Source organism: Stenotrophomonas sp. 05L414_2, from assembly GCF_056397905.1.
Genome location: NZ_JBFTOJ010000010.1, coordinates 1 through 42,123, shown reverse-complemented (window position 1 = coordinate 42,123; position 42,123 = coordinate 1). Strand labels below are relative to the sequence as shown.

Below are 42,123 nucleotides of genomic sequence, written 5' to 3'. Positions count from 1 at the left end.
ATGTGCAGCAGATGTGCACCGCACCCATCAGGTTGCAGCAGCGCCACCCAGCCGGTTGATCTGCGCACATTCCAGCACCGCCGGCGGCTCCGGCATCGTCGCCAGCACGATCATCGCGCGGCCGATGGCTTCGTTGCTGGTCACCAGTGAGGGCAGGACGCGGCCCGCCGCCGCCATCAGGGGACCGCCAAAGCGATACAGCGGCTTCAACGCCGCATGACGGGTGCCGGTCCCCGCAACCGGGCGCACCCCGGCGGGACGCAGCATGACGGTGCGCACCGCGAGCTGCGCCAACGCGGCCTCGGTCTCGCCCTTGATGCGCAGGGGCATGATCCGGCTGTGGGGATTGGCATGGGCGCCGGAGACATACAGGAACCGGCCGTCCGGATTCGCCTCGGCCCATGCTGCAGCCACGGCAAGGGTGGCATCGAGCGTCACCTTCCGATACTCGTCCTCGGCGGTGCCGACCGGCGGTGCTCCGGCACAATAGAAACACGCATCGAATCCGGCCAGCTGCGGGCCCACACCACGGGCATGCTGGAAATCGGCCAGCACGATCTGCTCGATACGCGCGTCGAGCCGGGCCTTGCCGCGGACCAGGGCAGCGGTGCGCGCCACCTGCGGCGAAGCGAGGCAGGCACGGGCAACGCCCTGCCCGACCAGTCCGGTCGCGCCGGTCAGCAGAATCCGCAGCGGGCGTGTTTCGTACATGCGTTGACCTTGAAGAAGCCTAGAGTTTCACGAAGCGCTGGATCCGGCGGGCCAGCCAACCACTGAATACCAGCGGCGCATCCAGCGCGGAAACGCAGATGCACGGTACGCCCGGCGCCGTTACCGGCTGGTGCTCGACCTCCTCGTCCAGGTCGGCCACATCGCCGGGCGCGAACAGACCCAGCGCATCATTGTAGGAACCCCGCAGGATCTGTGTCAGTTCGCTGCGTCCATGGCTGTGCATCGGCAGGCATTTGCCCGGCGCGATCTTCAGCATGATCAGCGACGGCATCTGCTCGGCACGGATGCAATGCACTCCCGGCGCCATCCAGCGCCAGTGCAGCCGGCCCAGCGAATCGCCGAAGTACGGATGCAGCGACGTCGGCAGATGGTCCGGATCCGCCTCGGGGCGTTCGCGCGGCATCGACCGCAGCGGGCCTGGCACCGCGTCGGCCTGGACCTCGACGAGCTGCGCAAGCATCGCTTCGCGCAGGCCCGCCCGCCGCGCCTCATCCGCCACGGGCTGGGTCTGCTCCAGCAATGCGGCACCGATGGCCTCCGCTTCSCGCAGCCGCTGGCGGCAGTGCGGGCACTGCTCCAGATGGGTGCCGGCGACGATGCTCAACGGTGCCGGCAGAGCACCGGCGGCGTAGCTCATCAGCGTCGACTCATGCAGGTGGTGGTGCGGATTCATGGTGCACCCCCGACCTTCGACTGCAACTGCAGGAACGCTCGTCGCAGGTGTGATTTGACCGTGCCCAGCGGCATCCCAAGCGCCTGCGCGATCTCGCTGTGGCTCTTGGCCTCGAAGTAGGACATGCGAACCAGACGCGCCTGCGTGGCCGGCAGTTCATTGATGCGCTGGCGCAGGCGGGCATGGTCGGCAAACTGCTCGGCGCTGCTGCGCTCGCCGACGTCGGCGGCAGCGGCGTCTTCCACGGCTTCCTGCACCTGCATCCAGCTGCGTTCGCGACGCACGCGGTCGATGTGCAGGTTGCGACCGATGCGATACAACCAGGTGCTCAGCGCACCTTGGGCAGGATCGAACTCGGCCGCGCGCAGCCACAGGCGCAGCAGGCATTCCTGGGCCAGCTCTTCGGCCACCGCTGCGGGTGCCCCAAGGCCACGCAGATAAATGCACAGGCGCGGCATGAAATGGTCGTAGATGCGCATGAAGCAGTCACGATCGCGCAGCCGGGCGACGCCATCCATCTCGCCGTTCCAGTTCGTTGGCTCGTTGCTGGGCTGCTGTGAACTGGACACGATCCGCGCGGTGTCGAAGGGATGGGAGGGACTGGCGGGAGGACGGTACATCGGCGGGGGCTGCCGTTGGGTGAAGAGGAGTCCTCCCCTCTACGCACGGTGGCGCCCGTTGGATGCACCCGGGATGGGTGCCAACGTGCATCCAGCCGGCGCCGGCGCGCGTACAGGCCCGCAAGCCTCCCATGGATCGCCCCGATGCGTCTTGCCTGGTTGCTGCTCTGCATGCCCTGCGCCGCTTCGGCCGCGCCGCTGCTGCGTTCGGAGGGCGTGGCCACCCTGGCCAACGGAGTCATTGCCTACCGCGAAGTGCATTGGCAGCGCGGCGCCGGCGATGGCAGCGAACGCTGGGTGGAATACCTTTGCCCTGCGGGCCAACCTTTCGCCCGCAAGCAGATGCCCGCCGCCACCCGGCCGCAGGTGCGGGGCTATGTGCTGCAGGACGCCCGCAGCGGCCAAGCGGCCGATGTGAGGGTCGGCCCCGGCGTGGTCCGGGTCGACTGGAAGGAGGACACGTCCACGCCTTCCCGAACCAAGCAGCTGCCGCTGCCCCCGGATGCCGTGATCGACGCCGGCTTCGATGCCGCCGTGCGGGCCCACTGGCGCACGCTGCAGGGTGGAGCACCGGTCAGCCTGCCTTTTCTGGTGCCCGGCCGGCAACGCTTCTACCCCGTGCAGGTGCAGTACCAGGGCCCGGTGCGCTGGCAGGGGCTTTCCGCCCATGCGGTGAATGTCCGCCTTGATACCTGGTTCGGCGCGGTGGCCCCACGTCTGTCCTTGGTCTACGCCGATGCTGATCGCCGCCTGCTCGAGTTCCGTGGTACCAGCAACCTGCGCGATGCACGTGGCGATTATCCGCAGGTGACCGTGCGCTTCGCCGCGCCCGCAACCGAGCAGCCGGAGCAGCGCTGGCGCACTGAGCTGCAGCGACCGCTGGTAGCGAGCTGTGGTGTTACGAGCAGGTGAACGCGCAGTCTGTTGCAATCCACTGCATCCAACCTGCACCGCAACGCGTAGAGGTAGGCAATCGACTCCCTCGGGCTTCCGTCCATGGCATCCGCAGCGCCTCCACTCCGCAGACGTTCGCGCCTGTTGCGCACCTTCCAGCGCTGGTTCGACACCGATGCCGGAAGCGAAACGGCGATCGACGGCAGCCAGGGTGACCGCATCGACTGGCTGCGCGCCCTGCCCTTCGCGCTGCTGCACGTGGCCTGCCTCGGGGTGATCTGGGTGGGCGTGTCCTGGACAGCGGTTGCCGTCGCAGTGTTCCTGTACGCGATCAGGATGTTCGCCATCACCGCGTTCTATCACCGCTACTTCTCGCACCGGACGTTCGAGGCATCGCGCACCGTGCAGTTCGTGTTCGCGGTCATCGGCGCCGCCAGCGTGCAGCGTGGCCCGCTCTGGTGGGCAGCGCACCACCGCCACCACCACCGCCACGCCGATCAACCGCAGGACCCGCATTCCCCGCGCCAGGGCGGGTTCTGGCGCAGCCATATGGGTTGGTTCCTCACCCGTAGCGCCTTTGCCACCGATCTGCAGCGCATTCCCGATCTGGCCCGCTACCCCGAGCTGCGCTGGCTGGACCGGTTCGACACCGTGGTTCCCGTGTTGCTGGCCGCTGCGCTGTATGGTGTGGGTGCGGTGCTCGAGCGTGTGGCACCGGGCCTGCATACCTCCGGCCCGCAGATGCTGGTCTGGGGCTTCTTCATCTCCACCGTGGTGTTGTTCCACGCCACGGTCACCATCAATTCGCTGGCGCACCGATTCGGCCGGCGCCGCTTCGAGACCCGTGATGACAGCCGCAACAACCTCTGGCTGGCGCTGCTGACCTTCGGCGAAGGCTGGCACAACAACCATCACTTCTTTCCCGGCACCGCCCGCCAGGGCTTCCGCTGGTGGGAGATCGACATCAGCTGGTATGGCCTGCGCGCAATGGCTGCGCTGGGCCTGGTGAAGGGCCTCAAGCCGATCCCGGCCTGGGTACTGGCCAAGGCGAGGCACTGACATGCGTATCGCGGTCATCGGTTCCGGAATCGCGGGTCTGGCCAGTGCGTGGTGGCTGGACGGCGAGCATGACGTCACCCTGTTCGAGGCCAACGACTACCTGGGCGGCCACACCCACACCCACGAGGTGACGGTGGACGGCCGCAGGATGGCGGTCGACACCGGGTTCATCGTCTTCAATCCGCACCATTACCCGCTGCTGTCGGCGTTGTTCGACGAACTGGGCGTGGACTCGCAGCCCACCACGATGAGTTTCTCGATGCACAGCGAGCGCAGCGGCGTGGAGTACAACGCCACATCGCTCGATGGCCTGTTCTGCCAGCGCCGCAACCTGCTCTCGCCGCGTTTCTGGGGAATGCTGGCCGACCTGCGGCGCTTCTATCGCGACGCGCCCCTGTTGCTGGGCGAGGAGCAGGGCCCGACGCTGGGCCAGTACCTGCACAGCCAGCGCTATGGCGAAGCGTTCGTGCAGGAGCATCTGCTGCCGATGGCCTCGGCGTTGTGGTCCTCGCCGACCGCGCAGGTGCTGGACTTCCCGGCCCGTTACCTGGTGCAGTTCATGGCCAATCACCAGATGCTGCAGATGACCGGGCGCGCGCCCTGGCGCGTGGTCAAGGGCGGCTCGGCGCGCTACGTGGACGCCCTGCGTGCGCGCTGGCGGGTGCACGAGCGGCTGGAATGCCCGGTACACGCGGTCGAACGCATGCCCTGGGGGGCACGCGTACACACCGCAACCGGCATTGAAGGCTTCGATGAAGTGATCCTGGCCTGCCATAGCGACCAGGCCCTTGCCCTGCTGGCCGACGCCGATCCTGTCGAGCATGCGGTGCTCGGCGCGATCCGCTACCAACCCAACGAGGCCGTACTGCACACCGACGCCTCCTTGCTGCCCGCCAACCGCAAGGCGTGGGCGGCCTGGAACGCGCATGTACCGCGCGACCCCACCGCACCCTGCACGGTCAGCTACTGCATGAACCTGTTGCAGGGGCTGCCCGGTGATACGCCGCTGGTGGTGACCCTCAACCGCAGCGAGGCCATCGATCCGGCCAAGGTGCTGCGCCGTCTGCAGTACGCGCATCCGGTGCATGATCCGGCTGCGGTGGACGCGCAGCGGCGCTGGGCCGAACTGCAGGGCCGGCGGCACACCTGGTTTGCGGGTGCGTATTGGGGCTGGGGCTTCCACGAAGATGGAATCCGCAGTGCCCGCCGCGTAGTGGATGCGCTGCAACTGCGCAATGCCGGCGCGCCGCCTCCCCTGCAGGTGGAGGTGGCCGCGTGAGCGCCAGCGCCCTCTACTTCGGGCAGGTGGTGCACCGCCGGCACCATCCGCATCCGCATGCCTTCCGCTACCCCATCGCGCAGCTGCTGCTGGACCTGGACGAGTTGGACCAGGTATTTGCCGGGCGCTGGCTGTGGTCGGTCGGGCGCCGCAACCTGGCAGAGTTCCGCCGCAGCGACTATCTCGGCGATCCCAGGACATCACTTGCAGACGCCGTGCGTGACCATGCCGCGACCGTGCTGGGGCGGCGCCCGGACGGCCCGGTGCGGCTGTTGGCGCACCTGCGCTTCGGTGGCCACGTGTTCAATCCGGTCAGCTTCTACTACTGCTACCGGGCCGACGGCAGCACCCTGGACTGCATCGTCGCCGACATCACCAACACACCGTGGAAGGAACGGCACGCCTATGTGCTGCCTGTTGAAAGTGCACAGCCACAGGGGCGCGCCCTGCGCTGGCAGTTCGACAAAGCCTTCCACGTTTCCCCCTTCATGCCGATGGATTGCCGCTATGACTGGCGCTTCACCGCGCCCGGCGATGACCTGCGCGTGCATATGCAGGTCTGGCGCGACGGTGTCCGGCAGTTCGATGCCACCCAGGCCATGCAGCGACGCCCGCTTGATGGCCGCGGCCTGGCCCGGGTACTGGCGTTCTACCCGTTGATGACCGTGCAGGTGGTAGCCGCCATCCACTGGCAGGCACTGCTCCTGTGGCTGAAGCGCAATCCCGTGCATGACCACCCCGCTCTTGCCGAGAAACCGCGATGAACGAGCTGAATCCTTCCGTTGCCCTGCCCCGCCCCGGCGCGGTGGACGTATTCCTGCGCCGGAGGCTGCTGGCGGTACTGGCGCCGCTGCGCGAAGGCGGGCTGCGGGTACGCGACCCCTTGGGCGAGGTCATCCTCGGTGATCGTGCGGGCGCACTGCAGGCCACGGTGACCATCAGCGATATGGCGTTCTACCGCAAGGTGGCCGCGCAGGGCAGCGTCGGCGCGGGTGAAAGCTACATCCACGGCGATTGGCACTGCGATGACCTGGTGGCCCTGGTGCGGCTGCTGGTACGCAACCGCGACCTGCTGGATGGCATGGAACGCGGGCCGGCGCGGATCGGTGGCTGGCTGCTGCGCGGCTGGAACCGCCTGCGGCGCAACAGCCGCGAAGGCAGTCGCCGCAACATCGCCGCCCACTACGATCTGGGCAATGACTTCTTCGCGCTGTTCCTGTCGCCGGACCTGATGTACTCCTCGGCGGTGTTCAGCGATGCCGGCGACTCGCTGGAAACCGCCTCGCGCCGCAAGCTGGACCGCATCTGCCAGCAGCTGCAGCTGCAGCCCGGTGATCGCGTCGTCGAGATCGGTACCGGCTGGGGCGGGTTCGCCCTGCATGCCGCCCAGCACTACGGCTGTCATGTGACCACCACCACCATCTCCGCCGAACAGCACGCGCTTGCCGCCCAGCGTGTGGCCGAGGCGGGCCTGCAGGAGCGTGTGACCCTGCTGATGCAGGACTACCGTGATCTGCAGGGCCAGTTCGACAAGCTGGTGTCGATCGAGATGATCGAGGCCATCGGTGCCGAGTATCTGGACACCTACATGGCCACCCTGCAGCGGCTGCTGAAGCCCGATGGCGTGGCCCTGCTGCAGGCCATCACCATCGAGGACCAGCGCTATGAGCAGGCGCGTCGCAGCGTGGACTACATCAAGCGCTTCGTGTTTCCCGGCAGTTTCATCCCCTCGATCAACGCCATCCTGGCCGCCAAGACCCGGGCCTGCGACCTGCAGCTGATCGCCCAGCAGGATTTCGGCCACTCCTATGCCCTCACCCTGCGCGCCTGGCGGCAGCGCTTCCTCGCGCAGTTGCCGGCGGTACGTGCGCAGGGTTTCGATGACCGCTTCTGCAGGCTGTGGGAGTTCTATCTGGCCTACTGCGAGGGCGGCTTCCTCGAGCGCTCGATCGGCGTGTCCCATCTGCTGCTGGCACGCCCGGGCTACCGTCCCGAGACGGACGTCCATGGCCAACGGGCCGGCTGACATGCGCCGCACCTGGGTCAACGTAATCGGCAACCAGCTGGTATGGCTGTGCGCCGTTGCCGGAGCCGGCCGCGGCTGGCAATGGCCGGCCCTGCTGTCGGCCACACTCTATGTCGGCAGCCAGTTGCTTGCCTCGACGCGGCCACGCCTGGAGCTGCGCCTGCTGTTGCTCGCGCTGGGGTGTGCCTGGCTGGTGGATGGCAGCGCTGCAGCCAGCGGTGCTGTGCAGTACGCCGCCGCACCGCTTGGATGGGTGCCGCCACCGTGGATTTTCGCGCTGTGGGCGGCCTTTGCGATGACCCTGACGGCGTCGATGGCGTTTCTGCAGCGGCACTGGATGCTGCCGGTGGCCCTGGGCCTGCTGGCGCCGCTGGCGTATCTGTCCGCGGCGCGGGGTTTCCAGGCCGTACATTTCACCGCCCCGGCCTGGCTGGGCGTGGCAACACTGGCGCTGGGCTGGTGCGTGGCACTGTCGCTGCTGTGCGCCGTCGCCCGTCGCGGAACGCCCAGCAATCGTGACACCCCATTGATCGGAGCAGCCTGATGAGCATTCTGTGGTGGGTACTGCTGTACGCCGTGCTGATCATGGCCTGGGGTTGGACCTGGCAGCGCAGGCAGCGCAACATCGGCATCGTCGATGTCCTGTGGGCAAAGGGCGTGGCGGCAGGCGCGCTGCTGCTTGCATGGCTGGGCGATGGCGCGCTGCAGCCACGCATCGCACTGGCCGTGCTCGGTGGCCTGTGGGGAAGTCGTCTCGCCCTGCATCTGTGGCGCCGCGTACGCAGCGAGGAAGAAGACGGTCGCTACCGCTATCTGCGCGAACACTGGCACGGCCACCAGGGCAGGATCTTCGGCTTCTTCATGGCGCAGGCGCTGTTGGTGGTGCTGTTTGCGCTGCCGTTCACGGCCGTGGCCGGCAATCCCCACAGCGACATGCCTGGCTGGATCGCAGCGGCGGTCGTCGTGTGGCTGCTCAGCGTGGGCGGCGAAGCACTGGCCGACCGTCAGCTGGCACGCTTCCRCGCCGACCCGGCAAACAGGGGCCGGACCTGCCGCCAAGGACTGTGGCGGTACACGCGCCATCCCAATTACTTCTTCGAGTGGCTTCACTGGTTCACCTATGTACTGCTGGCAGCCGGCTCACCCTTGTGGTGGCTGGCCTGGTCCGGGCCGGTGCTGATGTACGTGTTCCTGCGCTACCTCAGTGGCGTTCCCTTCACCGAGAAACAGGCGCTGCGCAGTCGAGGCGATGACTATCGCGACTTCCAGCGCAGTACCCCGATGTTCTTCCCCTGGTTTCCGCGCAGCCCCAAGGAGTGATCCCGATGAACAGCACCCCGTCCCTTGCTCCGGTTGCCGATACGGAAGCCGGCCTTACCGGCTGGGCCGAGCGTGGCTGGCTGCCCGATGCGGCGCTGCGCGCGGGCATACGCCGCCTGTGTGCGCAACGCCTGGCCGAGGAGTCGAGCGGCAGCATGGAGGAGCAGGCCCAGCGCTTCAGCCGCCGTATCGCCGAGCTCGCTGGCAGCCCACTGGCACTGCACGTGGATGCGGCCAACCGCCAGCATTACGAGGTGCCTGCCGCCTTCTTCCAGGGCTGCCTGGGGCATCGCCTGAAGTACAGCAGCTGCTACTACCGCACCGGCCGCGAGACGCTGGACCAAGCCGAGGATGCGATGCTGGAGCTGTACGGGCAGCGCGCCGGATTGGCCGACGGCCAGGCCATTCTTGAGCTGGGCTGCGGCTGGGGCTCGCTGACGCTGTGGATGGCCGAGCGCTACCCGAACGCGCGCATCACCGCCGTGTCCAACTCGCACAGCCAGCGCAGCCATATCCTGGCGCAGTGCGAGGCGCGCGGGTTCGGCAACGTCGAGGTACTCACCCGGGACGTCAACCAGCTGGACCTGCCTGCCGCTGCATTTGATCGCTGCGTGTCGGTGGAGATGTTCGAGCATGTCCGCAACTACGACCGCCTGCTGGGCCGCATTGCCCGCTGGCTGAAGCCGGACGGTGCGCTGTTCGTACACATTTTCGCCCATCGCACGCTGATGTATCCGTTCGAGACCGAGGGCGACGACAACTGGATGGGCCGGCATTTCTTCACCGGCGGCCTGATGCCGGCAGCGGACACGCTGCTGCACTTCCAGCGCGACCTGGTGCTGGACCAGCGCTGGCTGCTGGACGGCACGCACTACCAGCGCACGGCCAACCATTGGCTGGCCAACCAGGATGCTGCCCGTGAACAGCTGCTGCCCGTGCTGGCACAGACCTATGGCGACGAAGCGGCGGCACGCATCTGGTGGCAGCGCTGGCGCATGTTCTGGATGGCCTGCGCCGAATTGTTCGGCTACGACGACGGCCAGCAATGGCTGGTCGCCCACTACCTGTTCCGCCCGCGTTGAAGGAGACCGCCCGCATGCGTATCGCATCGCTGTTCCCGCTGCTGGCCGTTGCCCTGTTCGGCGCAGGCTGCAGCAGCCACGACACCCGCCCCATCCCGCTGCCTCCGAAGGTGGACGTGCCGCGCTTCATGGGCGACTGGTATGTCATCGCCCATATTCCGTCCCGGCCCGAGCGCGAGGCCTTCGACGCGGTGGAAAGCTACGCGCTGCAGGCCGATGGCCGCATCCAGACCACTTTCACCTATCGCAAGGGCAGCTTCCAGTCGCCACAGAAGTCGATGCACCCAGTGGGCCGTGTGGAAAAACACGGCAATGGTGCGGTCTGGGGAATGCAGTTCATCTGGCCCATCCAGGCCGAATACCTGATTGCCTGGCTGGATGAGGGCTACACCCAGACCATCGTGGCCCGCAGCAAGCGTGACTACGTGTGGTACATGGCGCGCACGCCGCAGGTGAGCGAGGCGGACTACCAGCAGGCGGTCGCCCGCATCCAGGCAATGGGCTACGACACCGGCAAGCTGCGCCGTGTGCCGCAGTCGGTGCGCTGAGCCCGCGCGAAGTGATGTTGCAGAACAGAATGACGCTAGCGCCGAATCGGCCGTTGCCCCATGAATGGGGGAATATAGGGCTGCCCGGCCTTTCACGGATTATCAATCCCGCTTTATGTGATTAATATCACTTAAAGACATTTACTCCCATGCAATAAAGGCGGCGAAGATTCACCGGCCTCCGGCCACAGGGAGCGTGCCATGCAGGATGTCTCGCCGCATCAGTGCAAGGTTGTATCCGAACGGAAATGGTCGCTCAGCACGTTCATGGAGTTCTATGAGCGCGTACTGAGCCAGCGCATTTTCGGTCCCTACGGAAAGCTGCTGGCCGAGGAGATCGCTGGCGACATCCGGGCCGGTTTCAACGCGTCCGACGTCCTGGAGGTCGCCTGCGGCACCGGGGTCATCACCGCAAACCTTTACCAGCACCTGAGCAGGCCGCTCGGCCTACGGTTGGTCGCCACCGATCTCTCAGCGATCGCCGTGAACGTGGCACGCWGCGYGCTGAGCGATGAGGTGCAGCGCAACGTGCCCCTCCTTGCCGATGTGGACATGGCGGAGCTGCCCTTCGCCGACGCCAGCTTCGACGTCATCGTCTGCGGGTTCGGCCTGATGTTCCCGCCGGACAAGGCCCGCGTCGCCCGCGAGTTCAGGCGCGTGCTCCGCCCTGGCGGACGGGTCTACGCCACGGCATTCCACTACAACCAGCTGTTCGAGCTGGCCCGCGAGCAGTCACGGCAGCACTTCGGCATGCCCTCCCGGCTGATGGATGCGGCCCTGAGCCTGACCGACCCGTCGCCCATCACACGGGCGTTCGCGATCGAAGGACTTTCCCCACGCGAGGGCGAGATGGCTGAACTGCGGCCCCTCGCGTTTGCCATGGGCGACGCCGATGTGCGCGAGTTCCTGTTCAACGCCTGCATCCTTCTGGAGGAGTTCAACCAGTGCGACGCCCCCAGCAGGGAACGCTATCTGGACGCGATGCTGGACGCCGTCCATGCAGCAGTGCCAGACCGGCGTTACCAGGTGGAAGCCTGGTTGCTGCGCGGCTGTGTCGATGCTGCACACACTCCTGCGCAGGCCGCCCTCCGGGCACCGGATTTCTCACCCCTGCTGGCGTTCCACCTGCCACTGCAGCAGGATGCGCGCGCGATGCGCGGCTTCGAAAGCGCTCGCGCACGGTTCCTCGCCGACCACCCCGATTATCCCCATGATCAGGTCGAGGCCATGCGCCAGCAGGAGTATGCGCGGCTGGATGAGCAACAGGTGACCTATCTGGATCACGTGGGCGGAACATTGCCACCCGACAGCCTGCTTGAGCAGGATTACCAGGCACTCAAGCGGACGATTCTCGGCAATCCGCACAGCGGATCGAAAGCATCCCAGGACGCACTCCATGGGGCGTGTGAACAGATCCACGCCTTCTTCGGAACCACGCCGGAGGAGTACGAAATACTGTTCACCGCCAATGCCAGCAGCGCAATCCGGTTGGTGGCCGAGTCATTCCCGTTCCAGGCCGGGTCGCAGGCTCTGCTGACCAAGGACAATCACACCTCGGTACACGGCTTGCGCGAGTACGCCACGGCGAAGGGCGCACAGGTGAAGTACATTCCGCTGGATGACGAGCTGCTGTTGCATGAAGGGCTGATGTGGCGCGCGTTGCAGCGGCTGCAGCCCGGCGCCCCGCATCTGCTCGCTTTTCCCGCGCAATCCAATGCGACCGGCGCCCGGCACGATCTGGCCTGGATCGAGCGGGCCCAGGCGCATGGCGCGACGGTGCTGTGTGACGCGGCGGCCCTGGTGCCGCAATACCGGCTTGACTGCGGCCGTCATCACCCCGATTTCGTGGTGGCGTCGTTCTACAAGATCTTCGGTTACCCCACCGGCGCCGGTTGCCTGCTCGCCCGGCGGGCCGCACTCGACCTGCTGAAACCGCCGTCGTTTGCCGGTGGTGGCGTGTGCTACTACTCCGGGCCATGGTCACCCACCGATCGCCTGCTGTACCGCGATGCGGGCCAGCGATTCGAAGTCGGCACGCCCAACTACGCCGCCTTCCCCGCCATCGCCAGAGGCTTTGAATTCGTGGCCGCGCTGGGCGGAGTGGAAGCGGTCGCGTTGCGCTCGCGTGCGTTGGCCGAGTGGCTGCAGGCGCAGCTGTCATCGCTTCGCCACCACATAGGCGGCGCGTTGCCGCTGTGCCAGATCTATGGCCCGCCCGCTGCGCAGCGGGGCGCGACGCTGATGCTGAACTTCTTCGACTGCTATGGCTCCATCCTGCCGCACGCCCGCATCAAGCGCGCCGCAGACCGGTTCGGCATCACCCTGCGCAATGGCTGCTTCTGCAACCTGGGCGCCGTCCAGCAGGCGACCTACGCGACCGCAGGCGCCGAGCACTGTGAGCTGGACAAGACCGGGAAGATTCTCGACTGCACCACATTCGACGAGAAGATCCTGGAGAAGGGTGATTGCGGTGCGGTCAGGATTTCGTTCGGGCTGGGATCGAATTTCACCGATGCGTATCGCTTCCTGCTGTTCGCCACCTGCCTGCTGGACACAGATGCTTCAGGCCTGGAATGTGTGATGGAGCAATCATCGGCACCGGCTCCGGAACCCCGGGTTGCCAGCACTGTGCAGGCTTGATCCGCTGCGGGGCCGTGCCCAGGCCGGACTGTCGCATTGCGGCGATGGGCTACGGAACGGGTGCCGCTGATCGGCCAGGCCTGATCAACCGCAGCCTGGCCTGTGACGCGAGATGAATGGGGGTACACCCAGCCGCTAGCCGCATGCAGCCTGCCTCCTCTATAGTCAGCCGAGCACGACAGGCGTGGTGCCTGTCCGGCAACTACAGGGAGTGGGTCATGGGTCTGGTACAAGCGGTGAAGGGTGCAGTCAGCGGTGTGCTGGCCGACCAGTGGAAGGACTTCTACACCGTGCCGACCGGCCTGCCGTCCACGGCAGCCCTGTTCGCGGCGGTGCCGCAGGGCACCAATGCCGGGCGCGGTTCGAACACCAGCGGCTCCTCCAACATCATCAGCAACGGTTCGAAGATCGTCGTGCCCGAGGGCTACGGCCTGCTGCTGTTCCAGGATGGCGCGATCACTGCCTTCGTGGCCGAGCCGGGTGGCTACGAGTGGCGTTCGGACGATCTGAACTCGCAGTCGATCTTCGCCGGCGACGGCCTGGTCAGCACCTTCATCAAGCAGAGCTGGGAGCGCTTCAAGTTCGGCGGCCAGCCGGGCTCGCAGCAGGCCGCCTTCTTTGTTTCGCTGAAGGAACTGCCGGACAACCGCTTCGGCACCCAGTCGGAAATCTACTGGGACGACGGTTTCCTCAACACCCAGGTAGGCGCGGTCACCCGTGGTTCGTACACGCTGAAGATCGTCGACCCGATCCTGTTCGTGAAGAACTTCGTTCCGGCCAGCTACCTGCGGCCGGGCCAGGTGTTCGACTTCACCGACCTGGACAATGCTGCTGCCAGCCAGCTGTTCAATGAAGTGGTGGGTTCGCTGGCGCCGGCGTTCAGCCTGTACACCAACGATCCGGGCAAGGGCAACCGCATCACCAAGCTGCAGCAGGATTCGCTGGGCTTTGCGCAGAGCCTGTCGGCCGCCGTCGAACAGGGCTACCAGTGGAAGTCCGATCGTGGCCTGGCCATCGTCAAGACCGCCATCGTCTCGATCGAGTACGACGCCAACACCCGCGAGCTGCTGAAGACCGTGCAGCGCGCCGATGCGCTGTCCGGCTCGCGTGGCAATTCCAACCTGCAGGCCAGCGTCGCCCAGGGCATCCAGTCCGCCGGTGAGAACGGCGGTGCCGCCGGGCTTGTCGGCGTGGGCATGGCATCGGGCATGTTCGGCGCGGGCAACCTGCAGCAGCCGGCAACCCCGGCCGCCCCTGCCGCCGACGATCCGGTGGCCAAGCTGAAGAAGGCCAAGGAAATGCTCGACCTGGGCCTGATCACCCAGACCGACTACGACGCGCTGAAGGCCAAGGCGCTGGGACTGTAAGAAGACGCAGGACGCGCAACCACCATGTCCGATCCCAGAAACACGCCTCCGCCGCTGCCCGGTTCCGCTTCAGCACCCCCGCCCCTGCCGGCGGCGGTGCTGGACGGCCCCGGTTCGCCGCAGGATGTCCCTCCCCTGCCCGGCAGCTTCCCGCTGGATACTTCCAAGCTGCCTGAGGCCATCCGCAACGAAGTCGAGGCGCCCGACCCGGTCGCCATCGACACCGCTGCGGCCGAACTGAAAGACGGCCTCAACCGCTGCCCCAAGTGCGGCGCCACCGACATACGGCCCAAGCTGGGCACCGACATCCTGGTCTGCCTGTACTGCCGTCACCAGTGGCATGGCGCGCGGGTGGAGGAGGAATTCGGGCTGGGCGAAGCCATCGACCAGCTGCGTGGCACCGTCATTGCATCGGGCGCACGCGATATCGATGCCGACACCTCGGCACTGATGACCTTCAAGTGCACCGGTTGCGGCGCCGAAGTCACGGTCAACACCGAAAGCACGATGACGGCGCGCTGCCACTGGTGCCGGCATGTGTTCGGCGTGAACGAACAGATCGCCAACGGCGCGGTGCCCGACGCCGTGCTGCCGTTCCATATCAAGAAGGAGGATGCGGTCGCGCGCATCCGCCAGTTCGTCGACAAGCGCCGGATGTTCGCGCTCAAGGCGTTCAAGGAACAGTTCACCCCGGAAAACGTGGTGGGCGTGTACCTGCCCTACATGATCGTCGACGGCAATGTCAGCGCAGCGGTGGCTGGCAAGGGTGAGATCAAGACCCGCGAGTACACCCGTGGCACCGAGAAGAACAAGCAGACCTACTACGACGCGGATATCTACCAGGTGGAACGCCAGGTCGATTTCACCGTGGACGACCTGCCGCTGGAATCCTCTGCCGAGCGCGGCAACCTGGACACGCGCGCCAACACCAACAACATCATCAACACGATTCTGCCGTTCGACACCAAGAACGCGGTGAAGTGGAACGCCTCGTACCTGGCCGGGTTCACTTCGGAAAAGCGCAACCTGGACGTCGAAAAGCTGCGGCCGCGCCTGGAAGACCAGCTGCTGTCGATCGCCCGCGCGCAGGTGGAAGGCACGGTGCGCCGTTACGACCGTGGCGTGCGCTGGGAACAGGAGCAACTGGAAGTGCACGGCACCCGCTGGGTGGCCATGTACCTGCCGGTGTGGCTGTATTCGTACCACCAGCCCGGCAGGAACGGCGGCATGCTGCACTACATCGCGGTGAACGGCCGGACCGGTGAAACCATGGGCAGCGTGCCGGTGCAGCAGTGGAAGATGCTGCTGGCGGCGCTGACCGCAGGTACGATCATCGAAGCCCTCGCAATTGCCTTCCTGGTGGCCAGCACATGAGTGATGACAGTGGTCTTTGGTTGTTGGCCGCAGGCCCGGCCGGCGCAACTGCGCTGTACTGGGCGCTGTACCGCTTCTACCGCAATACCGACAAATCGCATTCGTTCGAGCACGAGACCGAGATCGATGCCAAGCCGGTGACCGGCTCGGATCGCCGGGTCGATTCGATCTCGGGCACGCAGGAAAAGCGGATCCGCGGCGACAACGTGTATGAGTATCGAAAGCGGGTGGCGCGGGTGAGCAGCGGAGACGATTGAACGCTCCGCCAGCGCTTCGGGGGCTGGGGCCATCCCAGCCTTCGAAGCAAGCCGGAACGTCAGGTGGCCGTACGTCCCGATGCCCCTCGATTCAGTCCGGCGCCACCTCTCCGTTGATCTGCTGCATCACTGAGCGCTTGCCGTCACTGGCAGGCATCGCCCGCACCAGGTTGCGCAGCAGCCGCAGGTCCTGCTGCCGGCCAAGCTCGTCGCTGAGCCGATGCAGCGCCTTGTAACGATGCCCCGAGGCGTGCAGCGGCCTGCTGTGCGGCACGTGCAGCTGCAGGTCGCAGGCGATATCCAGCTGCATGCGCAGCCTGCGCACGCGTCGTCGCCAGCGGTGGTCCGCCGCGGCACCGCCGTCGCGTTTCGCCCGTGCGGCAGCCTTGTCCACGCGGCGCCGGCTACGCTCAAGATTCTGGCGCAGCGGGCCACGCCGCAGCTGATGCCAGGGTTGGACCGCCAACTGCTGCTGCACCGCTGCCAGGACACGCAGGCGGCGTGCAAACCCCGGGTCACGCTGCAGGGTCGCCTGCAGCAGGCCCTCACGACGCAGGACCAGCATCCGGATGACGCCTTTCCATCGCGGATCGGCAACCCGCTCCTGCAGTTGCCGGGCGACCTCGACCACCACATGCGCATCACGGAGGCGGGACAGGCCATCACCCAGGCGCTTCAATCTCAGGTCGGCAGCCTCGACGTCCAGCGCTGCGTGCTCCAGCAGCGCCAACAGGGACCGCAATCGGCGGATGGCCTTGCGCGCGGAAWGGATGGCCGGGTGCGGGTCGGATGCCGACGACAACGCCGCAGCGATCGCGGCACACTCATGCAGCGCTCTCTGGCGAAAGGCCTCGCCGGCTTCTGCTGCGGACATCGATGTTCCCTGCCGGGATGGGAGCCGCAGTGTAGCCTGCTCCCCGTCGGGCACCGGCACCACGCAGCCGTGACGCGGCGCTGCCTAGACTTGCGCCCCTTCGCCCGTGCTGATCCCGCCACGCTGGCGCAGCACCCCTCCTCCCGCTCGAGATCAACGTGACGTCCCTGCCCTCATTTGCCACCCGCGACAGCCGGGCCACCGACAGCGTCAACATGGCACTGGCCGCCGGGGCCATCGTCGGCACCTGGTTCTGGGACGTCCAGGCCGACCAGCTCACGGTCGATGAAGCCCTGGCCCGCGCCTTCGGCCTGGACCCGGCAATGGCGCAGCGGAAACTGCACCTGCAGGACGTACTGGGCGCCGTGCATCCCGATGACCTGCCCGCACTGTCGGCGGCGATTGAGCAGACCGTGCAGACGGGCGGGCGCTTTGCCCACCAGTACCGCGCGCGCGCCACCGATGGCAGCTATCACTGGCTGGAAAGCATCGGCAGGGTCGATATGGACGCCCAGGGCCGCGCGCTGGGTTTCCCGGGCGTGCTGATCGACATCGATGAGCGCCTGCGCGTCGAGGCCGAGCGCGACCAGGCGCAGGCGCTGCTGCGCTCGTTCGTGGAGGCTGCACCGGGCGTGATGTATGCCAAGGATCGGCAAGGCCGGCTGCTGATCGGCAACCACGGCACCACCGAGCTGATCGGCCTGCCGCCGGGAGAATATATCGGGCGCACCGATGCCGAGCTGTTGGGCGACCCCGCCCAGGCGGCGTCGGTGATGGCGACCGACGAGCGCATCATGTCCAGCGGCAACAGCGAGCAGCTGGAGGAGGAAGTGAGCTTCCCCGATGGTCGCCGGGCCTGGTGGCTGTCGACCAAATCGCCGCTGCGCGACGCCGATGGCGCCGTGATCGGCCTGGTCGGTACGTCGCTGGACATCACCGACCGCAAGGCGGCCGAAGCCGAGCGTCGTGATATCGAAGAACGCTACCGGCTGGCCGCACAGGCCACCAACGATGCCATCTGGGATTGGCGCATCGCCGATGGCCAGGTGATCTGGAACGAAGCGCTGGCCAGCCTGTTCGGCCACACGGAGAAGAACACGACCGCGCAATGGTGGCTGCAGCACATCCACCCCGATGACCGCGCGCGCATCGATCACGGCATCCACGCCGTGATCGACGGGAACGGCAGCGGCTGGACGGACGAGTACCGTTTCCAGCGCGCGGATGGCAGTTATGCGTCGGTGCTGGATCGCGGAACGGTCCTGCGCGACGCCGATGGCACCCCGCTGCGGATGATCGGGGCCATGCTGGATCTCTCCGGGCGGAAGGCCGCCGAAGCGGCGCTGGCCGACAGCGAAGAGCGCCTGCGGCTGGCCACCGAAGCAGGCGAGCAAGGGTTCTGGGACGTGGACATGGTGCAGGACGTGCTGATCTGGCCGGCGCGCACCAAGGCCATGTTCGGCATCTCCGCCGGTGCGCTGGTGACCATGGACGACTTCCGTGCCGGGCTGCACCCGGACGACCGCGCGGCAACCCTGGCCGCGTTCGCCGCCGCCTGCGATCCCGAGCGGCGCGAGACCTATGACGTGGAGTACCGCACCGTCGGCAAGGAGGATGGCATCGTCCGCTGGGTCGCCGCCAAGGGCCGCGGCATCTTCGAGTTCGGCAGGTGCGTGCGCGTGCTGGGCGTGGCCATCGACATCACCGCGCGGAAGGCCGCCGACGCGCGCCTGCAGGAGCTGAACGGGCAGCTGGAGGCACGTGTTCGGGCCGAAGTCGCCGAGCGCCTGCGGGTGGAAGAGGCGCTTCGGCAGAGCCGCAAGATGGAGGCGGTGGGCCAGCTGACCGGAGGTATCGCCCACGACTTCAACAACATGCTGGCGACGGTGATCGGGCCGCTCGACCTGCTGGCGCTGCGCCTCGGCGACAGCGACGCGCGCGCCARCCGGTACATTGAAATGGCCCTTGATGGCGCGCAGCGCGCCGCCCAGCTGACCCAGCGCCTGCTTGCGTTCTCGCGCCAGCAACCGCTGCAGCCGGTGGCGATGGATGCCAACCGCCTGGTGGCCGGCATGACCGACCTGCTGGTGCATTCCCTTGGCAGCAGCATCATCCTTGAAACCGCACTCGGCGCGGGCCTGTGGTGGACCCATGCCGACGCCAACCAGCTGGAGAACGTGGTCCTGAACCTGGCGGTCAACGCGCGCGATGCGATGCCCTCCGGCGGCCGATTGAAGATCGAGACCCGCAACCAGCGCGTCGACCTCGACACCGCATCGGCGCATGCGGGCGTGCCTGCAGGGGACTACGTCGTGATCGCGGTGACCGACGACGGCAACGGGATGACGCCGGAGGTGATGGCGCGCGCGTTCGATCCGTTCTTCACCACCAAGCAGGTCGGCCAGGGCACCGGGCTCGGGCTGTCGCAGGTGTATGGCTTCGTCCARCAATCGGCCGGGCATGTGAAACTCGATTCCGCGCCCGGCAAAGGGACGCGGGTACAGGTCTACCTGCCGCGGCTGCTGGCCGACGTCGACATGCCCGCTGCCGCATCGGATGACGATGCGCCGGCCCTGCACGGCGGGCGCGAGCACATTCTCGTCGTGGACGATGATGCGGCCGTCCGCGCGTTCTCGGTCGATGCCCTCACTGAACTCGGCTATCGGGTACTGGCCGCAGATGGCGCCGCCAGCGCCTTGGCGCTGCTGCAGGCCCATCCAGAGGTCGCGCTGTTGTTTACCGACGTGGTGATGCCCGAGGTCAATGGACGGCAGCTGGCCGAGCAGGCACGTGCGCGCCATCCGCAGCTGAAGGTGCTGTTCGCCACCGGCAACAGCCGCAACGCGCTGGTCGACAACAACGTGCTGGATGCGCAGGTTCACTTGATCGGCAAACCGTTCACCATCGGCGAACTGGCCTCGCGGGTAAGGATCGCGCTGGCCGGCGATGGCTGAAGGCCGCCACGCAGGTTGCGCCGCAGCCGGCAGCGGATGAATGCGCGACCGGGTCATGCTTCACCGCATGCCTACCGCGGCACCGCCATGCTGTCCCGGCATTGAATCCGCCAGCCAGCCTGCCGCAGCCAGCGAGGAGCCACGATGAGCCCACCGTCACACCTTCCCCTTTCGCGCCGGGAACTGCTGAAGTTGAGCGCGGGATCGGCCACCACCATGGCCCTGCCTGCGGTGGTCGCTGCGGCGGAGTCGGACCGGACCGGTGCACGGGCACCGGAACTGATGCAGGTGGACTTCGAGGTCAACGGAACAGCGCGATCGCTGCGGCTGGACACCCGCGTCACCCTGCTCGACGCCCTGCGTGAGCACCTGCACCTGACCGGCAGCAAGAAGGGCTGCGACCACGGCCAGTGCGGTGCCTGCACCGTGCTGGTGGACGGCCGGCGCATCAATGCCTGCCTGACGCTGGCGGTGATGCACCAGGGCGCGAAGATCACCACCATCGAAGGCCTCGGCACGCCAGACCGGCTGCACGCGATGCAGGCGGCCTTCGTCAAGCATGACGGTTTCCAGTGCGGCTACTGCACCCCGGGGCAGATCTGCTCGGCCGTCGCCGTGCTGCAGGAAATCAAGGCCGGCATACCGAGCCACGTCAGCGCCGCGTTGGACGCGCCCAGTGCCTTCACTGCCGAAGAACTGCGCGAGCGTATGAGCGGCAACATCTGCCGGTGCGGTGCCTATTCCAACATCATCGAGGCCATCCAGGACGTCGGGGAGGCCAGCGCATGAGAGCTTTCAGCTACGAGCGCGCCCGGTCTCCCGCCGAGGCGGCAGCGGCAGCGGCGCGTACCCAGGGCGCTCGGTTCATTGCCGGCGGCACCAACCTGCTGGACCTGATGAAGCTGGAGATCGAGACGCCCGCCCACCTGATCGACGTAAACGGGCTGGATCTGGACACCATCGAGCCCACCAGCGAGGGAGGCCTGCGCGTCGGCGCGCTGGTACGCAATACCGATCTGGCGGCCGACCGGCGCATCCGGCGCGACTATGCGGTGCTGACCCGCGCACTGGTGTCCGGCGCATCGGGTCAACTGCGCAACAAGGCCACCACCGCCGGCAACCTGCTGCAACGCACACGCTGCCCCTATTTCTACGACACCGCACAGCCCTGCAACAAGCGGCTGCCCGGCAGTGGCTGCGGCGCGCGCGAAGGTTTCAGCCGGCAATTGGCCGTGATCGGTGCCAGCGAGCACTGCRTCGCCACCCACCCCAGCGACATGGCGGTGGCGATGATGGCGCTGGATGCATCGGTGGAGACCGTCCGCGCCGACGGATCGCGCCGGAACATCGCGCTGGACGCCCTGTATCGCGCTCCTGGCCGTACGCCGCATATCGACACCATGCTGGACAAGGGCGAGCTGATCGCCGCCGTGATCCTGCCGCCGCCCCCGGGGGGCGTGCACGTGTACCGCAAGGTACGCGACCGCGCATCGTATGCGTTCGCCCTGGTGTCGGTGGCGGCGATCCTGCGGCCCGATAGCAGCGGCCGGATCGCCCTTGGCGGTGTCGCGCACAAGCCGTGGCACAGCGCTGCGGCCGATGCGGCCCTGCCGCAGGGCGCCGCCGCCGTGATGTCGGTGCTGCTGCAGGGTGCTGCGCCCACCGCACAGAACGCCTTCAAACTGGCGCTGGCCGAACGCACATTGGCTTCCATCCTGCAGGACGTGAGGGCCGAGGCATGAAATTCGACACCCCCGCAGGCCGCAATCCGATCGATGCGCAGACCGTTGTCGGCAAGCCGCACGATCGCATCGACGGCCCGTTGAAGGTCACCGGCAAGGCCACCTACGCACACGAATGGCATGACGCCACGCCTTCCGCCCCCGCCTATGGCGTGGTGGTCGGCGCGGGGATTGCCACCGGCACCGTGACCCGCATGGAGCTGGAGGCGGCACGGCGCTCGCCCGGCGTTCTGGCCATCGTCACTGCCGACACCGCCGGGCCGCTGCATCCGGTCAAGCGCAACGCGGCGCCGCTGCTGGGTGGTCCGAAGGTGCACCACTATCACCAGGCGCTGGCGGTGGTGGTGGCCGAAACGTTCGAACAGGCCCGGGCTGCGGCCGGACAGATCCGCATCCGCTATGCCCCGCAGCGTGGCCACTTCGATCTTGCGGACGCCAAGCAGGCAGGCGCTTCCCTGCAGACACCGGAGCCCGATGCGCGCGTCGGCGATTTCGAGAAGGCCTTCAGCCAGGCGGCGGTTACGCTCGATGCGATCTACCACACCCCGGACCAGTCGCACGCAATGATGGAGCCGCACGCGACGATGGCCGCCTGGGAAGGCGACCAGCTGACGGTGTGGACCTCCAACCAGATGATCGACTGGGGCCGCACCGATCTGGCCCGCACCCTGGGCATCGCCAAGGACAAGGTGCGGCTGGTGTCGCCCTACATCGGCGGCGGCTTTGGCGGAAAGCTGTTCCTGCGCTCCGATGCGCTGCTGGCCGCGCTCGCCGCACGCGCTGCCAAGCGGCCGGTGAAAGTGGCCCTGCAGCGGCCGCTGATCGCCAACAACACCACGCACCGCCCGGCCACGCTGCAGCGCATCCGGCTGGGCGCAACGCCGGAAGGAAGCCTGACCGCCATCGGTCACGAATCATGGTCGGGCAACCTGCCAGGGGGCTCGCCGGAGGAAGCGGTGCAGCAGACGCGCTTGCTGTATGCGGGGCCCAACCGCTTGGCCGCACTGCGCCTGGCCACCCTCGACCTGCCCGAAGGCAATGCCATGCGAGCGCCGGGCGAAACGCCGGGACTGATGGCGCTGGAAATCGCCATGGACGAAATGGCGATCAAGCTCGGCCTGGATCCGATCGAATTCCGTATCCGCAACGACACCCAGGTCGACCCGTCCAATCCCGAGCGCCCCTTTTCACAGCGGCAGCTGGTGCAGTGCCTGCGCACGGGCGCCGAACGATTCGGCTGGCAGCGGCGCAGCGCCACCCCGGGCGCCGTGCGCGATGGACGCTGGCTGGTCGGCATGGGCGTGGCAGCAGGCTTCCGCAACAACCTGGTGATGAAATCCGGCGCACGCGTGCGCCTGGCCGCTGATGGCCAGGTCACCGTGGAAACCGACATGACCGACATCGGCACCGGCAGCTACACCATCATCGGCCAGACGGCCGCGGAAATGCTCGGCGTTCCGTTGCAGCAGGTCACGGTCAAGCTGGGCGATTCCCGTTATCCCGTGGCTGCCGGGTCCGGTGGCCAGTGGGGCGCCAACAGCTCCACCGCAGGCGTCTACGCCGCATGCATGGCACTGCGTACGAAGGTCGCGCAGGCGCTGGGAATGGACCCGGCGGCAGCGCAGTTCGAAGCCGGCAAGGTGACCGCAGGGGGCCGTAGCCGCGCCCTTGCCGATGCCGCTCAGGCCGGCGAGCTGGTGGCCGAAGACAGCATCGAGTTCGACACGCTGCAGGAGAAGTACCAGCAGTCGACCTTCGCCGCGCATTTCGTCGAGGTGGGCGTGGATGTGGCCTCGGGCGAAAGCCGGATCCGCCGCATGCTGGCCGTGTGCGCAGCCGGCCGCATCCTCAACCCGAAGACCGCGCGCAGCCAGGTGATCGGCGCGATGACAATGGGCATCGGCGCAGCGCTGTCAGAGGAGCTGGTGGTGGATCGGCGGCTGGGGTTCTTCGTCAATCACGACCTGGCCGGCTACGAAGTACCCRTACATGCCGACGTGCCGCACCAGGAGGTGGTGTTCCTCGATGAAAGCGATGCGGTGTCGTCGCCGATGAAGGCCAAGGGCGTTGGCGAGCTGGGCCTGTGCGGCGTAAGCGCGGCAGTGGCCAACGCGGTGTACAACGCGACCGGAATCCGCGTGCGCGACTATCCACTGACCCTGGACAAGCTGCTCGCTGGCCTGCCGGACATCGCATGACCAGTGCGCTCCACCCTGCCCCGTTGGATCTGGACGGTGGCAACCCGCGCCCGGTGCTGCAGGCTGCCGCCGACGCGGCGCGAGCCCGTCGTCCGGCTGCGTTGGCAGTGGTGCTGCAGACGGAAGGGTCCAGCTACAGCCGCGCGGGCACCTGTGCGCTGTTCGAACCGGGTCGACAGGTGGGCTGGCTGAGTGGCGGCTGCCTGGAACCGGAGCTGGCGCGACAGGCCGCCAACGCGGTGGATGCCGGGCGCATCGCATGGATGGAGATCGACAACCGCGACGACGCTGCGCTGTTCTCCGGCAATGCCACCGGATGCCGGGGTCGCCAGTGGCTGGCACTGCTTCCATTGCCGCAGCTCGGCGGCATCGAACAGCTTCTCGATGCCTGGCTGCAAGGGCCGCATACGCTGCACCTGGCACTGCAGGCTGATGGACGGCTGGACGCCCGCTGCGCCGGCTTCACCTTCACCCGCACGGTGCCCCCGGCCGCCCCGCAGTCGCCGGACGGCAGCCACCGCTGGCGGCTGCAGTGGCACCGGTCGCCTATCGTGCACGTGCACGGAGCAGGCCCGGAGGCCGCGCTTCTGCTACCCCTGCTGGACCATCTGGGCTGGTGCGCGCATGTTGAGGAACCGCGACCCCGCTGGCGCGAGCACCTGCCCCTTGCCGCTGGTTCGTATTGTTCTTCCGCTGCCGCCGGCGCGGCCGATGCCGCACTCGTGATGCATCACAATTTCGAGCTCGACCGTGACGCGCTCGAACGGCTGGCAGGCTCGCGCGTGCCCTTCATCGGGCTGTTGGGGCCACGCCGTCGCAAGGACGACCTTTTCAGCGTGCTGGATACCCATACGCGCCGTGCGCTGGAACCGCGCCTGCGCTCACCGATCGGCCTGCCACTGGGCGGACGTGGTCCCGAAGCGATTGCCTTGAGCATTGCCGCGCAGCTGCAGGCATGGCGGCACGGAACGCCCCTGGCCACGCCATGACCGGGCATGCGGCCGTGGTGCTCGCAGCCGGGTGCAGCCAGCGCCTGGGGCAGCCCAAGCAGCTGCTGCGTGCGGGCGGAGAGACGCTGTTGCGACGCAGCGTGCGGCTGGCGCTGGAAACCTTGCCGGACACGCTGGTGGTGGTACTGCCCCAGCACCCACGCTTCGAAGAAGAACTCCACGGCCTGCCGGCACAGCGGCTGCACAATCCCAACCCTGGGCTCGGCATCGGCGGCAGCCTGGCGCTGGCCGCCACCCACGTGCACAGCGCCGCCAGGGTGCTGGTGATGATCTGCGATCAACCGACGCTGCGCGTGGAGCACCTGCGCGCGCTGCTGGGCGCGGCAGCCGCTGCACCGTCCGGCTGCGCGGCCACGGTACTGGGCGACACCATCGGCGTGCCGGCGGTGGTGCCGGGCAGCTGGTTTGCCGGAACAGGACTGCAACCTGCAGACGGGGGATTTGGCCGGCGGCTGCGGCAGACCGAGGGCATTGCGCGCTGCTCCGGCGCCGGGCTGGAATGCGATATCGATACGCCCGAGGACCTGCGCCGCGCGCGCGCGCTCGGCTGGCTGGATCCTGCGTCCGCCTGAGGGCGGCGGCGACAGTTGAACTGGCCAGACCGCGCTGCACGGGCGCTCGGCATACACGCTGCGCGGACGCTCCGCCGCGCAGGATGGTGCGCCCGCTACCTGCCAGCATTCCCGCACATGGCCGCACCCTCAGGCTCCCGCCTTGTCATCTACGCCGCGCTGGCCGGCAACCTCGCGATCGCCGTTGCCAAGTTCATCGCCGCCGGCCTGTCCGGCAGCTCCGCGATGCTCAGCGAAGGCGTGCATTCGCTGGTCGATACCCTCAACGAGGTGCTGCTGCTGTACGGTCTGCGCCGTGCCGAAAAGGCCCCCGACACCCTGCACCCGTTCGGCTACGGTCGCGAGCTGTACTTCTGGAGCTTCATCGTCGCCTTGCTGGTCTTTGCCGCCGGCGCCGGTGTGTCGGCCTATGAGGGCATCCAGCACATCCGCCAGCCGGAACCGGCCACCAACCACGCCATCAGCTACAGCGTGCTGGGTATTTCCATCCTGTTCGAAGGCGCCTCCTGGTGGGTTGCACTGCGCGAGTTCCGGCGCAGCAAGGGCACGCTGGGCTATTTCGAGGCGTTCCGCCGCAGCAAGGACCCCTCCACCTTCACCGTGTTGCTGGAGGACAGTGCCGCCCTGCTCGGCCTCGGCTTTGCCCTGGTCGGGTTGCTGGCCGCGCAGCTGCTGGAAATGCCGGTACTGGATGGGGTCGCCTCGTTGTGCATTGCCGGCGTGCTGGCGCTGACCGCATTCCTGCTGGCGCGGGAAACCAAGGGCCTGCTGGTGGGCGAGCCTGCGCACCCGGCCGTTGCCCAGCGCATCATGGCGGTGGCCGTGACCGATCCGGACCTGCGCCGTGCCAATGGCGTGACCACCATGCAGATGGGCCCGGAGCAGGTGGTGGCCATGCTCAGTGCCGAATTCGAGGACGACCGCACCACCCCGCAGATCGAAGCATGCATCACCCGCATCGAGGGTGCGGTGAAGCAGGAGTTCCCGGAACTGGTGGCGCTGTTCGTGAAACCGCAGACGCCGGAAGTCTTCGCCAGGCGGCGCGCGGCGCTGGCTGACCCGGAGTGAATCGATGGCGGCGGCTTCACCCGCTGCACGCCACACTGGAGCAGGATTGGGAAGCGAGCACTGCCGCAACATGATGGATTGGCTGCCGGATACCTGGATACCGATACCCCGCACCTTCTACCGGCGCCCGTCGACGGTGGTTGCACCGGACCTGCTCAACAAGCTGCTGGTGCGCAGCGACGGCCGTGCAGCGCGTATCGTCGAAGTCGAAGCCTACGCCGGCAGTGAGGATCCGGCTGCCCATTCGTATCGTGGCAGGACCGCACGCAACGCCAGCATGTTTGGCGAGGCCGGGCACCTGTATGTGTATTTCACCTACGGCATGCACTGGGGCAGCAATGTGGTCTGCGGCGAGGTCGGCGAGGGTGTTGCGGTACTGCTGCGCGCGGCAGAGCCGGTGGCCGGACAGGAACGGATGTACCCACTGCGGCCAGCTGCCCGCCACGATCACGACCTCGCCAGCGGTCCCGGCAAACTGTCGCAGGCGTTCGGCCTGGACCGGCGCGTTGATGGCGCCGATCTGGTCACCGCCAGCCACGGCATCACCCTCGTGGATGACGGCACGCGGCCCCCCGACGATCCGGTGGTAGGCCCACGCATCGGCATCACCCGGGCAGTGGATTTTCCTTGGCGCTGGCATGTTCGCGATCATCGTCACGTTTCAGTGCGCCCTGCCCGCGCCTCAACGCGAAGGAGCCCCCGATGACACCTCTCGACAAACCGCTGCGCCGTGAACTGACCATCGCCGGCCAGGCCTATACGCTGACCCTGGACCCGAGCGGACTGAAGCTGGTCGAGAAGGGACGGCGGAAGGGCCTGGAACTGCGCTGGGAAGACCTCGTCTCCGGTGACGCCGCGTTGGCCAGCGCCCTGCAGGCGTCCCTGCAACAGCCATGAGCAGGCGCATCACGACGGCATCACTGCCGTACGCAGGGCGCTAACAGACCGGGTACTAGCGTGGACAGCCATGGATGAGGCCACCCGACTTCGCGAAATCGAACGGCTGGGCGTGCTCGATACGCCGCCCGAGCCGGTGTTCGATGCCATCGTCGCCGCCGCGCGCRCCGCCACCGGCATGCCCATCGGCCTGGTCTCCATCGTTGCCGAACAACGGCAATGGTTCAAATCCAGCATCGGCCTGGGCGATGTCAGCGAAACGCCGCGCTCCATCTCGTTCTGTACCTACGCCATCGAACAGGACGCGCTGCTGGAGATTCCGGATGCGCGGCAGGATCCGCGCTTCGCCCACAACCCGTTGGTCACCGCCGGGCCCAGGGTGCGCCACTATGCCGGCATCCCTCTGGCCACTGCCCATGGCGCGCGCATCGGCACGCTGTGCCTGCTCGACACCCTGCCTGGCGTGCTGTCGCCGTCGCAGCGTGAGCTGATGGTCCATCTTGGCCGGGTTACCACCCAGGTGCTGGAGCAGCGCAGTGCGCTGTTGCGGCAGATCGACCAGGCACAGGCGCTGCATCGCGATCTCAAGCGCAGCGAGGACTTCCTGGAACGTACCAACACCGCCGCCAAGGTCGGCGGCTGGGAGCTGGAGCTGGCCACCCGCGAAGTGCGCTGGACACGCGAGACCAAGCAGATCCACGGCGTGCGTTCCAGCTACCAGCCAACATTCGAATCGGCCCTGTCGTTCTATCGTCCGGACAGCCGCAGCATCATCCAGGCGGCAGTGCAGCGCTGCACCGAACAGGGCACGCCCTGGGAAGTGCAGCTGCCGATGACCACCGCCGATGGCCGCAGCATCTGGACCCGCGTGGTGGGCACGCGGCAACAGGTGGAGGGCCTGCCACGGCTGGTCGGTGCCATCCAGGACATCACCGAAGAACGCGCGGTGGTGGACGCGCTGGAAGCCAGCGAGGTGCGTTATCGCCGCCTCTTCCACTACAGCCTGGGCCTGATCTGCACGCACACGCTGGACGGCACCGTGACATCGGTGAATCCGGCAGCCGTGCAGTCGCTGGGCTACCCGGAAAGCGAGATGGTTGGCCGCAGCCTGTGCGACCTGATGCCGCCGGAAAAGCGCGAGGCGTTCAAGGCCTACCTGCGGCGCATCGAAGCCAACCATACCGACGCAGGCGTGATCGAGCTGCTCGCCGCCGATGGCACCCGCCGCTACTGGGCCTACAACAACGTACTGGACACCGAGACCCATCCCCCGTTCGTGCTCGGCCACGCCCAGGACGTGACCGCGCTGCGCCTGCAGGAAGAGCGCTTGCGCGAACTGTCGCTGAAGGATCCGCTGACCCAGTGCCACAACCGCCGGTACCTGCATCGGCTCGACGACGTCGCCTCACGGTCGTGGGCCTGCCTGGTGTTCGACCTGGATCACTTCAAACAGGTCAACGACACCCTGGGGCACCGTCGTGGCGACACGGTGCTGGTCGAGTTCGCCGACTTCCTGCGCGCGCCGCTGCGGGCCAATGAGGCGGCAGTGCGGTTGGGCGGCGACGAGTTCCTGGTGGCGCTGATCGAACCGGCGGCCGGGCGGCTGGCTGCGCTGGAAGCCTGGTATGCGGGCAACGCCGCGCGTGCTCCCACCGCGTTCTCGATGGGCGCCGCCGTCAACGTCCCCGGCGAACCCGTGGCCGACACCATCCACAAGGCCGACAGCCGGCTGTATCGCACGCGGGCCAGGGTACGTCGCGAGATGCGTCCGCCGGGCAGCGCCGACTAGCGGGTAACGGTGACCCACGCAGGCGCATGATCGCTGGCCTTTTCCTGCAGCCGCACCCAACGATCGACACCCGCATCCTCAAGCCCTTTGGCCAGTACCGGGTTCAGCAGCAGATGATCGATGCGCAGGCCGCGATCGCGTCCGGCGTGCTGACGGAAATAGTCCCAGAAGGTGTAGATGCGCTGGTCGCCATGCACCGTGCGCAGGGCGTCGGTCCACCCCTGCGCCAGCAGCTGCTGGAAGGCATCGCGGACCTCCGGCTGCATGAGCGCATCACGCCGCCACGAGGCCGGGTCGTACACATCCTCGTCGTCTGGAATGACATTGAAATCCCCCAGCAGCAGTSCCGGGTGCGGAAGATCGACCAGGGTGCGCGCATGGCGGATCAACCGCTGCATCCATCGCAGCTTGTAGTCGAACTTCGGCCCCGGCTGCGGATTACCGTTGGGCAGGTACAGTGCCGCAACCACAACGCCATGCACGGCAGCTTCCAGGTACCGGCTCTGCGTATCGGCCGGTTCGCCGGGCAGGCGGCGCCGGCTTTCGATAGGCATGGCATCGCGGGCCAGTATCGCCACCCCGTTCCAGCGCGCCTCACCCAGCCACAGTGCGCCATACCCTGCCCGCTCCAGCGCGTCGACCGGAAAAGCGGCATCGACCGCCTTCAGCTCCTGCAGTGCCACCACGTCGGGCGCTTCACGCTGCAACCAGGACAGCAGATGCGGCAAGCGCGTGCCGATGCCATTGACGTTGAACGTGGCAATGCGCAATGTCTTGCGGCGAGCCATTGCGGAAGTACCCGAGCGGCGGGCCTGCAGTATTGGCGAGGCGGCATGCAGGCAGCGTGGAGGACGCCGCACGCAGGATCACGGCGTTGCCGCGCCCGACCCTGGCAGGAAGTTCGCCATCCGCTCCAGCTCGTCCTCCAGCGCATTGCTGAATGCCACGTCCCTTGGTGCGCTGCCATCGACGTAACCGAAGCTGGGCTGCAGCTGCCCATCCTTCACCGCGACATTGGCCCAGCCGATCACCTGGTCGCGCCACAACAGCGGCAGCGCGTAGTAGCCGAAGCGACGCTTGGCCGCCGGGGTGTAGGCCTCGAACCGGTACACCCAGCCCCAGAACAGTTCGAACCGTCGCCGATCCCAGGCCACCGGATCGAACGGCGCGAGCAGCCGCACCTGTTCATCGGTCTGGTAGCGCCGCGAACGCGGGTTCTCGTCGGCCGGCCAGTACCAGGTGGTTCCATCGATGCTGCAGCCCGCCAGCTGCTCGCGCGCCAACCGCAGTGCCTGCTGGATCTCCTCCGCCAGATGCGGTGCGCCATAGCCCAGAAGCCGCGCCAGATAGGTGAGGCTCGCCGAAGGCAGCGGCGCATACTTGCGCACCACCAGATCGATCAGTGCCGTGGCGCGCTGCAGGCGTGCGGCCTTGCCGCCATCGGCCGGGGCATGTGCCGCAACGGCATAGATGCGGGTACCGCTGTCACGACGATGGATGCGCAGCATGCCGCGATAGTGCATGCCGTCCAGCAGGTGGGTGCTGGCGTTGCTGGTGCCGCCCCAGTAGTTGGTCACCCGGCCATGCGCGAACGCCTGGTCGACTTCGCGCGGATGCACCGCCCCCCGCTCCTGGACGAACGCCAGCACGTCGGCTGCCTTGCGCCGCGTGCTCGCGTCCCATGGCCTGCGGGACACCCGGGGATGCATCAGGGACAGGTGTTCACGCGGCAGGAAGCCGTAGTTGACGAGGAAGTCTTCCTCGATCGGCAGGCGGCTGTAGCGGCGCTCCAGATCGCCGGCCTGGTAGCCCTTCACCCGGTGCCGCAGGGTCAGGTCCTGGGCGCGTGCGGGCGCACGGATGGGGTCGGCCTGCACGAAGCCCAGCCGACGGATCGCTGTCAGCAACGTGGTAGGCGTGAACAGCGTGCGGGCTACGGCGTAGCGGCGCAGATCATCGAGGGTCGGCGAGGTCGGCATGGGCCGATTGTAGGACTGCCGGCCGCCCCGCTGCAGGACGTCATCCGCGCAAGGCGCGCCGGATCCGCTGGCCCGCCGCTTACAATCTCCCCAGCAGGCCACAGCCAAGGGAATCGCGTGCCACCGTTCAACCTGTTCCAGCGCCTGTCGCAGGCGCCGACCAACCCGCGCACCGACACTGCACCGCGCACATTCGATGTGGCCGAGCTGTACGAAGGGCCGGTGCGCCTGCAGGATGATGCAGCCGCCGCGCCGCTGCGGCTGGACGAGAAACTGCGCCAGGCCTACTTCTGGATCGTCAACAACGCGATCATCAGCCCGCACTACGACATCGAGTACCACGAAGGCCCCTCCGCCTCGTTCGCGGTGGGTGACACACGGCGGCCGCTGACCCTGCCATCGGCGCAGAGCTATTCCAGTTACGTGCTGCTGCCGCTGCTGACCTTCGCCACCCGCCGCAAGTGCCTGTTCGTGGGTGGGCCAGGGCGCGGCAAGACCGCCAGCGCGATCCTGATGGGCGTCCTGGCCGGCTATCCGGTCCGCGAGGTGCGCCGGGCGATGCAGCACGGGCACCCGCAGATGACCATCGCCGATCTGCTCGGCAACCCCCTGCCCGCCGACCTGGTGGCCGCGCAGGACATGGCGGACATACGCATTGCCTGGCGGTCGTGGCTGGGCATGCGGGTGAAGATCATCGACGAATACAACCGCATTCCCACCCGCACGCAGAGCGCGCTGCTGACGGTGATGGGCGACAACTACGCCGAGATCCTCAACCACGTCTACGAATGCCCGGAATCGGCGTGGTACCTGACCGCCAACGATGATCGCGGCGGCGGTACCTACCAGGTGATCGAAGCCCTGCGCGACCGCATCGACGTGGTGGTGCAGGCACTGGCATTCAACCCGCGGTTCCTGGAAGAGATGCTGCTGCGCATCGAGCAGGACATCCGCCCGGAAGAGGTCGTGCCGCGTGACATCATCTTCAGCGAGGCCGAGGGCGACCAGCTGCTGCAGGAGATCCGCGCGGTCGACGTACCGCAGGACGTGCGCCGCCGCATCGAATTCTTCAGCAGCCAGTTCGAGCTGATGGAAACCGCCGGCGCCCAGTTCGAGTACCTGACCAAGGACACCGTGCGCCTGGCCGGCACCGAATGGGCGCAGGCAACCGCTGCCGACAGCGGCCGCGATCGCATGAAGGACCTGGGTTGCCAGACCCGCAACGGCCTGTCGGTGCGCAACCTGATGACCCTGCTGATGTTCGCCAAGGCCATGGCGTACTTCCGCGGCAGCCCTGCCGTTGCCCTGGAGGATGTGCGCCAGGTACTGCCCTTCGTGCTGAACGACAAGCTGCAAYCGGATCTTGATGCTCCCTTCTTCGCCCTGCCGGAGAATGCGCCCTATCGCAGCGATCGGCTCAGCTGGCTGCGCTGGCTGCTCGATGCCTCCAATGCCGAATATGACCGGCTGGATCTGGATCGCGACGATCCGGTGGGCGAGCTGTCGGCACAGTTCCAGCGGGGCCTGGATGGGATGACCGAGACGGAAACGCGCAAGCGCCTGACCCGCATCGAGCGTCTGGTGGAGGAACGGGTGAAGGGACGCAAGCTGTACGGCCATCTGTACGACGACCTGCTGAAGCTGAAGTACCTGCACCAGCGCYACACCAACTACCTGCATTGGCTGCGGGCACGCTGATCGTGGTTTCCGCCGTTCTCGCCGAGCTGCTGGCCGCGCGCCGTTCCGTGCTGAACCAGGCCGTGGCCGATGCCCGCCACCGCTGGCCCGGCCTGGACATGGCCGCCTTCAGCGCGTTCGTCACCCAGACCATCGACCCCCTCTGCCAGGCCATCCAGCGCCACCACCCGTCGGCAACGCAGAGCACGTGCGAGGCCGCCTTCGAGATCGGTCTGGAGCTGGTGGCGCAGGGCCATGCCGGCCCGAAGGCGCGTCTCCCGTGGGTCGAGCAGGCCTGGCGCTCGCTGGCCCCGGCCCTCGCCCCGTTGCTGGCCGACGCTCCGCGCGAGACCCTCGGCACCATCAGCAATGCGGTGGTGCGGCTGGGCGCCAGTCCGGACATTCGCGTCGCGCAATGGATCGATGCGATGGCCGCGCATGCAGGCGGGTGCACATCCTTGCCGGTACTGCGCGACATCGGAGCGCTCTGTGCCTGGCAGGCGGGGATGGTGCAGCTGCGCCGCCCTGCCCTTGCCCGTATCGATGCCCTGCCCGCGAATACGGTGGCCGCCGTGCTGGGCATCGATGCGGGTGATCTGGCCTCGGTCCGGGTCCAGCTTGAGCAGGACCGCTGGTGGAATCCGCGGCAGGGCAGCGTTGACCTGCGCGGGCATCGTGTCGGCAGCTTCAGCGGCCTGGACGGCGCGTTTCCGGCACCGCCACAGGTTCGTGCAGCGACCGAGGGCTTCGTGGTCGAAAGTGCAGGCGGGTACTTCCTGCTGCTCGCCGATGCCTTCGGTGCTGTCCTGCTGCCTGCCAGCGCCGCCGAGTACGCAGCGGGCAGCAGCAGTGGGCCGGCGCCGGATGTGACCGCCCGGTTGGGCGTGCAGTGGATGGCGCCGGCGTTGTCCAAGGACGACCTGTGTGCGGTCTCCGGCGCGTCGGGCATCGCCCTGTTCTCGCCGTGGTCGCACCATGTGCATGTGTTGCCACCCCAATGAGTGCCACGGTCGCTGATCCGCTGCAGCCCTGGCGCGAGGCCTGGCCACAGGCACTGGCCACATGGAGCCGTTTCACCCGGCTGCAGGACCCGAAGCTGTGCCATTCGCGCATGCAGGCGGCCGCCGAGGGCCTGACCGGCAGCTTCGCGGCCATCCGCCTCGCCGACCAGCGCATCGTCATCGACCTGGAAGAAGTACAGCGCCTGCAGCTGCAACCCTACGCGCTGGAGATCCTCGCCCACGAGATCGGTCACCACGTGCTGGCGCCTGCCACCGCCAGCGACCATGCACGGCTGCTGGCGCGCATCCGCCGTGCGCTGCCGACGCTGGAAGCGCATGCACCGATGGTCGCCAACCTCTACACCGACCTGCTCATCAACGATCGCCTGCAGCGCCAGAGCGGGCTGCGCATGGATGCGATCTATCGACGCCTGGCTGGACAACCGGCGCAGGCCAGCTCTCCGGTCTGGCAGCTGTACATGGGCATCTACGAGGAACTGTGGCAGCAGCCGCGCGGCACGCTGGGGGGCTCGGCCGACGACAGCGCATTGCAGGGCGATGCCTGGCTCGGTGCACGCGTCGTGCGCGTCTACGCCAGCGACTGGATGATCGGCGCTGGTCGCTTCGCCACGCTGCTGCTGCCCTGGCTGCTGGAATCACAGCAGGATGCGCGGGTGGATGCCTTGATGGATACCCGGCACGCCGGCCAAGGAAGCCAACCGGTCGGCCTTGGGCAACTGGAGGACGACGAGCTGGCGCCGGCGCCGCACCCCGCATCCGATCCACGCATCACCGGCGATGAGCGCGGCGGAGACGCACCGCAGAAGAGCGATCTGCCTGCGGATGCGCTCGCTGGGGACCCTGCGCACTCGCCAGGACAGATGCGCGAGCCGTTCGAGTACGGGCAGATCCTGCGCGCGGCCGGCCTGGACCTGGATGACCATCAGATCGCCGTGCGTTATTACCGCGAGCGCGCGCTGCCACACCTGATCCGCTACCCGTCGGGGCCGCAGCCGCAGGCCCTGGAGCCGCTGCCGGAGGGGCTGCAGCCCTGGGAAGCCGGCGATGCACTGGACGCAGTGGACTGGCTGCAATCGGTACTGCAGTCACCCCATGTGATTCCCGGGCTGACGAYGGTACAGCGTGTGCACGGGCTGGCACCCGGCCGTGAACCCGCTGCCGAACCGGTGGACCTGGATCTGTACGTGGACAGTTCCGGTTCGATGCCCAACCCGCAGGCATGGACCTCGTTCCTGACCCTGGCCGGCGCCATCATCGCGCTGTCGGCGCTGCGCGTGGGTGCACGCGTACAGGCCACGCTGTGGAGCGGCACCGGGCAGCACCTGCACACCGACGGCTTCGTGCGTTCGGAAGACGACATCCTCAAGGTGCTTACCGGCTATTTCGGTGGCGCCACCGCGTTTCCGATCCACCGGTTGCGTGACACCTATGCCGAGCGTCCGCCGCATGCACGGGCGGTGCATATCCTGCACATCTCCGACGACGGCATCACCACGATGTTCGACAAGGATGAGCGCGGCAACAGCGGCTGGGACGTGGCCGCCAGAGCGCTGCGTGTGGCCGGCGGTGGCGGCACCATGGCACTGAACCTGTTCAGCCCGCTGCCATCCCGCATCGCCGATGCCGGCAACGCGGGATGGACCGGCGATCTGCTGCGCGCACGCGACGCGGGATGGAACATCCATGTGGTGCGCGACATGGCCGACCTGCTGCAGTTCGCGCGCGCCTTCAGCCAGCAGCACTACGGCCCTGGCGACATGCGGGTGCAGCGATGATCGTGGACCGCGCTGCGCCCGCAGCACCTCTGACGATTGCCCTTCCACCCAGGTATTTGCCAAGTCTGGAACCTGACCATGCTCTCCGGCCCCTCCCTTGACGTTCTGCTGCGGCGCCTGCTGGACATGCCGCCCGATTTCCTCGAGCCACCGCGCCGCGCCGGCAGCGGTCGGCTGCACGTCGCGGCGGTGGTGGGCGATGTGTTTGCCGCACGCTCGCTGCACCTGCCCCCTGCACTGCGGGCAACGCTGTCGGGTGATCTGGCCGGCGTGGATGCAAACCAGCTCTCGCTTTCAGCGGTGACCGCATGGCTGATGGCAGATGCGTACTGGAATGCACTGGCTATCGCCCCGGAGGCGTGGATGCCCCTGTTCGCCGAAGCAGTGCCCGCGCTGGCGGCCAGTACCAGCGCAGACCGGTTCGTGTTCGATCCAGAGCGCCGCGAAGAACTGGTGCGTACCGTGGTGGCCCGGCTGGGCCTGCTGCCGCAGGGTGAAACAGCGGCCCAGGCGACCGATCGCCTGGCCCGGGTCAGCGTCGTGGAACGGCAGCGCCTGCTCGATGCCAGCCGCGCCGCTGAAGCGCGCGCGCGTGCCATCCGCGAGGCCTTGGCGCGCAAGGCGGCCGAAGAGTCTGCGGACAAGTGGACCCGCGAGTGAGCCGCGAGCCGACCGATGCCGATCGCTATCCCACGCTGAGCGCGGCGGGCCTGGCGATGCTGCAGCAGATGCGCGAGCACCCGGCGGCGCCGATCTTCCGCAATGCCAGCGGCAACCGCCTGCTTGCCGATGAGGTGACGGCATTGCGTGGCTACGAACGGGAGATCACCTGCGCGCGCTTCGAGTGGACGCCAGACCAACCGCCACCGTGGCTGCAGGCGCATGTGACCGAGGTGTTTGCGCAGGTGCCGTATTACCGCGCGCAGGCGATGCCAGCTTCCTTCACCGACATTGCACCGGTCCACCGTGGCGACCTCGCAGCGGACATCGCCCGTTTCGTGCCGGACCCGGTACCGCTGGAGCGGATGATCAATTTCCGCACCACCGGCACCACCGGCCATCCACTGGTACTGCCATCGCATCCGGTGGTGGCGGCACGCTATCTGGCCCATCACAAGCGCGCCTTGCAGCGCTTCGGCATCACCCTGACGCACGGCCGCGGCCAGATGGGGGTGATGTTGCTGGGCATGCAGCAGCGGTGCTTCACCTATGTTTCGGTGACACCGACGATGGACGAATCCGGCCTGGCCAAGATCAACCTGCATCCCGATGACTGGCGCCATCCTGAGGACCGCGCACGCTACATCGACCAGATGCAGCCGGAAGTGATCGCCGGCGATCCGATTTCCTTCGCAGCGCTGCTGGAATTGCCCGTGCGACACCGGCCGCAGGCGCTGCTGTCGGTATCGATGGCGCTGTCTCCGGGCCTGCGCCAGGCCCTGGCCGCGCGCTTTGGCTGCGCGGTGCTCGATCTGTATTCAATGAACGAAGCGGGCCCGCTGGCCGTGTATGACGATGCAGCCGGCGGCCACGTACTGCTGCAGCCGCGCATGTATGTGGAAATTCTCGGTGCTGACGGGGCGCCGTTGCCGCCCGGGGAGATCGGTGAGATCACGCTCAGCGGCGGATTCAACTTCTGCCTGCCGCTGCTGCGCTACCGCACCGGCGACCGCGGTGCGCTGGCCATGGCCGGCGATACGCCGATGATCGTCGGCCTGCAGGGGCGACGTCCGGTACGCTATCTGACCGCCGACCAGCAGTGGATCAACAACATCGACCTGACCCATGCGCTGGCGGCGCTGCCGTTGTCACGATACGTGGTGCATCAGCACAGCGATGGCCGCGTTGCATTGTCGTTGCCACCTGCAGAGCTGGGCTACTCCGCCGAGGCGATCCGCTGCTTGCGCGCGGTGTTGCGAGGACAGCCGGTGGATGTCATTGCGCTGCAGCGCGAAGACAAGGTTCTGCAGTACTCCAGCGACGTAGCCGGGAGCAGTTCGCCGCCGCGATGAGTGCCCTGCGTCAGCGCAGCCAGTGCGCATAGGCGGCCAGCACCGCCAGGTGCGCCACGTAGTAGACGTAGAACGCCCAGCGCCATCGTGGCAGCCGCCACTGCACGCGCGCGGCCGCCAGCGCCAGCGGGATGGCCAGCAATGCCCATCCATTGCCATTGACCCAGCACAGCCCACCGAATCCGAAGGCCAGCAGCCAGTAGGCCCGGTGGCGGAATGCGATCYAGCCCAGCATCACGAATGCCACGCCCACCCATTGGTAATCCACGAAGAACGGCAGCAGCCCACCCGCCACCAGCAGCAACAGCTGCCGGTTATTGGCCAGCGCGTGCACCGCTACAGCGGCCAGGCCGAAGGTCAACAGGATGTTCAGCGGCAACCAGTGGCCGAAGGCCAGCATATGCAGGGGTTGCGCAACCAGGCCCCATGCGGACAGGCGCCGTATCGACTTGCCCAGATCCGCCCCTGGCTGTGCCAGGTTGCAGGCCATCACCAGTGCGAACAGCGGGAAGGCGATGCGCCCCAGCTCGCTGACCACCGGTACATAGCCGCCGAAAACCACTTTGGCGACATGATCGCCGGTCATCGACAGCAGCGCGAGCCACTTCAGCAGCTCGCGGGCGCCGCTGCCGAGGGCGCTGCGCGCCGGGGAGTATCGTGCAGCGACGTCCTGCGCGCTCATGCCACCATCCTCTGCGTCCTGCAGGGTCGATATCGCCAGGAATCGGCGGCCTTACCCCTTGAACGCAAAGAATACTTGAACCTGGGGCGGATGACGCTGGTCGATGTGCCCCGCTATCCTTGTATTCCCTGCTTGTGAGGCACCGCCATGCGCACGCTGTACCCGCCGATTACCCCGTACCGCGAACACACGCTGCCCGTGGATGCACTGCACACCCTGCATGTCGAGGAGTGCGGCACGCCCGATGGCATTCCGGTGGTGTACCTGCATGGCGGTCCGGGCGCTGGCATCTCGCCCACCCATCGCCGCTTCTTCGACCCTAGGCGCTACCGCATCGTGCTGATCGATCAGCGCGGCAGCGGCCGCTCCACGCCCTTCGGCGAGCTTCGCGACAACACCACGCAGCATCTGGTGGCCGACATCGAGAAGGTCCGCCAACACCTGGGCATCGAGCGCTGGCTGGTCTACGGCGGCTCCTGGGGTTCGACCCTGTCGCTGGCCTATGCACAGGCGCATCCCGACCGCGCCACCGGGCTGATCGTGCGCGGCGTGTTCCTGGGGCGCGAGGAAGAGAACCGCTGGTTCGCCGAGCTCAACGGCGGTGCGCGCTGGATCTTCCCGGAGCGCTGGGATCGCTACCAGGCGCACATTCCGGAAAGCGAGCGCGGCAACATGCTCGACGCGTATTGGAAACGCCTGGACCACGCCGACGAAGCCATCCGCATCGCCGCGGCACAGGCGTGGCTGGGCTGGGAAGACAATGCCGCCACGCTGCTGCACGACGTCGACGCGGTGTCCGCTACCGATCCGCTCGATACGCTGGCCAAGGCACGCATCGAGGCCCACTACTTCCGCCACAACACTTTCCTCGAGCACGGCCAGCTGCTGCGCGACATTGATCGCATCCGCCATCTGCCGGGTGTCATCGTGCAGGGGCGCTACGACATCATCTGTCCGCCGCGCAGTGCCTGGGACCTGGCACAGGCGTGGCCGGAAGCCCGGCTGGAGATGGTCATCGCCGGCCACAGTGCCAACGAAGCGGCCACGACCGATGCCCTGGTGCGGGCCACCGACGCTTTCGCGGACCGCAGCTGAACAAAAGGGGCCAACGGCCCCTTTTTCTATACCAAGGTATAGCCGGGCTAACCCACGGACCTCTAGGCCTGCTGAATACGAGCGCGGACAATAGCGCCACTGGCCAGCGACTGGCCGCCCCACGCGGAGACGCAGATGGATCCCGACCCTGCCGGGCGCAACGCGCGCCCCTGCCTGCCTACTTGTTCACTGCTGGCGACTGACGGCCGGTTCCTGTCCGTGTAAGCGATGGGAGCCCCGGGCAGCGCCTGCCCGGAGGAATCCCATGTCCTACAAGATTCTCTACATCACCGTGCGCCGCCTGATCGGCGAGCGCGATGTTTCCGCCCTGCGCAGCCTGCTGCTGCAGCACGGCCCTGTCCTGTTCGCCCGTTCGCTGGCCCTCGGCTCGCCACGGGTGGTGGCCGACGCACTGTCGCTGCTGCCGATCAGCGAGCGCATCAACGTGCTGCGCCACCTGCCCTACCCGCTGCGCGATGCGATGAAGCCGCTGTGCATCGGCGGCAGCCAACGCTTGCGCATGCAGCCCTGGTCGCCGTCGGTGCTGGCCATGCGCCACGCCTGATACCCCCCCTTCCGCTCCACGCGCCGGCTGCGCCCGGCGCCGCTCCAAGAGGACCTTCCCATGAGCCTGCTCAACGCCTGGTTCAACGCCTTCCTGCGCAGCCGTCGCGCGGGCAACCTGTTCGGTCGTCGCGCGATGCCCGAAGCCGGGTACGGCCGTGGCAGCACGCAGGCCGCGCCCACCGCGCTCACTGCTGGACTGCTCGCGCTTGCACAGGGCAGCGAAGCCGATGCGCTGGCCACCCTGCAGTCACATGTCGATGGTCTCAGCCCGCACGAGGCCGAAGAGCGCCTGCTGCGCTTCGGCCCCAACGAGGTCGATCACGAGAAGCCACTGCCGTGGTGGCGCCATCTGTGGCAGTGCTATCGCAACCCGTTCAACCTGCTGCTGACGGTGCTGGCGGCCGTGTCCTGGCTGACCGAAGACGCCAAGGCGACGGTGGTGATCGGTGCGATGGTGGTGCTGTCCACCCTGATCCGCTTCGTGCAGGAGGGGCGTTCCAACCGCGCTGCCGAACGGCTGAAGGCGCTGGTAGGCAACACCGCCCGCGTGCTGCGCCGTGCTGCGGGCACCGAGGCGGCGGAGGTGGCCGACCAGTATTTCGGCGCGCAGCTGCACAGCCGTCGGCCGGCACGGCTGCTGGACCTGCCGATCCGCGCTCTGGTACCGGGTGACCATATCGTGCTGTCGGCAGGCGACATGATCCCGGCCGACTGCCGCGTGCTCGCCGCCAAGGATCTGTTTGTCGCACAGGCGGCGATGACCGGCGAATCGCTGCCGGTGGAGAAGTTCGTGCAGCCGGGCAACGCCGACGCCGGCCTGATGGAACAGGCCAACCTGTTGTTCATGGGTACCAATGTGGTGTCCGGCACGGCAACAGCACTGGTGCTGGCCACCGGCAACACCAGCTACTTCGGCACCCTCGCCCAGCGCAGCAGTGCCAGCGATCGCGCGCCGACAGCGTTCCAGGCCGGGGTCAACAGTGTCAGCTGGCTGCTGATCCGCTTTGCCCTGGTGATGGTGCCGTTCGTGCTGCTGGTCAATGGCTGGACCAAGGGCGACTGGACCGAAGCATTCCTGTTCGCGCTGTCGGTGGCGGTCGGCCTGACCCCGGAAATGCTGCCGATGATCGTCACCTCCACCCTGGCCAAGGGCGCGGTGCTGCTGTCGCGGCGCAAGGTGATCGTCAAGCGCCTGGACGCGATCCAGARCTTCGGTGCGATGGAAGTGCTGTGCACCGACAAGACCGGCACCCTCACCCAGGACAAGATCGCGCTGGAGCGGCACACCGATGTGTTCGGGCAGGATTCGGAGGAGGTGCTGACCTTCGCCTACCTCAACAGCCACTTCCAGACCGGCCTGATCAACCTGCTGGATCGTGCAGTGCTGGAGCATGTGGAGTTGCAGAGCTCGCTGCGCCTGTCGCAGGACTACCGCAAGGTCGATGAGATTCCGTTCGACTTCGAGCGCCGTCGCATGTCGGTGGTGGTCTCCGAGCGCGAGGACCATCACGAATTGATCTGCAAGGGTGCGGTGGAGGAGATGCTGGCGGTGTGCAGCACCGTGCGCGAGAACGGCCGGGACATGCCGCTGGACGCGCAGCGCCTGGCCCGGGTGCGGCAGACCACCGAGGAACTGAACGAACAGGGCCTGCGCGTGGTGGCGGTGGCGATGAAAGAAACCGCCGCCAGCCAGACGGTCTACTCGCAGGCCGACGAGCGGGATCTGACCCTGGTGGGTTATGTGGCCTTCCTCGATCCGCCGAAGGAATCCGCTGCTCACGCACTGCAGGCGCTGGCCGCGCATGGTGTGGAAGTGAAGGTGTTCACCGGCGACAACGAACTGGTCACCGCCCGGATCTGCGCCCAGGTCGGCCTGGACGTCGACACGATCGTGACCGGCCCGCAGATCGAGCGCATGGACGACGCTGCCGTGGCGCGTGCACTGCAGGAGCATCGCGTGTTCGCCCGCCTCACGCCCCTGCACAAGGAACGGCTGGTGCGCGAGCTGCGCGCGCAGGRCAAAGTGGTCGGCTTTCTCGGCGATGGCATCAACGATGCTCCCGCACTGCGCGCCGCCGATATTGGCATCAGCGTGGACAGTGCGGTCGACATCGCCAAGGAGGCCGCCGACATCATCCTGCTGGAAAAGAACCTGATGGTGCTGGAGGAAGGTGTCATCCAGGGGCGGCGCACCTTCAGCAACATGCTCAAGTACATCCGCATGACCGCCAGCTCSAAYTTCGGCAACGTGTTCTCGGTGCTGGTGGCCWSKGCGTTCMTSCCSTTCCTGCCGATGTTGCCGMTGCASCTGCTGGTGCAGAACCTGCTGTATGACATCT

38 protein-coding genes are annotated in these 42,123 nt (G+C 67.4%); 31 read left to right on the top strand and 7 right to left on the bottom strand.

Translation table 11 applies throughout. The features are described from left to right. Positions 1-27 precede the first annotated feature (27 nt). Genes AC1DJN_RS02805 through AC1DJN_RS02795 form a run of 3 tightly spaced genes read right to left on the bottom strand, consistent with a single transcriptional unit; the run spans position 28 to position 2,025 of the window. Positions 28-711 carry an NAD(P)H-binding protein gene (locus AC1DJN_RS02805; RefSeq protein ID WP_080148703.1) on the bottom strand — a complete coding sequence of 228 codons (684 nt, stop codon included), beginning with the start codon at positions 709-711 and terminating at the stop codon, positions 28-30. A 19-nt stretch (positions 712-730) separates the two neighbouring features. Beyond that, positions 731-1,405, bottom strand: a complete 675-nt coding sequence (locus AC1DJN_RS02800; protein WP_025874475.1) for a ChrR family anti-sigma-E factor — start codon at positions 1,403-1,405, stop codon at positions 731-733. Further along, positions 1,402-2,025, bottom strand: coding sequence for a sigma-70 family RNA polymerase sigma factor (locus AC1DJN_RS02795; RefSeq protein WP_025874474.1), 624 nt, complete (start codon positions 2,023-2,025; stop codon positions 1,402-1,404). Before AC1DJN_RS02795 ends, AC1DJN_RS02800 begins: the two co-directional genes overlap by 4 nt. A gap of 144 nt (positions 2,026-2,169) precedes the next feature. On the opposite strand from AC1DJN_RS02795, the gene AC1DJN_RS02790 reads away from it, so the two are divergent. From AC1DJN_RS02790 to AC1DJN_RS02730, 13 genes are all read left to right on the top strand, one after another. Then, positions 2,170-2,937 (top strand): hypothetical protein, encoded by a 768-nt coding sequence (locus AC1DJN_RS02790; protein ID WP_442251076.1) that lies wholly within the window; start codon positions 2,170-2,172, stop codon positions 2,935-2,937. A gap of 84 nt (positions 2,938-3,021) precedes the next feature. Then, on the top strand, positions 3,022-3,978 hold the full coding sequence (locus AC1DJN_RS02785; protein WP_442251075.1) for an acyl-CoA desaturase: 957 nt from the start codon (positions 3,022-3,024) through the stop codon (positions 3,976-3,978). A gap of 1 nt (position 3,979) precedes the next feature. Continuing rightward, positions 3,980-5,257, top strand: coding sequence for an NAD(P)/FAD-dependent oxidoreductase (locus AC1DJN_RS02780; protein ID WP_032974671.1), 1,278 nt, complete (start codon positions 3,980-3,982; stop codon positions 5,255-5,257). After that, on the top strand, positions 5,254-6,021 hold the full coding sequence (locus AC1DJN_RS02775; RefSeq protein ID WP_442251074.1) for a DUF1365 domain-containing protein: 768 nt from the start codon (positions 5,254-5,256) through the stop codon (positions 6,019-6,021). Before AC1DJN_RS02780 ends, AC1DJN_RS02775 begins: the two co-directional genes overlap by 4 nt. After that, positions 6,018-7,283, top strand: coding sequence for an SAM-dependent methyltransferase (locus AC1DJN_RS02770; protein ID WP_080148696.1), 1,266 nt, complete (start codon positions 6,018-6,020; stop codon positions 7,281-7,283). The genes AC1DJN_RS02775 and AC1DJN_RS02770 overlap by 4 nt, the downstream gene beginning before the upstream one ends. A gap of 1 nt (position 7,284) precedes the next feature. Beyond that, positions 7,285-7,827: a DUF2878 domain-containing protein gene (locus AC1DJN_RS02765; protein WP_025874468.1), complete on the top strand. Its 543-nt coding sequence runs from the start codon at positions 7,285-7,287 to the stop codon at positions 7,825-7,827. After that, a complete protein-coding gene (locus tag AC1DJN_RS02760) occupies positions 7,827-8,603 on the top strand; it encodes a DUF1295 domain-containing protein (protein ID WP_478038794.1) in 777 nt (258 codons plus the stop codon). The genes AC1DJN_RS02765 and AC1DJN_RS02760 overlap by 1 nt, the downstream gene beginning before the upstream one ends. A gap of 5 nt (positions 8,604-8,608) precedes the next feature. Beyond that, positions 8,609-9,685, top strand: a complete 1,077-nt coding sequence (locus tag AC1DJN_RS02755; RefSeq protein ID WP_080148694.1) for an SAM-dependent methyltransferase — start codon at positions 8,609-8,611, stop codon at positions 9,683-9,685. Positions 9,686-9,699: 14 nt separating this feature from the next. Further along, positions 9,700-10,233 carry a lipocalin family protein gene (locus AC1DJN_RS02750; RefSeq protein WP_032974662.1) on the top strand — a complete coding sequence of 178 codons (534 nt, stop codon included), beginning with the start codon at positions 9,700-9,702 and terminating at the stop codon, positions 10,231-10,233. A 201-nt stretch (positions 10,234-10,434) separates the two neighbouring features. Next, on the top strand, positions 10,435-12,873 hold the full coding sequence (locus AC1DJN_RS02745) for an aminotransferase class V-fold PLP-dependent enzyme (protein ID WP_478038792.1): 2,439 nt from the start codon (positions 10,435-10,437) through the stop codon (positions 12,871-12,873). Positions 12,874-13,091: 218 nt separating this feature from the next. Further along, positions 13,092-14,240: an SPFH domain-containing protein gene (locus tag AC1DJN_RS02740; RefSeq protein WP_442251071.1), complete on the top strand. Its 1,149-nt coding sequence runs from the start codon at positions 13,092-13,094 to the stop codon at positions 14,238-14,240. A gap of 24 nt (positions 14,241-14,264) precedes the next feature. Continuing rightward, positions 14,265-15,614, top strand: a complete 1,350-nt coding sequence (locus AC1DJN_RS02735) for a membrane protein (protein ID WP_032974658.1) — start codon at positions 14,265-14,267, stop codon at positions 15,612-15,614. After that, positions 15,611-15,871, top strand: a complete 261-nt coding sequence (locus AC1DJN_RS02730) for a hypothetical protein (RefSeq protein WP_025874461.1) — start codon at positions 15,611-15,613, stop codon at positions 15,869-15,871. The genes AC1DJN_RS02735 and AC1DJN_RS02730 overlap by 4 nt, the downstream gene beginning before the upstream one ends. A gap of 91 nt (positions 15,872-15,962) precedes the next feature. Here AC1DJN_RS02730 and AC1DJN_RS02725 read toward each other — a convergent pair whose 3' ends face one another. Further along, positions 15,963-16,745, bottom strand: coding sequence for a CHAD domain-containing protein (locus tag AC1DJN_RS02725; protein WP_478038789.1), 783 nt, complete (start codon positions 16,743-16,745; stop codon positions 15,963-15,965). Positions 16,746-16,903: 158 nt separating this feature from the next. Here AC1DJN_RS02725 and AC1DJN_RS02720 point away from each other — a divergent pair, with 158 nt between their 5' ends. The 10 genes from AC1DJN_RS02720 (at position 16,904) to AC1DJN_RS02675 (ending at position 28,975) form a co-directional block, all read left to right on the top strand. Then, positions 16,904-19,699: a PAS domain-containing hybrid sensor histidine kinase/response regulator gene (locus AC1DJN_RS02720; RefSeq protein WP_478038787.1), complete on the top strand. Its 2,796-nt coding sequence runs from the start codon at positions 16,904-16,906 to the stop codon at positions 19,697-19,699. A 144-nt stretch (positions 19,700-19,843) separates the two neighbouring features. Further along, positions 19,844-20,488, top strand: a complete 645-nt coding sequence (paoA, locus tag AC1DJN_RS02715) for an aldehyde dehydrogenase iron-sulfur subunit PaoA (RefSeq protein WP_442251068.1) — start codon at positions 19,844-19,846, stop codon at positions 20,486-20,488. Then, complete coding sequence (locus AC1DJN_RS02710; RefSeq protein ID WP_478038785.1) at positions 20,485-21,441, top strand: FAD binding domain-containing protein; 957 nt, start codon at positions 20,485-20,487, stop codon at positions 21,439-21,441. Before paoA ends, AC1DJN_RS02710 begins: the two co-directional genes overlap by 4 nt. Continuing rightward, entirely contained in the window at positions 21,438-23,639 is a 2,202-nt protein-coding gene (gene paoC / locus AC1DJN_RS02705; protein ID WP_478038782.1) for an aldehyde oxidoreductase molybdenum-binding subunit PaoC, read from the top strand. Before AC1DJN_RS02710 ends, paoC begins: the two co-directional genes overlap by 4 nt. Further along, a complete protein-coding gene (locus AC1DJN_RS02700) occupies positions 23,636-24,628 on the top strand; it encodes an XdhC family protein (protein ID WP_442251065.1) in 993 nt (330 codons plus the stop codon). Before paoC ends, AC1DJN_RS02700 begins: the two co-directional genes overlap by 4 nt. Further along, on the top strand, positions 24,625-25,221 hold the full coding sequence (locus AC1DJN_RS02695) for a nucleotidyltransferase family protein (RefSeq protein WP_442251064.1): 597 nt from the start codon (positions 24,625-24,627) through the stop codon (positions 25,219-25,221). The genes AC1DJN_RS02700 and AC1DJN_RS02695 overlap by 4 nt, the downstream gene beginning before the upstream one ends. 117 nt (positions 25,222-25,338) lie before the next feature. Beyond that, positions 25,339-26,289 carry a cation diffusion facilitator family transporter gene (locus AC1DJN_RS02690; RefSeq protein WP_025874453.1) on the top strand — a complete coding sequence of 317 codons (951 nt, stop codon included), beginning with the start codon at positions 25,339-25,341 and terminating at the stop codon, positions 26,287-26,289. Between the two features lie 70 nt (positions 26,290-26,359). Continuing rightward, complete coding sequence (locus AC1DJN_RS02685; RefSeq protein WP_033831185.1) at positions 26,360-26,995, top strand: DNA-3-methyladenine glycosylase; 636 nt, start codon at positions 26,360-26,362, stop codon at positions 26,993-26,995. Continuing rightward, positions 26,992-27,186, top strand: coding sequence for a hypothetical protein (locus AC1DJN_RS02680; RefSeq protein WP_025874451.1), 195 nt, complete (start codon positions 26,992-26,994; stop codon positions 27,184-27,186). Before AC1DJN_RS02685 ends, AC1DJN_RS02680 begins: the two co-directional genes overlap by 4 nt. A gap of 70 nt (positions 27,187-27,256) precedes the next feature. Beyond that, positions 27,257-28,975: a sensor domain-containing diguanylate cyclase gene (locus AC1DJN_RS02675; protein ID WP_478038780.1), complete on the top strand. Its 1,719-nt coding sequence runs from the start codon at positions 27,257-27,259 to the stop codon at positions 28,973-28,975. Here AC1DJN_RS02675 and xth read toward each other — a convergent pair. Both xth and AC1DJN_RS02665 read right to left on the bottom strand, forming a co-directional pair. Then, positions 28,972-29,763 carry an exodeoxyribonuclease III gene (gene xth, locus AC1DJN_RS02670; RefSeq protein ID WP_478038777.1) on the bottom strand — a complete coding sequence of 264 codons (792 nt, stop codon included), beginning with the start codon at positions 29,761-29,763 and terminating at the stop codon, positions 28,972-28,974. The two genes, AC1DJN_RS02675 and xth, sit on opposite strands and share 4 nt — an antisense overlap. 78 nt (positions 29,764-29,841) lie before the next feature. Continuing rightward, positions 29,842-30,954 (bottom strand): DNA glycosylase AlkZ-like family protein, encoded by a 1,113-nt coding sequence (locus tag AC1DJN_RS02665; protein WP_282279813.1) that lies wholly within the window; start codon positions 30,952-30,954, stop codon positions 29,842-29,844. A 117-nt stretch (positions 30,955-31,071) separates the two neighbouring features. Here AC1DJN_RS02665 and AC1DJN_RS02660 point away from each other — a divergent pair, with 117 nt between their 5' ends. From AC1DJN_RS02660 to AC1DJN_RS02640, 5 genes are all read left to right on the top strand, one after another. Next, on the top strand, positions 31,072-32,652 hold the full coding sequence (locus AC1DJN_RS02660; protein ID WP_478038775.1) for an AAA family ATPase: 1,581 nt from the start codon (positions 31,072-31,074) through the stop codon (positions 32,650-32,652). Between the two features lie 2 nt (positions 32,653-32,654). Continuing rightward, on the top strand, positions 32,655-33,632 hold the full coding sequence (locus tag AC1DJN_RS02655; protein WP_282279811.1) for a hypothetical protein: 978 nt from the start codon (positions 32,655-32,657) through the stop codon (positions 33,630-33,632). Continuing rightward, positions 33,629-35,428, top strand: a complete 1,800-nt coding sequence (locus AC1DJN_RS02650) for a hypothetical protein (protein ID WP_478038773.1) — start codon at positions 33,629-33,631, stop codon at positions 35,426-35,428. The genes AC1DJN_RS02655 and AC1DJN_RS02650 overlap by 4 nt, the downstream gene beginning before the upstream one ends. Before the next feature lie 78 nt (positions 35,429-35,506). Beyond that, positions 35,507-36,088 carry a hypothetical protein gene (locus tag AC1DJN_RS02645; RefSeq protein ID WP_442251060.1) on the top strand — a complete coding sequence of 194 codons (582 nt, stop codon included), beginning with the start codon at positions 35,507-35,509 and terminating at the stop codon, positions 36,086-36,088. After that, complete coding sequence (locus tag AC1DJN_RS02640) at positions 36,085-37,440, top strand: AMP-binding protein (RefSeq protein ID WP_478013500.1); 1,356 nt, start codon at positions 36,085-36,087, stop codon at positions 37,438-37,440. Before AC1DJN_RS02645 ends, AC1DJN_RS02640 begins: the two co-directional genes overlap by 4 nt. A gap of 10 nt (positions 37,441-37,450) precedes the next feature. Here AC1DJN_RS02640 and AC1DJN_RS02635 read toward each other — a convergent pair whose 3' ends face one another. After that, a complete protein-coding gene (locus tag AC1DJN_RS02635) occupies positions 37,451-38,122 on the bottom strand; it encodes a TraX family protein (RefSeq protein ID WP_478038771.1) in 672 nt (223 codons plus the stop codon). A gap of 147 nt (positions 38,123-38,269) precedes the next feature. Here AC1DJN_RS02635 and pip point away from each other — a divergent pair, with 147 nt between their 5' ends. The 3 genes from pip to mgtA all read left to right on the top strand — a co-directional run. Continuing rightward, positions 38,270-39,217, top strand: a complete 948-nt coding sequence (gene pip, locus AC1DJN_RS02630) for a prolyl aminopeptidase (RefSeq protein ID WP_032974631.1) — start codon at positions 38,270-38,272, stop codon at positions 39,215-39,217. Positions 39,218-39,482: 265 nt separating this feature from the next. Continuing rightward, positions 39,483-39,782, top strand: a complete 300-nt coding sequence (locus AC1DJN_RS02625) for a hypothetical protein (RefSeq protein ID WP_025874438.1) — start codon at positions 39,483-39,485, stop codon at positions 39,780-39,782. Between the two features lie 60 nt (positions 39,783-39,842). Continuing rightward, the coding region (mgtA, locus tag AC1DJN_RS02620) for a magnesium-translocating P-type ATPase (RefSeq protein ID WP_478038768.1) at positions 39,843-42,123 on the top strand (2,281 nt) is incomplete at its 3' end.

Excerpts from the sequence above, each read along its gene's own strand:
- AC1DJN_RS02805 (WP_080148703.1), bottom strand. The coding sequence starts at position 711 with ATGTACGAAACACGCCCGCTGCGGATTCTGCTGACCGGCGCGACCGGA.
- AC1DJN_RS02795 (WP_025874474.1), bottom strand. The coding sequence starts at position 2,025 with ATGTACCGTCCTCCCGCCAGTCCCTCCCATCCCTTCGACACCGCGCGG.
- AC1DJN_RS02790 (WP_442251076.1), top strand. The coding sequence starts at position 2,170 with ATGCGTCTTGCCTGGTTGCTGCTCTGCATGCCCTGCGCCGCTTCGGCC.
- AC1DJN_RS02785 (WP_442251075.1), top strand. The coding sequence starts at position 3,022 with ATGGCATCCGCAGCGCCTCCACTCCGCAGACGTTCGCGCCTGTTGCGC.
- AC1DJN_RS02780 (WP_032974671.1), top strand. The coding sequence starts at position 3,980 with ATGCGTATCGCGGTCATCGGTTCCGGAATCGCGGGTCTGGCCAGTGCG.
- AC1DJN_RS02770 (WP_080148696.1), top strand. The coding sequence starts at position 6,018 with ATGAACGAGCTGAATCCTTCCGTTGCCCTGCCCCGCCCCGGCGCGGTG.
- AC1DJN_RS02765 (WP_025874468.1), top strand. The coding sequence starts at position 7,285 with ATGCGCCGCACCTGGGTCAACGTAATCGGCAACCAGCTGGTATGGCTG.
- AC1DJN_RS02755 (WP_080148694.1), top strand. The coding sequence starts at position 8,609 with ATGAACAGCACCCCGTCCCTTGCTCCGGTTGCCGATACGGAAGCCGGC.
- AC1DJN_RS02750 (WP_032974662.1), top strand. The coding sequence starts at position 9,700 with ATGCGTATCGCATCGCTGTTCCCGCTGCTGGCCGTTGCCCTGTTCGGC.
- AC1DJN_RS02740 (WP_442251071.1), top strand. The coding sequence starts at position 13,092 with ATGGGTCTGGTACAAGCGGTGAAGGGTGCAGTCAGCGGTGTGCTGGCC.
- AC1DJN_RS02735 (WP_032974658.1), top strand. The coding sequence starts at position 14,265 with ATGTCCGATCCCAGAAACACGCCTCCGCCGCTGCCCGGTTCCGCTTCA.
- AC1DJN_RS02730 (WP_025874461.1), top strand. The coding sequence starts at position 15,611 with ATGAGTGATGACAGTGGTCTTTGGTTGTTGGCCGCAGGCCCGGCCGGC.
- paoA (WP_442251068.1), top strand. The coding sequence starts at position 19,844 with ATGAGCCCACCGTCACACCTTCCCCTTTCGCGCCGGGAACTGCTGAAG.
- AC1DJN_RS02700 (WP_442251065.1), top strand. The coding sequence starts at position 23,636 with ATGACCAGTGCGCTCCACCCTGCCCCGTTGGATCTGGACGGTGGCAAC.
- AC1DJN_RS02695 (WP_442251064.1), top strand. The coding sequence starts at position 24,625 with ATGACCGGGCATGCGGCCGTGGTGCTCGCAGCCGGGTGCAGCCAGCGC.
- AC1DJN_RS02690 (WP_025874453.1), top strand. The coding sequence starts at position 25,339 with ATGGCCGCACCCTCAGGCTCCCGCCTTGTCATCTACGCCGCGCTGGCC.
- AC1DJN_RS02685 (WP_033831185.1), top strand. The coding sequence starts at position 26,360 with ATGATGGATTGGCTGCCGGATACCTGGATACCGATACCCCGCACCTTC.
- AC1DJN_RS02680 (WP_025874451.1), top strand. The coding sequence starts at position 26,992 with ATGACACCTCTCGACAAACCGCTGCGCCGTGAACTGACCATCGCCGGC.
- AC1DJN_RS02665 (WP_282279813.1), bottom strand. The coding sequence starts at position 30,954 with ATGCCGACCTCGCCGACCCTCGATGATCTGCGCCGCTACGCCGTAGCC.
- AC1DJN_RS02645 (WP_442251060.1), top strand. The coding sequence starts at position 35,507 with ATGCTCTCCGGCCCCTCCCTTGACGTTCTGCTGCGGCGCCTGCTGGAC.
- pip (WP_032974631.1), top strand. The coding sequence starts at position 38,270 with ATGCGCACGCTGTACCCGCCGATTACCCCGTACCGCGAACACACGCTG.
- AC1DJN_RS02625 (WP_025874438.1), top strand. The coding sequence starts at position 39,483 with ATGTCCTACAAGATTCTCTACATCACCGTGCGCCGCCTGATCGGCGAG.